The sequence below is a fragment of the Pseudomonas flavescens genome (assembly GCF_013408425.1).
Lineage (GTDB): Bacteria > Pseudomonadota > Gammaproteobacteria > Pseudomonadales > Pseudomonadaceae > Aquipseudomonas > Aquipseudomonas fulva_A.
Genome location: NZ_JACBYV010000001.1, coordinates 3,724,424 through 3,779,373, shown reverse-complemented (window position 1 = coordinate 3,779,373; position 54,950 = coordinate 3,724,424). Strand labels below are relative to the sequence as shown.

Annotated in this window: 57 protein-coding genes (2 of these 57 running past the window's edge); 38 read left to right on the top strand and 19 right to left on the bottom strand. The window is 62.5% G+C overall.

Annotation, left to right across the window (positions count from 1 at the left end; genetic code table 11):
• The 4 genes from rpmA to FHR27_RS16875 all read left to right on the top strand — a co-directional run.
• Positions 1 to 243, top strand: partial view of a 50S ribosomal protein L27 gene (gene rpmA / locus FHR27_RS16890; RefSeq protein WP_042556305.1) — the 3' portion only. Its footprint begins 15 nt before the window's first position; the window shows 243 of its 258 coding nt (coding positions 16–258); its start codon lies beyond the left edge, outside the window; its stop codon occupies positions 241 to 243.
• Between the two features lie 225 nt (positions 244 to 468).
• Positions 469 to 1,692, top strand: a complete 1,224-nt coding sequence (gene cgtA / locus FHR27_RS16885) for an Obg family GTPase CgtA (RefSeq protein ID WP_179539126.1) — start codon at positions 469 to 471, stop codon at positions 1,690 to 1,692.
• 100 nt (positions 1,693 to 1,792) lie between these two features.
• Positions 1,793 to 2,911 (top strand): glutamate 5-kinase, encoded by a 1,119-nt coding sequence (gene proB, locus FHR27_RS16880; protein ID WP_179540107.1) that lies wholly within the window; start codon positions 1,793 to 1,795, stop codon positions 2,909 to 2,911.
• A 50-nt stretch (positions 2,912 to 2,961) separates the two neighbouring features.
• Entirely contained in the window at positions 2,962 to 3,420 is a 459-nt protein-coding gene (locus FHR27_RS16875) for a CreA family protein (RefSeq protein ID WP_042556307.1), read from the top strand.
• 74 nt (positions 3,421 to 3,494) lie between these two features.
• Here the strand turns inward: FHR27_RS16875 and FHR27_RS16870 are convergent, their stop codons facing one another.
• Together FHR27_RS16870 and rpsT are read right to left on the bottom strand one after the other, a co-directional pair.
• Entirely contained in the window at positions 3,495 to 5,120 is a 1,626-nt protein-coding gene (locus tag FHR27_RS16870; protein ID WP_179539125.1) for a methyl-accepting chemotaxis protein, read from the bottom strand.
• 161 nt (positions 5,121 to 5,281) lie between these two features.
• Complete coding sequence (rpsT, locus tag FHR27_RS16865; protein WP_042556309.1) at positions 5,282 to 5,557, bottom strand: 30S ribosomal protein S20; 276 nt, start codon at positions 5,555 to 5,557, stop codon at positions 5,282 to 5,284.
• A 263-nt stretch (positions 5,558 to 5,820) separates the two neighbouring features.
• On the opposite strand from rpsT, the gene murJ reads away from it, so the two are divergent.
• The 6 genes from murJ (at position 5,821) to ispH (ending at position 13,262) form a co-directional block, all read left to right on the top strand.
• The gene (murJ, locus tag FHR27_RS16860; RefSeq protein WP_042556310.1) at positions 5,821 to 7,365 is read left to right on the top strand and encodes a murein biosynthesis integral membrane protein MurJ; all 1,545 of its coding nucleotides are present in this window, start codon (positions 5,821 to 5,823) and stop codon (positions 7,363 to 7,365) included.
• A 90-nt stretch (positions 7,366 to 7,455) separates the two neighbouring features.
• A complete protein-coding gene (gene ribF / locus FHR27_RS16855; RefSeq protein ID WP_179539124.1) occupies positions 7,456 to 8,394 on the top strand; it encodes a bifunctional riboflavin kinase/FAD synthetase in 939 nt (312 codons plus the stop codon).
• Between the two features lie 9 nt (positions 8,395 to 8,403).
• Positions 8,404 to 11,238: an isoleucine--tRNA ligase gene (gene ileS, locus FHR27_RS16850; RefSeq protein WP_179539123.1), complete on the top strand. Its 2,835-nt coding sequence runs from the start codon at positions 8,404 to 8,406 to the stop codon at positions 11,236 to 11,238.
• Between the two features lie 30 nt (positions 11,239 to 11,268).
• Positions 11,269 to 11,775 carry a signal peptidase II gene (gene lspA / locus FHR27_RS16845; protein ID WP_179539122.1) on the top strand — a complete coding sequence of 169 codons (507 nt, stop codon included), beginning with the start codon at positions 11,269 to 11,271 and terminating at the stop codon, positions 11,773 to 11,775.
• The gene (locus FHR27_RS16840) at positions 11,768 to 12,205 is read left to right on the top strand and encodes an FKBP-type peptidyl-prolyl cis-trans isomerase (RefSeq protein WP_042556314.1); all 438 of its coding nucleotides are present in this window, start codon (positions 11,768 to 11,770) and stop codon (positions 12,203 to 12,205) included. Before lspA ends, FHR27_RS16840 begins: the two co-directional genes overlap by 8 nt.
• 112 nt (positions 12,206 to 12,317) lie before the next feature.
• Entirely contained in the window at positions 12,318 to 13,262 is a 945-nt protein-coding gene (gene ispH, locus FHR27_RS16835; RefSeq protein WP_042556315.1) for a 4-hydroxy-3-methylbut-2-enyl diphosphate reductase, read from the top strand.
• Positions 13,263 to 13,389: 127 nt separating this feature from the next.
• Here ispH and ppa read toward each other — a convergent pair whose 3' ends face one another.
• Both ppa and FHR27_RS16825 read right to left on the bottom strand, forming a co-directional pair.
• Positions 13,390 to 13,917, bottom strand: coding sequence for an inorganic diphosphatase (ppa, locus tag FHR27_RS16830; RefSeq protein WP_042556316.1), 528 nt, complete (start codon positions 13,915 to 13,917; stop codon positions 13,390 to 13,392).
• Between the two features lie 37 nt (positions 13,918 to 13,954).
• Complete coding sequence (locus tag FHR27_RS16825) at positions 13,955 to 14,824, bottom strand: M90 family metallopeptidase (RefSeq protein WP_042556317.1); 870 nt, start codon at positions 14,822 to 14,824, stop codon at positions 13,955 to 13,957.
• Positions 14,825 to 15,077: 253 nt separating this feature from the next.
• Here FHR27_RS16825 and mpl point away from each other — a divergent pair, with 253 nt between their 5' ends.
• Genes mpl through FHR27_RS16810 form a run of 3 tightly spaced genes read left to right on the top strand, consistent with a single transcriptional unit; the run spans position 15,078 to position 17,351 of the window.
• Entirely contained in the window at positions 15,078 to 16,430 is a 1,353-nt protein-coding gene (gene mpl / locus FHR27_RS16820) for a UDP-N-acetylmuramate:L-alanyl-gamma-D-glutamyl-meso-diaminopimelate ligase (protein ID WP_042556318.1), read from the top strand.
• A 2-nt stretch (positions 16,431 to 16,432) separates the two neighbouring features.
• Positions 16,433 to 17,065 carry a flavin prenyltransferase UbiX gene (ubiX, locus tag FHR27_RS16815; RefSeq protein ID WP_179540106.1) on the top strand — a complete coding sequence of 211 codons (633 nt, stop codon included), beginning with the start codon at positions 16,433 to 16,435 and terminating at the stop codon, positions 17,063 to 17,065.
• Positions 17,058 to 17,351 (top strand): YceK/YidQ family lipoprotein, encoded by a 294-nt coding sequence (locus FHR27_RS16810; protein ID WP_042556320.1) that lies wholly within the window; start codon positions 17,058 to 17,060, stop codon positions 17,349 to 17,351. The genes ubiX and FHR27_RS16810 overlap by 8 nt, the downstream gene beginning before the upstream one ends.
• A gap of 90 nt (positions 17,352 to 17,441) precedes the next feature.
• Here FHR27_RS16810 and FHR27_RS16805 read toward each other — a convergent pair whose 3' ends face one another.
• The 5 genes from FHR27_RS16805 to FHR27_RS16785 form a co-directional block, all read right to left on the bottom strand.
• On the bottom strand, positions 17,442 to 18,374 hold the full coding sequence (locus FHR27_RS16805) for a 2-hydroxyacid dehydrogenase (protein ID WP_179539121.1): 933 nt from the start codon (positions 18,372 to 18,374) through the stop codon (positions 17,442 to 17,444).
• A gap of 13 nt (positions 18,375 to 18,387) precedes the next feature.
• The gene (locus FHR27_RS16800) at positions 18,388 to 18,882 is read right to left on the bottom strand and encodes a YbaK/EbsC family protein (RefSeq protein WP_179539120.1); all 495 of its coding nucleotides are present in this window, start codon (positions 18,880 to 18,882) and stop codon (positions 18,388 to 18,390) included.
• Between the two features lie 59 nt (positions 18,883 to 18,941).
• Positions 18,942 to 19,529: an IMPACT family protein gene (locus FHR27_RS16795; protein ID WP_179539119.1), complete on the bottom strand. Its 588-nt coding sequence runs from the start codon at positions 19,527 to 19,529 to the stop codon at positions 18,942 to 18,944.
• Positions 19,529 to 20,188, bottom strand: a complete 660-nt coding sequence (locus FHR27_RS16790) for a TetR/AcrR family transcriptional regulator (protein WP_042556324.1) — start codon at positions 20,186 to 20,188, stop codon at positions 19,529 to 19,531. The genes FHR27_RS16795 and FHR27_RS16790 overlap by 1 nt, the downstream gene beginning before the upstream one ends.
• A 122-nt stretch (positions 20,189 to 20,310) precedes the next feature.
• On the bottom strand, positions 20,311 to 21,234 hold the full coding sequence (locus FHR27_RS16785) for an aldo/keto reductase (RefSeq protein ID WP_042556325.1): 924 nt from the start codon (positions 21,232 to 21,234) through the stop codon (positions 20,311 to 20,313).
• Positions 21,235 to 21,455: 221 nt separating this feature from the next.
• On the opposite strand from FHR27_RS16785, the gene FHR27_RS16780 reads away from it, so the two are divergent.
• The gene (locus FHR27_RS16780) at positions 21,456 to 21,812 is read left to right on the top strand and encodes a hypothetical protein (RefSeq protein ID WP_042556326.1); all 357 of its coding nucleotides are present in this window, start codon (positions 21,456 to 21,458) and stop codon (positions 21,810 to 21,812) included.
• A gap of 183 nt (positions 21,813 to 21,995) precedes the next feature.
• Here FHR27_RS16780 and FHR27_RS16775 read toward each other — a convergent pair whose 3' ends face one another.
• Positions 21,996 to 22,916 carry a LysR family transcriptional regulator gene (locus FHR27_RS16775; RefSeq protein WP_179539118.1) on the bottom strand — a complete coding sequence of 307 codons (921 nt, stop codon included), beginning with the start codon at positions 22,914 to 22,916 and terminating at the stop codon, positions 21,996 to 21,998.
• 128 nt (positions 22,917 to 23,044) lie between these two features.
• Here FHR27_RS16775 and FHR27_RS16770 point away from each other — a divergent pair, with 128 nt between their 5' ends.
• From FHR27_RS16770 to FHR27_RS16760, 3 genes are all read left to right on the top strand, one after another.
• A complete protein-coding gene (locus FHR27_RS16770; protein WP_179539117.1) occupies positions 23,045 to 24,391 on the top strand; it encodes an aspartate aminotransferase family protein in 1,347 nt (448 codons plus the stop codon).
• Positions 24,391 to 24,684 carry a cupin domain-containing protein gene (locus tag FHR27_RS16765; protein ID WP_042556329.1) on the top strand — a complete coding sequence of 98 codons (294 nt, stop codon included), beginning with the start codon at positions 24,391 to 24,393 and terminating at the stop codon, positions 24,682 to 24,684. The genes FHR27_RS16770 and FHR27_RS16765 overlap by 1 nt, the downstream gene beginning before the upstream one ends.
• Before the next feature lie 95 nt (positions 24,685 to 24,779).
• Positions 24,780 to 26,279 (top strand): CoA-acylating methylmalonate-semialdehyde dehydrogenase, encoded by a 1,500-nt coding sequence (locus FHR27_RS16760; RefSeq protein ID WP_042556330.1) that lies wholly within the window; start codon positions 24,780 to 24,782, stop codon positions 26,277 to 26,279.
• A 947-nt stretch (positions 26,280 to 27,226) separates the two neighbouring features.
• Here FHR27_RS16760 and FHR27_RS16755 read toward each other — a convergent pair.
• From FHR27_RS16755 to FHR27_RS16745, 3 genes are all read right to left on the bottom strand, one after another.
• The gene (locus FHR27_RS16755) at positions 27,227 to 27,877 is read right to left on the bottom strand and encodes a hypothetical protein (protein WP_179539116.1); all 651 of its coding nucleotides are present in this window, start codon (positions 27,875 to 27,877) and stop codon (positions 27,227 to 27,229) included.
• An 82-nt stretch (positions 27,878 to 27,959) separates the two neighbouring features.
• Complete coding sequence (locus FHR27_RS16750; protein ID WP_042556332.1) at positions 27,960 to 28,784, bottom strand: NYN domain-containing protein; 825 nt, start codon at positions 28,782 to 28,784, stop codon at positions 27,960 to 27,962.
• A gap of 107 nt (positions 28,785 to 28,891) precedes the next feature.
• A complete protein-coding gene (locus tag FHR27_RS16745) occupies positions 28,892 to 29,374 on the bottom strand; it encodes a BRO-N domain-containing protein (protein ID WP_179539115.1) in 483 nt (160 codons plus the stop codon).
• A gap of 423 nt (positions 29,375 to 29,797) precedes the next feature.
• Between FHR27_RS16745 and FHR27_RS16740 the strand changes: the two genes are divergently transcribed.
• The 7 genes from FHR27_RS16740 (at position 29,798) to azu (ending at position 37,736) form a co-directional block, all read left to right on the top strand.
• The gene (locus FHR27_RS16740) at positions 29,798 to 30,688 is read left to right on the top strand and encodes an MBL fold metallo-hydrolase (protein ID WP_257026930.1); all 891 of its coding nucleotides are present in this window, start codon (positions 29,798 to 29,800) and stop codon (positions 30,686 to 30,688) included.
• Positions 30,689 to 31,129: 441 nt separating this feature from the next.
• Positions 31,130 to 32,251: a branched-chain amino acid ABC transporter substrate-binding protein gene (locus tag FHR27_RS16735; RefSeq protein WP_042556335.1), complete on the top strand. Its 1,122-nt coding sequence runs from the start codon at positions 31,130 to 31,132 to the stop codon at positions 32,249 to 32,251.
• A 250-nt stretch (positions 32,252 to 32,501) separates the two neighbouring features.
• Entirely contained in the window at positions 32,502 to 33,416 is a 915-nt protein-coding gene (locus FHR27_RS16730; protein WP_042556336.1) for an ABC transporter permease subunit, read from the top strand.
• 3 nt (positions 33,417 to 33,419) lie between these two features.
• Positions 33,420 to 34,697, top strand: coding sequence for a high-affinity branched-chain amino acid ABC transporter permease LivM (gene livM / locus FHR27_RS16725; protein WP_179539113.1), 1,278 nt, complete (start codon positions 33,420 to 33,422; stop codon positions 34,695 to 34,697).
• Complete coding sequence (locus FHR27_RS16720) at positions 34,694 to 35,566, top strand: ABC transporter ATP-binding protein (RefSeq protein WP_042556337.1); 873 nt, start codon at positions 34,694 to 34,696, stop codon at positions 35,564 to 35,566. Before livM ends, FHR27_RS16720 begins: the two co-directional genes overlap by 4 nt.
• Positions 35,563 to 36,291, top strand: coding sequence for an ABC transporter ATP-binding protein (locus FHR27_RS16715; protein ID WP_042556338.1), 729 nt, complete (start codon positions 35,563 to 35,565; stop codon positions 36,289 to 36,291). The genes FHR27_RS16720 and FHR27_RS16715 overlap by 4 nt, the downstream gene beginning before the upstream one ends.
• A gap of 995 nt (positions 36,292 to 37,286) precedes the next feature.
• Positions 37,287 to 37,736, top strand: coding sequence for an azurin (gene azu / locus FHR27_RS16710; RefSeq protein ID WP_179539112.1), 450 nt, complete (start codon positions 37,287 to 37,289; stop codon positions 37,734 to 37,736).
• 559 nt (positions 37,737 to 38,295) lie between these two features.
• On the opposite strand, the gene FHR27_RS16705 is transcribed toward azu, so the two are convergent.
• On the bottom strand, positions 38,296 to 38,937 hold the full coding sequence (locus tag FHR27_RS16705) for a TetR family transcriptional regulator (RefSeq protein ID WP_042556341.1): 642 nt from the start codon (positions 38,935 to 38,937) through the stop codon (positions 38,296 to 38,298).
• Between the two features lie 86 nt (positions 38,938 to 39,023).
• On the bottom strand, positions 39,024 to 39,467 hold the full coding sequence (locus FHR27_RS16700) for a YhcB family protein (protein ID WP_042556342.1): 444 nt from the start codon (positions 39,465 to 39,467) through the stop codon (positions 39,024 to 39,026).
• Positions 39,468 to 39,597: 130 nt separating this feature from the next.
• On the opposite strand from FHR27_RS16700, the gene FHR27_RS16695 reads away from it, so the two are divergent.
• From FHR27_RS16695 to zapE, 3 genes are all read left to right on the top strand, one after another.
• Positions 39,598 to 40,227, top strand: coding sequence for an alpha/beta hydrolase (locus tag FHR27_RS16695; RefSeq protein WP_179539111.1), 630 nt, complete (start codon positions 39,598 to 39,600; stop codon positions 40,225 to 40,227).
• A gap of 43 nt (positions 40,228 to 40,270) precedes the next feature.
• The gene (locus FHR27_RS16690) at positions 40,271 to 41,620 is read left to right on the top strand and encodes a tryptophan--tRNA ligase (RefSeq protein ID WP_042556344.1); all 1,350 of its coding nucleotides are present in this window, start codon (positions 40,271 to 40,273) and stop codon (positions 41,618 to 41,620) included.
• 119 nt (positions 41,621 to 41,739) lie between these two features.
• The gene (gene zapE / locus FHR27_RS16685) at positions 41,740 to 42,834 is read left to right on the top strand and encodes a cell division protein ZapE (RefSeq protein ID WP_042556345.1); all 1,095 of its coding nucleotides are present in this window, start codon (positions 41,740 to 41,742) and stop codon (positions 42,832 to 42,834) included.
• 64 nt (positions 42,835 to 42,898) lie between these two features.
• Here zapE and FHR27_RS16680 read toward each other — a convergent pair whose 3' ends face one another.
• Positions 42,899 to 43,915, bottom strand: coding sequence for a GlxA family transcriptional regulator (locus FHR27_RS16680; protein ID WP_042556346.1), 1,017 nt, complete (start codon positions 43,913 to 43,915; stop codon positions 42,899 to 42,901).
• A gap of 128 nt (positions 43,916 to 44,043) precedes the next feature.
• Here FHR27_RS16680 and nfi point away from each other — a divergent pair, with 128 nt between their 5' ends.
• A complete protein-coding gene (gene nfi, locus FHR27_RS16675; RefSeq protein WP_179539110.1) occupies positions 44,044 to 44,751 on the top strand; it encodes a deoxyribonuclease V in 708 nt (235 codons plus the stop codon).
• A gap of 267 nt (positions 44,752 to 45,018) precedes the next feature.
• Here the strand turns inward: nfi and FHR27_RS16670 are convergent, their stop codons facing one another.
• The gene (locus FHR27_RS16670) at positions 45,019 to 46,056 is read right to left on the bottom strand and encodes an NADP(H)-dependent aldo-keto reductase (protein WP_179539109.1); all 1,038 of its coding nucleotides are present in this window, start codon (positions 46,054 to 46,056) and stop codon (positions 45,019 to 45,021) included.
• Between the two features lie 247 nt (positions 46,057 to 46,303).
• On the opposite strand from FHR27_RS16670, the gene rplM reads away from it, so the two are divergent.
• The 10 genes from rplM (at position 46,304) to FHR27_RS16620 (ending at position 53,384) form a co-directional block, all read left to right on the top strand.
• Positions 46,304 to 46,732, top strand: coding sequence for a 50S ribosomal protein L13 (rplM, locus tag FHR27_RS16665; protein WP_042556349.1), 429 nt, complete (start codon positions 46,304 to 46,306; stop codon positions 46,730 to 46,732).
• 14 nt (positions 46,733 to 46,746) lie between these two features.
• The gene (gene rpsI, locus FHR27_RS16660; protein WP_042556350.1) at positions 46,747 to 47,139 is read left to right on the top strand and encodes a 30S ribosomal protein S9; all 393 of its coding nucleotides are present in this window, start codon (positions 46,747 to 46,749) and stop codon (positions 47,137 to 47,139) included.
• 455 nt (positions 47,140 to 47,594) lie between these two features.
• Entirely contained in the window at positions 47,595 to 48,188 is a 594-nt protein-coding gene (gene petA / locus FHR27_RS16655; protein WP_042556351.1) for a ubiquinol-cytochrome c reductase iron-sulfur subunit, read from the top strand.
• The gene (locus FHR27_RS16650; protein ID WP_042556352.1) at positions 48,188 to 49,414 is read left to right on the top strand and encodes a cytochrome b; all 1,227 of its coding nucleotides are present in this window, start codon (positions 48,188 to 48,190) and stop codon (positions 49,412 to 49,414) included. The genes petA and FHR27_RS16650 overlap by 1 nt, the downstream gene beginning before the upstream one ends.
• Positions 49,414 to 50,196, top strand: coding sequence for a cytochrome c1 (locus FHR27_RS16645; protein ID WP_179539108.1), 783 nt, complete (start codon positions 49,414 to 49,416; stop codon positions 50,194 to 50,196). The genes FHR27_RS16650 and FHR27_RS16645 overlap by 1 nt, the downstream gene beginning before the upstream one ends.
• A gap of 140 nt (positions 50,197 to 50,336) precedes the next feature.
• On the top strand, positions 50,337 to 50,954 hold the full coding sequence (locus tag FHR27_RS16640) for a glutathione S-transferase N-terminal domain-containing protein (protein ID WP_042556354.1): 618 nt from the start codon (positions 50,337 to 50,339) through the stop codon (positions 50,952 to 50,954).
• Positions 50,955 to 51,004: 50 nt separating this feature from the next.
• A complete protein-coding gene (locus FHR27_RS16635; protein ID WP_042556355.1) occupies positions 51,005 to 51,418 on the top strand; it encodes a ClpXP protease specificity-enhancing factor in 414 nt (137 codons plus the stop codon).
• A gap of 292 nt (positions 51,419 to 51,710) precedes the next feature.
• A complete protein-coding gene (locus tag FHR27_RS16630; RefSeq protein ID WP_042556356.1) occupies positions 51,711 to 52,076 on the top strand; it encodes a BON domain-containing protein in 366 nt (121 codons plus the stop codon).
• Positions 52,077 to 52,137: 61 nt separating this feature from the next.
• Positions 52,138 to 52,335: a CsbD family protein gene (locus FHR27_RS16625; protein ID WP_042556357.1), complete on the top strand. Its 198-nt coding sequence runs from the start codon at positions 52,138 to 52,140 to the stop codon at positions 52,333 to 52,335.
• A 170-nt stretch (positions 52,336 to 52,505) separates the two neighbouring features.
• Positions 52,506 to 53,384, top strand: coding sequence for a hypothetical protein (locus FHR27_RS16620; protein WP_179539107.1), 879 nt, complete (start codon positions 52,506 to 52,508; stop codon positions 53,382 to 53,384).
• On the opposite strand, the gene FHR27_RS16615 is transcribed toward FHR27_RS16620, so the two are convergent.
• Together FHR27_RS16615 and FHR27_RS16610 are read right to left on the bottom strand one after the other, a co-directional pair.
• Entirely contained in the window at positions 53,374 to 54,570 is a 1,197-nt protein-coding gene (locus FHR27_RS16615) for an FAD-dependent monooxygenase (protein WP_042556359.1), read from the bottom strand. The genes FHR27_RS16620 and FHR27_RS16615 overlap by 11 nt on opposite strands.
• A protein-coding gene (locus tag FHR27_RS16610) for an MFS transporter (RefSeq protein ID WP_179539106.1) crosses the window boundary here: on the bottom strand, positions 54,567 to 54,950 show its 3' portion. The gene runs 834 nt beyond the window's last position; only the last 384 of its 1,218 coding nucleotides appear in the window; its start codon lies off the right edge, out of view; the stop codon is at positions 54,567 to 54,569. Before FHR27_RS16610 ends, FHR27_RS16615 begins: the two co-directional genes overlap by 4 nt.

The following is a 54,950-nucleotide window of genomic DNA, read 5'->3' as shown; positions in this document are numbered from 1 at the left end:
GCTGGCGGTAGTACCCGCAACGGTCGCGACTCAGAAGCCAAACGCCTTGGCGTGAAGATGTATGGCGGCCAGAAAATCATTCCTGGCAACATCATCGTGCGTCAGCGCGGCACCCAATTCCACGCTGGTTACGGCGTTGGCATGGGTAAGGATCACACCCTCTTCGCGAAAATCGAAGGCGTGATCAAGTTTGAAGTAAAAGGCGCCTTCGGTCGTCGTTACGTGAGCGTCGTCGCAGCTTAACCGCGACGTTGCTGGAAAAGCCCCGTCCTGCGACGGGGCTTTTTTGTTTCTGTATCCTATGGCGTGGCTTGGCTCTGCTTGCTATCTGCAAAGTGGCTGCGAGGCACGTATTGCGTGGGTTCTTGCCAAACTGTCCTGGGTTGACGCGGGCGGTTTCAGGGCAATTTTGCAAGCACCCGGTGTTTCTTGTTTCAGTGACCCGCGTTTTAAGCGGGAGGCGTATCCATGAAATTCGTCGATGAAGTATCGATTTCTGTAAAGGCTGGTGATGGTGGTAACGGCATGATGAGCTTCCGTCGTGAGAAGTTCATCGAGAACGGTGGCCCCAACGGTGGTGATGGTGGTGATGGCGGCTCGATCTTTATCGAGGCGATGGCCAACCTCAATACCTTGGTGGACTACCGCTACACCCGTCGCTTCCAGGCGCCCAATGGTGAGAAGGGTGGCAGCACCGATTGCACCGGTGCCAAAGGTGAAGATCTCATTCTGCCAGTGCCGATTGGCACCACGGTGATCGACGCTGGTACCCAGGAAGTGATTGGTGACCTGACCAAGGCCGGACAGCGCCTGCTGGTCGCTCAGGGTGGCTGGCATGGTCTGGGCAATACCCGCTTCAAATCCAGTACCAACCGTGCGCCGCGGCAGACCACGCCAGGCAAGCCGGGTGATGCGCGTGACCTCAAGCTGGAGTTGAAGGTGCTGGCGGACGTCGGTCTGCTTGGCCTGCCCAATGCTGGCAAGAGCACCTTTATCCGTTCGGTTTCGGCGGCCAAGCCGAAGGTCGCCGATTACCCCTTCACCACGCTGGTGCCGAATCTGGGGGTGGTGAGTGTCGATCGTTACAAGAGCTTCGTGGTCGCCGACATTCCGGGTCTGATCGAAGGTGCTTCCGACGGTGCGGGCCTGGGGATTCGCTTCCTCAAGCATTTGTCGCGTACTCGCTTGCTGCTGCATCTTGTCGACATGGCTCCAATGGACCTGACCGATCCGGCCGAAGCGGCTGCCGTCATCGTCGCCGAGCTGACCAAGTTCAGTCCGTCGCTGGCGGAGCGTGAGCGCTGGCTGGTGCTGAACAAGGCCGACCAGATCCTCGATGAGGAGCAGGAGGCGCGGATCGCCGAGATCGTTGCGCGGATCGAGTGGACTGGACCTGTGTATGTGGTATCCGCCCTGGCGCGGCAGGGCACCGAGCAGCTGTGTTATGACATCATGGACTTCCTCGAGGCGCGCGCTGAGCGCATCCAGGAGAATCCAGAATATGCCGCCGAGCTGGCCGAGCTCGATACCCGTATCGAAGATGAGGCGCGCGCTCAGTTGCAGGCGCTGGATGACAAGCGCGCGCTGCGCCGCTCCGGTGTGCGGCCTGTCGCTGAAGCTGAAGAGGATGACAGCTTCTGGGACGAGGAAGATGAAGACGATGGCCCGGAAATCATTTACGTCCGGGACTGATTGGACGACAGACGCCGCTTTTTAGCGGCGTTTTCGTAAGTTTTGGCCGTTGCCGTCGGTGATGGCTTGCGAAATGAGCTTCTGGCTGGGGTTGGTGAACATGCGTGACAAGGTAAGCGGTGCGCAGCGCTGGGTGGTGAAGATTGGCAGTGCCTTGCTGACGGCCGATGGCAAGGGCCTGGATCGCGGCGCCATGGCGGTGTGGGTCGAGCAGATGGTGGCGCTGCGGGCGCAGGGCGTCGAGCTTGTGCTGGTATCGTCCGGCGCGGTGGCGGCGGGCATGAGCCGCCTTGGCTGGACTGCGCGACCGAGTGCCATTCACGAGCTGCAGGCGGCTGCCGCCATCGGTCAGATGGGCCTGGTACAGGCCTGGGAGTCGAGTTTCGGCGAGCACGGTCGGCGCACGGCGCAGATTCTGCTGACCCACGACGACCTGTCCGATCGCAAGCGTTACCTCAATGCGCGCAGTACCTTGCGCACGCTGATCGATCTCGACGTGGTCCCGGTGATCAACGAGAACGATACCGTGGTGACCGACGGCATTCGTTTCGGTGACAACGACACCCTGGCAGCGCTGGTGGCCAACCTGGTAGAGGCCGACCTGCTGGTGATCCTCACCGACCGCGACGGCATGTTCGACGCTGATCCGCGCAACAACCCCGATGCCCAGCTGATCCACGAGGCGCGTGCCGACGATCCGGCGCTGGATGCCGTCGCCGGTGGTGTCGGTGGTGCACTGGGGCGTGGTGGCATGCAGACCAAGTTGCGGGCTGCACGGCTGGCGGCGCGTTCCGGGGCGCATACCGTGATTGTCGGTGGTGCCATCGAGCAGGTGCTGGCGCGGCTCAAGGCCGGCGAGTTGCTCGGTACCCTGCTGGTGCCGGAGCGCGGCATGCTGGCGGCGCGCAAGCAGTGGCTGGCGGGGCATCTGCAGACGCGCGGTACGCTGGTGCTGGATGCCGGTGCGGTGAAGGCGCTGGTGTCCGACCGCAAGAGCCTGCTGCCGGTGGGCGTGAAGGCGGTGCAGGGCAGTTTCCGGCGCGGTGAGATGGTGGTTTGCGTGGCGCCGGACGGTCGTGAGATCGCCCGCGGTCTGGCCAACTACAGTGCGCTCGAGGCGCAGAAGATCATTGGCCGTCCTTCGGATGACATCGAGCGTCTGCTCGGCTATGTCGATGAGACCGAGCTGGTGCATCGCGACAACCTGATTCTGGTTTAGACGCCGCTACAGGTTGCGAGTGTTTTGTCGGTATCCATGAGAGGTGACGTATGAAGGCAGGATGGCTGGGGTTGTTGTGTCTGTTGCCGCTGTGGGTGTCTGCCGAAGAGATCGGGCAGGTGTCTACCGTCTTCAAGTGGGTGGGGCCTAACGACAAGATCGTGGTCGAGGCCTTCGACGACCCGAAGGTGGCGGGCGTGACCTGTTACCTGTCGCGCGCCAAGACCGGTGGCGTGAAGGGTGGTCTCGGCCTGGCGGAAGACCGCGCCGAGGCATCGATTGCCTGTCGGCAGGTCGGCCCGATCAGCTTCGCCGGTGAGCTCAAGGATGGCGAAGAGGTCTTTCGCGAGCGTACCTCGCTGGTGTTCAAGACCATGCAGGTGGTGCGCTTCTTCGACCAGAAACGCAACACGCTGGTGTATCTGGTCTACAGCGACAGAATCATCGAAGGCAGCCCACAGAATGCGGTGACCGCCATCCCGATTCTGCCCTGGCCGAAAGCGCAGTAATCCTCCTTGCGACCTGCGTCGCGCGCTTCCGGGGCGTGGGGGCGGGCGCTTGCGACCCTTTCCCTTGCTGACATTCAGATCCGGAAGCGCGCCACCAGTGTGTTGAGGTCGACGGCCAGGCGCGAGAGTTCCTGGCTGGCTGCACTAGTCTGGTTGGCGCCGGCGGATGTCTGCAGCGACAGGTCGCGAATGTTCACCAGGTTGCGATCGACTTCCCGGGCGACCTGAGCCTGCTCCTCCGAGGCGCTGGCGATCACCAGGTTGCGTTCGTTGATCATGGCGATGGCTTCGGTGATCTGCTCCAGCGCGCTGCCTGCGCCTTTCGCTACTTCCAGTGTCGAGCGTGCCCGGTCATTGCTGTTCTGCATGGCGGCGACGGTTTTCTCGGTGCCCACCTGAATGCCGCCGATCATGCCCTCGATTTCCTGGGTCGACTGCTGAGTGCGGTGCGCCAGTGCGCGAACCTCGTCGGCGACCACGGCGAATCCGCGCCCGGCATCGCCGGCTCGTGCCGCTTCGATGGCTGCGTTGAGGGCGAGCAGGTTGGTTTGCTCGGCGATGGAGCGAATCACGTCGAGCACCTTGCTGATTTCGCGAATCCGCTCGGCGAGCTGTTCCACTTCACTGGATGTGGCGGTTACGTCTCGGGTCAGCTGGCTGATCGACTCGACGGTTTCACGTACCTGCTCGCGGCCCCTCAGGGCTGTGCTGTTCGATGCCTGGGAGGCTTCCGAGGTGCTTACCGCGTTGCGCGCCACTTCTTCCACGGCGGCAGTCATCTCGTTGACCGCGGTGGCGGCCTGTTCGATTTCGGTATTCTGCTGATGCAGGCCGCGCGTGGAGTCTTCGGTGACCGCATGCAGTTCTTCGGAGGCGGACGCCAGCTGGTTCGAGGAGTCGGAAATGCTCTGGATGGCGGCGTGCAGGTTCTTCTGCATGACCTGCAGGGCGGTCATCAGGCGAGCCGGCTCATCCGTGCCCTTCACTTGGATGCTTTGCGTCAGGTCGCCAGCCGCGATGACTTCGGCGACGCGCAGCGATTCGCCCAGTGGCACGACGATGCTGCGGGTCAGCACCACGGCCAGCAGTACGGTCAGTGCCAGGCTGGCGACCAGGGTGGCGATGACCATTTGTTGTGCGTCATCGAAGGCGGCCTGACTGGCGTCCGTGGATTGTATGGCGCCGTCATTATTGAAGCTGGAAATGCTCTTGATCGCTGCCGCCAGCCCGTCGGCATAGGTGGACAGCGGGCCATTGGCCAGGCGCGTGGCTTCGTCGATGCGCCCGGCGCGCGCCGCGCCGACTACCTGCTGCTGCAGGTTGGAGTATTCGTCGTAGGCTTTATGAAGCTGATCGAGCAGTGCCTGCTCCTGGGGCGAGCTGACCAGTTTGGCGTAGGCGTCGAACTGTCCCGGAACCGCCTTCACCAGGCCGTCGATGGTGCCGAGGGTGCTCTGCCGTTCGGCTTCGTCGGTCAGTAGTACGCTGCGTAGCGTCAGGGCACGGATGCGGCCTATGTTGGTGGCCAGGCCTTCGGCGGTGATCAGTGACGGTAACCAGTTGTCGCGGATCTGGTCCGAGGCGCTGTCCATGCGATTCATCTGCGACAGCGCGAAAAGCCCGAGCCCTAGCAGCAGGGCTGCCAGCAATGCGAATGCCAGGCCGGCGCGCTTTCCTATATCCAATCCTCTCGACCACATAGCAGACATCCTTTCCGTTATCCGCGCACCATGCAGCGGACGATGTTGAGGGTATCGGCAGGGTTCTCGCGGGCTTGAAATGGTCCGGGGGTCGTTGATCGTACTTTTCTTCAGGCAATAAAAAACCGACCCTGAGGTCGGTTTTTCACGAAACGGGACGCTTAAGCAGCAGCTTGGCTGAGTGCTTTTACGTGACCGTTCAGGCGGCTCTTGTGACGAGCGGCCTTGTTCTTGTGGATGATGCCTTTGTCGGCCATACGGTCGATAACAGGCACAGCCAGAACGTAAGCAGCTTGTGCTTTTTCGTGGTCTTTGGCGTCGATAGCCTTGACTACGTTCTTGATGTAGGTACGAACCATGGAGCGCAGGCTGGCGTTATGGCTACGACGCTTCTCAGCCTGTTTTGCGCGTTTTTTGGCAGAAGGTGTATTGGCCACCGTCAAGCTCCTCGAAAACTAAGGGGTTACAGACAAATAAGGCCGCGAATCATGCAGGCGAGCGAAGCACTTGTCAAGGTCGATCCTTGGTCAGTCGTCGTAGAGCCGTTGCAAGAAAGGATGCTTTATCGGGCCGGCGATTCTACACTCCCGGCCCGCACTTGTGGCGCCGCACCTTCGTGCGGTGTCGCGGTCTGTTGCTGGCGTGCGACGGGCGTTGCGCGTAGTGGGCCCTGTAATCGTCGATAGAGCATCCCTGCCGAATGAATCTTCTCAAGTCGCTGGCCGCGGTCAGTTCCATCACCATGCTGTCGCGCATTCTCGGTTTCGTGCGGGACACCATCATGGCGCGGATCTTCGGGGCGGGCATCGCCTCGGATGCTTTCGTGGTGGCGTTCAAACTGCCCAACCTGTTGCGGCGCATTTTCGCCGAAGGAGCCTTTTCCCAGGCCTTCGTGCCGATCCTGGCGGAGTACAAGACCCAGAAGGGCGAGGAGGCCACGCGTACCTTCGTCGCGTACGTTGCCGGTCAACTGACTCTGGTCCTGGCCCTGGTCACGCTGCTCGGCGTGCTGGCCGCGCCATGGATCGTCTGGGCATCGGCGCCGGGCTTCAGCGACAACCCCGAGCGCTTCGAGCTGACCAGTGACCTGCTGCGGGTGACCTTTCCTTATATATTCCTGATTTCCCTGTCGTCCTTCGTCGGCGCGCTGCTCAACACCTGGAACCGCTTCGCGGTACCGGCTTTCGTGCCGACGCTGCTCAACGTCAGCATGATTGTCTTCGCCCTGTTCCTGACGCCGTATTTCGACCCGCCGATCATGGCCATGGGCTGGGCCGTGCTGGTGGGTGGCCTGCTGCAGCTGCTTTATCAGTTGCCGCACCTGCGCAAGATCGGCCTGCTGGTGCTGCCGCGTCTCAACCTTCGCGATAGCGGCGTGTGGCGTGTGTTGCGGCAGATGGGCCCGGCGATTCTCGGCGTGTCGGTGGCGCAGATCTCCCTGATCATCAACACCGTGTTCGCCTCCTTCCTGGTGGCCGGTTCGGTGTCGTGGATGTATTACGCCGATCGCCTGATGGAACTGCCGGCCGGTGTGCTGGGCGTGGCGCTGGGCACCATCCTGTTGCCGTCGCTGGCGAAGACCCATGCCGCCGAGGACCCCGCCGCCTACTCGAAACTGCTCGACTGGGGCCTGCGCCTTTGCGTTCTGCTGGCGCTACCCTGTGCGCTGGCCCTGGCGCTGCTGTCCGAGCCATTGGTGGTGGCACTGTTTCAGTACGGCAAGTTCACCGCTGCCGACGCCGACATGACCCAGCGCGCCTTGCTCGCCTACTCGGTGGGCCTGCTCGGCATGCTGCTGGTCAAGGTACTGGCCCCGGCGTTCTACGCCCGTCAGGACATCCGTACCCCGGTGCGCATCGCCATGTTCACGCTGCTGATGACGCAGGTGATGAACGTGCTGTTCGTCTTCGTCATTCCCCTGGCCCATGCTGGCCTGGCCCTGGCCATTGGCCTGGCGGCCTGCCTGAATGCCGGGCTGTTGTTCTGGAAGTTGCGCGCGCGCGGTTTCTATCAGCCGCAACCCGGTTGGGGCATGTTCGCCAGCAAGCTGCTGGCGGCGATGCTGGTGATGGTCGTGGTGCTGGTCGGCATGCTGTGGCTGATGCCCGCCTGGAGCGACGGCAACATGCTGCAGCGCCTGCTGCGCCTGGGGGCATTGGTCGCGGCCGGGGCGCTGAGCTATTTCGCGGTGCTGGGCATTCTCGGTTTCCGCCTGCGCGACTTCGCCCGACGTTCGGTCGGCTGAGCGGGCTAACGCTAATAGAGCGCCGGATCAGCCTACCCGGCGCCAGCCGCTGTGCGTATAATTGGCCACTTTGTGAGCAAGAAGCGCGTTATGCAGCTGGTTCGAGGCCTTCATAATCTGCGGCCCCAGCATCGGGGCTGTGTCGCCACCATCGGTAATTTCGACGGCGTTCATCGTGGCCACCAGGCGATTCTGGCGCGTTTGCGTGAGCGTTCGGCGGAGCTTGGCGTACCGAGCTGCGTGGTGCTGTTCGAGCCGCAACCGCGTGAGTACTTCGACCCCAGCGGTGCACCTGCCCGGTTGAGCCGGCTGCGTGACAAGCTCGCCTTGCTGGCTGCCGAAGGTGTCGACCGCGTGCTGTGCCTGGCCTTCAACCCACGTCTGCGTGAGTTGAGCGCGGCGGAGTTCGTGCAGCGCGTATTGCTCGATGGCCTGGGCGTTCTGCATCTGGAGGTGGGGGACGACTTCCGCTTCGGTTGCGACCGCGCCGGCGATTTCGCCTTTCTGGCCGAAGCCGCGCAACGCGAAGGCTTCACCGTCGAGGCGGCCAAGACCGTGGAAGTCGATGGCCAGCGGGTCAGCAGCACGCGTGTGCGCGAGGCCCTGGCCAGCGGTGATTTCAAGGTCGCCGAAGGCATGCTCGGGCGGCCGTTCCGGATCGTTGGGCGGGTCCTGCACGGGCAGAAGCTCGGTCGCCAGTTGAACGCGCCGACCGCCAACGTGCAGCTCAAGCGCAAGCGCGTACCGCTGACCGGGGTTTACCTGGTCAGCGCCGAGATAGATGGCCGGCCATGGCCAGGCGTCGCCAATATCGGCGTGCGCCCCAGCGTGGCCGGTGACGGGAGCGCCCACCTCGAGGTGCACCTGCTGGATTTTGCCGGCGACCTGTATGGCCGGCGTTTGACGGTGGCATTCCACCACAAGCTGCGCGATGAGCAGCGTTTCGCCTCACTCGAGGCACTGAAGACGGCAATTGCTGCCGATATTGCCGCCGCCCGCGCCCATTGGCACGGCCAACCGCTTAAGTGAAGAGCCGAGATGACCGACTATAAAGCCACGTTGAATCTTCCTGATACCCAGTTCCCGATGAAGGCCGGCCTGCCGCAGCGCGAGCCGCAGATCCTGCAACGCTGGGACGAGATTGGTCTGTATCGGAAGCTGCGTGAGATTGGCGCCGACCGGCCGAAGTTCGTCCTGCACGACGGCCCGCCCTATGCGAACGGCAGCATTCATATCGGTCACGCGCTGAACAAGATCCTCAAGGACATCATCACCCGCTCCAAGACCATCGCGGGCTTCGATGCACCTTACGTTCCGGGTTGGGATTGCCATGGCCTGCCGATCGAGCACAAGGTCGAAACCACCTTTGGCAAGAATCAGCCTGCGGATCTGACCCGCGAGCGTTGCCGTACCTACGCTGGCGAGCAGGTCGAAGAGCAGAAGGGCAACTTCATCCGTCTCGGCGTGCTGGGCGAGTGGAACAACCCGTACCTGACCATGAACTTCGCCAACGAGGCCGGTGAAATCCGTGCCCTGGCGGAAATCGTCAAGAAGGGCTTCGTGTTCAAGGGCCTGAAACCGGTCAACTTCTGCTTCGATTGCGGTTCGGCACTGGCCGAGGCCGAAGTCGAGTATCAAGACAAGAAGTCCGATGCCATCGACGTCGCCTTCCCGGTGGAAGACGCCGACAAGCTGGCTGCCGCATTCGGCCTGGCCAGCCTGAGCAAGCCGACCGCCATCGTCATCTGGACCACCACGCCCTGGACCATCCCGGCCAACCAGGCACTGAACGTGCACCCGGAATTCAACTACGCCCTGGTGGACGTCGGTGATCGCCTGCTGCTGCTGGCCGAAGAAATGGTCGAGAGCAGCCTGCAGCGTTACGGCCTGCAGGGCGAAGTCGTCGCCATCGCGGCGGGCGCCAAGCTGGAACTGATCAACTTCCGTCACCCGTTCTACGATCGTCTGTCGCCGCTGTACCTGGCCGACTACGTCGAACTGGGTGCCGGTACCGGTATCGTGCATTCCGCGCCAGCCTACGGTGAGGACGACTTCTACAGTTGCAAGCGCTACGGCATGAGCAACGACGACATCCTCAACCCGGTACAGAGCAACGGCGTCTACGTTGACTCGCTGCCGTTCTTCGGTGGCCAGTTCATCTGGAAGGCCAACCCGGCCATCGTCGCCAAGCTCGAAGAAGTCGGCGCGCTGCTCAAGCACGAAGCGATCAACCACAGCTACATGCACTGCTGGCGCCACAAGACGCCACTGATCTACCGTGCCACGGCACAGTGGTTCATCGGCATGGACAAGCAGCCGAACGAGGGTTCCACTCTGCGTGAGCGCTCCCTGGCTGCCATCGAAGAAACCCAGTTCGTACCGGCCTGGGGCCAGGCGCGTCTGCACAGCATGATCGCTGGCCGCCCCGACTGGTGCATCTCGCGTCAGCGCAACTGGGGCGTACCGATCCCGTTCTTCACACACAAGGAAAGCGGCGAGCTGCACCCGCGTACCGCCGAGCTGATGGAGCAGGTGGCGCAGCGCGTCGAGCAGGAAGGCATCGAAGCCTGGTTCAAGCTCGACACCGCCGAGCTGCTGGGTGACGAAGCCGGCCAGTACGACAAGAGCCGCGACACCCTGGACGTCTGGTTCGATTCGGGTACCACCCACTGGCACGTGCTGCGCGGCTCCCATGCCGAGCTGGCGCACCCGAATGGCCCGGCCGCCGACCTCTACCTGGAAGGCTCCGACCAGCACCGCGGCTGGTTCCATTCCTCGCTGCTGACCGGGTGTGCCATCGACGGCCACGCGCCCTACAAGGAACTGCTGACACACGGCTTCACCGTCGACGAGCAGGGCCGCAAGCAGTCCAAATCGCTGGGCAACGTGGTCGCCCCGCAAAAGGTGATCGACAGCCTGGGCGCCGACATCCTGCGCCTGTGGGTCGCCTCCACCGATTACTCGGGCGAGATGGCCGTCTCCGACCAGATCCTGCAGCGCAGCGCCGATGCCTATCGGCGTATCCGCAACACGGCGCGCTTCCTGCTCTCCAACCTCAGCGGCTTCGATCCGGCTCAGCACCTGCTGGCCCCCGAAGACATGCTGGCCCTGGATCGCTGGGCGGTGGATCGTGCTCTGCTGCTGCAGCGCGAGATCGAAGAGGCCTACACCAGCTATCGCTTCTGGAACGTGTACCAGAAGGTGCACAACTTCTGCGTGCAGGAGCTGGGCGGCTTCTACCTCGACATCATCAAGGACCGTCAGTACACCACCGCAGCCGACAGCGTGGCGCGTCGTTCCTGCCAGACCGCCATGTTCCATATCGCCGAAGCGCTGGTGCGCTGGATCGCGCCGATCCTGTCGTTCACTGCGGACGAAATCTGGCAGTACCTGCCGGGCGAGCGCAACGAGTCGGTGATGCTCAATACCTGGTACGCAGGCCTGAGCGAGCTGCCGGCCGGTTGCGAGCTGGATCGCGCCTTCTGGGATCGCGTCATGGCGGTCAAGACCGCGGTCAACAAGGAACTGGAGAACCAGCGCAGCGCCAAGCTGATCGGTGGCAACCTGCAGGCCGAAGTGACCCTCTACGGTGAAGCGCCGCTGGTGGCCGACCTGACCCGTCTGGGCGACGAGTTGCGCTTCGTGCTGATCACCTCCGGCGCCAGCCTGGCACCGCTGGCCGCTGCGCCAGCTGACGCGGTGCAGACCGAGGTTGCCGGGCTGAAGCTGAAGATCGTCAAATCCGGCCTGACCAAGTGCGCTCGCTGCTGGCACTTCTGTGCCGACGTCGGCACCCATGCCAACCACCCGGATATCTGTGGCCGTTGCGTGGACAACATCGAAGGCAAGGGCGAGGTGCGCCATCATGCGTAACGCCCCAGCCCGCACCACGGAGATGCCATCATGAGCACGCGTTTCGGCAAGCTCGGCTGGGTGTGGTTGAGTGTGGTGATCTTCGTGGTCGATCAGATCACCAAGTACTGGTTCGACAACAACCTGCAGATGTACGAGCGCATCGTGGTCATCCCCGACTACTTCAGCTGGACCCTGGCCTACAACACCGGCGCCGCCTTCAGCTTCCTGGCCGGTGCGGGCGGCTGGCAGCGCTGGCTGTTCACCCTGATCGCCCTGGTGGTCAGCGTGGTGCTGGTGGTGTGGCTCAAGCGTCTGAAGCCCGACGAGACCTGGCTGGCCGTCGGCCTGGCCCTGGTGCTCGGCGGCGCGCTGGGCAATCTGGTGGATCGCGTGGTGTTCGGCCACGTGGTCGACTTCATCCTGGTGCACTGGCAGAACCGCTGGTATTTCCCGGCCTTCAACCTGGCCGACAGCGCGATCACCGTCGGTGCCGTGCTGCTGGCGCTGGACATGTTCAAGAGCAAGAAGTCGGAAGAAGAGGTGGCACGTGACTGATGTACGTATCGGCCCGGACCGGCAGGTAACCCTGCATTTCGCGCTGAAGCTGGACAACGGCGATGTAGTCGACAGCACCTTCGACAAGCAGCCGCCCACCTTCAAGGTCGGCGATGGCAACCTGCTGCCGGGGTTCGAATCCGCGCTGTACGGTTTCAAGGCCGGCGACAAGCGCAGCGTGACCGTGCTGCCGGAGCAGGGCTTTGGCCAGCCGAACCCGCAGAACGTGCAGATCATGCCGCGTTCGCAGTTCCAGGGCATGGAGTTGTCCGAAGGGCTGCTGGTAATCTTCAACGACGCCGCCAATACCGAGCTGCCCGGTGTGGTCAAAGCCTTCGATGACGCCCAGGTGACCATCGACTTCAACCACCCTCTGGCTGGAAAGACGCTGACGTTCGACGTCGAGATCATCGACGTCCAGGCGATTTGAAGCGGCGACATCGATCCAGTCGGACATTCCTCGCGAACGCGCTGTCTATCGCGTAAGGTCTTTTGGGCTTACGCGATAGACTCTCCACTCAAGCCTCCGTGCCGAGCGTGCCATGCATATCAAACTCGCCAATCCCCGCGGTTTCTGCGCCGGTGTCGACCGCGCCATCGAGATCGTCAACCGTGCCCTCGAGGTGTTCGGTCCGCCGATCTACGTGCGTCACGAAGTGGTGCACAACAAGTTCGTGGTCGAGGATCTGCGTTCTCGCGGCGCGATTTTCGTCGAAGAGCTGGATCAGGTGCCCGATGACGTCATCGTCATCTTCAGCGCCCACGGCGTATCCCAGGCCGTGCGCAACGAAGCCACCAACCGTGGTCTGAAAGTGTTCGACGCCACCTGCCCGCTGGTCACCAAGGTGCATCTGGAAGTGGTGCGCTACAGCCGTGACGGCCGCGAGTGCATTCTCATCGGCCACGCCGGTCACCCGGAAGTCGAAGGCACCATGGGCCAGTACGACGCCAGCAATGGCGGCGCCATCTACCTGGTAGAAGATGAAGAGGATGTCGCCAAGCTGCAGGTGCGCGACCCCGATTCGCTGGCTTTCGTGACCCAGACCACGCTGTCGATGGACGACACCAGCAAGGTCATCGATGCCCTGCGCACACGCTTCCCCAGTATCGGCGGCCCGCGCAAGGACGACATCTGCTACGCCACCCAGAACCGTCAGGATGCGGTCAAGCAACTGGCCGACGAGTGCGACGTCCTGCTGGTGGTCGGTAGCCCCAACAGCTCCAACTCCAATCGCCTGCGCGAGCTGGCCGAGCGCATGGGCACGCCTGCCTACCTGATCGACGGCGCCGAAGACCTCAAGCGCGAGTGGTTCGAGGGTGCCAAAGGCATCGGCATCACCGCCGGCGCGTCCGCTCCGGAAGTGCTGGTGCGCGGCGTGATCGACAAACTCGGCGAATGGGGCGCCAGCAACGTCCAGGAACTCGACGGTCGCCCCGAGAACGTGACTTTCTCCATGCCCAAGGAACTGCGCCTGAAAGCGGTGTAGTGCTGAGGCCGTGCAATCGAAGCCAGGGCATCTGCCCTGGCTTTTTTATGGGTGTTGCCAGGCTACTGCTGAAATGTCAGGCATAAAAAAGCCGGCTTGTGGCCGGCTTTCGTAAGGCAGGTTGTGCTTACTTTTGATAAGCAGCAGCCGCCTTGGTGATCTCGGCGCGGGCCGCTTCAGCGTTGCCCCAGCCTTCGACCTTGACCCATTTGCCTTTCTCGAGATCCTTGTAGTTCTCGAAGAAGTGCTTGATCTGCTCGATCAGCAGTGGGGGCAGGTCGGTGTATTCCTGAACGTCCTTGTAGATGGTGGTCAGCTTGTCGTGCGGTACGGCGATCAGTTTGGCGTCGCCACCGGCTTCGTCGGTCATGTGCAGCACGCCGACCGGACGGGCGCGGATCACCGAGCCTGGTGCTACCGGGTACGGGGTCACGACCAGCACGTCGAGGGGGTCACCGTCGTCGGCCAGGGTGTGCGGGATGAAACCGTAGTTGGCCGGGTAGAACATCGGGGTCGCCATGAAACGGTCGACGAACAGGCAGTCGGTGTCGTGATCGATTTCGTATTTGATCGGCGCGTGGTTGGCCGGGATTTCGATAGCGACGTAGATGTCATTCGGCAGGTCTTTACCGGCCGGAACCTTGCTGTAGCTCATGGGTGACTCCCTGATGTGGGCCAAAAAAGTGGCCGGATTATAGGTGGATTCCCGCGTCGTTGCCATTACAGCCATTGGTCGTATCCGGCTGAGCGGGGTTGGGTTCCTGATAGTCCGGGTGTTCGACCTGCAGGCGGCGTAAACGTGCCAGCGGATCCTGTCGATAGAACAGCCGCAACTGGGCGTAGACCGCTGGAAAGGCCTCGTCGAGCAGGTCGGGAGCGTTGAAGAAATATTCGCTGGTCACCGCGAAGAATTCGGCGGGGTTTTCGGCTGCGTAGGGGTCGATGGCGGTCTGCGCCTCCTCATCGGCGTCCAGTTCGGCATTCAGGCTGTCGAAGGCCTGCTGCATGGCGCTGGCCCATTGCTGAATATCCATATTGCTGTGCAGCGGCGGTAGACCGTTGGCGTCGCCGCCGAGCATGTCCAGCTTGTGTGCCAGTTCGTGGATCACCAGGTTGTAGCCTTCCCAGCCGCCGCTGGCCTGTACGCCGGGCCAGGCGAGGATCACCGGGCCCTGTTGCCAGGCTTCACCGCTGTGCTCGCCATCCCACTCATGTTCGATACCGCCGGAGTCGCGATGCCGTTGCGGGCTGACGAAGTCGTCCGGGTAGAGGATCACCTCGTGAAAGCCTTGGTACCAATTCAGCTCGGCCAGCCCGAGCAGCGGCAGTTCGGCCAGCGTCGCCAGGGCCAGGCGATCGTCGTTGTCGAGTTCGAGGCCGGGCAGGGTGGTCAGGTGTTTGTTGTGCAGGAACAGCACGGCGCGTTCGCGCAGGCGCTGCAGCTCCTCTTCGCCGAGCCCGTCGAGAATCGCCAGGCGCTGGCGCACGATGGCCCAGCTGCTGTCGCTGACAGGGTTGCGGGAGAGGATGCGCTTACGGCGCCAGGCGCTGAACGACCACATGACAAAAGCTCGATGGCAGGGTGGCGTCACCTTAAGCAGGCCATCCGCTTACCGCAAGCGCGCAGGCGTTACGCGCTGTTGAAGGGCCACGGCATGCCTGTTCGCCTGGCAGATGCACCTGGCAGCGCCACGCGACCGGGCTTGCGCGCCTGGGACGCCTGGCAGGCAGGATGCGGGGCGCCGCTGTGCTAATCTGCGGCCATGTTTTCATTCGGCTCGCCCGGCTTTCGGCGCGCCTGTTTTCGAGGTTTTCATGCATATCCACATTCTCGGCATCTGCGGTACGTTCATGGGGTCGCTGGCCGTGCTGGCCAAGGCGCTGGGCCATCGCGTCACCGGCTCCGATGCCAACGTCTATCCGCCCATGAGTACCCAGCTCGAGGCCCAGGGCATCGAGCTGATGCAGGGCTACGATCCCGCTCACCTGCAGCCGGCACCCGATCTGGTGGTGGTAGGCAATGCCATGAGCCGCGGCAACCCGGCGGTGGAGTACGTGCTCAACAAGGGGCTGCCCTACGTGTCCGGGCCGCAGTGGCTGGCCGACCATGTGCTGCAGGGCCGTTGGGTGATGGCAGTGGCCGGCACCCACGGCAAGACCAGCAGTTCGAGCATGCTCGCCTGGGTGCTCGAGCATGCGGGCATGGCGCCAGGCTTCCTGATCGGTGGCGTGCCGCAGAATTTCGGCATCTCCGCGCGTCTGGGCGATACGCCGTTCTTCGTGGTCGAAGCCGATGAATACGACAGTGCGTTCTTCGACAAGCGCAGCAAGTTCGTCCACTACCGCCCGCGTACCGCGATCCTCAACAACCTCGAGTTCGACCACGCGGATATTTTCCCGGATCTGGCGGCCATCGAGCGGCAGTTCCACCACCTGGTACGGATCATTCCCGGCGAAGGCCTGGTCATCCACCCGGCCAGCGAAACCGCGCTGACTCGGGTGATCGGCATGGGCTGCTGGACGCCCGTGCAGACCACTGGCGACGGTGGGCAGTGGCAGGCGCGCCTGCTGGCTGCCGACGGCTCGCGGTTCGAGGTGAGTTTCGATGGCAAGGTCGAGGGCGTGGTGGAGTGGGGGCTCACCGGCCAGCACAACGTCGCCAACGCCTTGGCCGTGCTGGCTGCCGCGCGGCATGTGGGTGTGGTGCCGGCGCTGGGCATCGAGGCGCTGGGACGTTTCATCAATGCCAAGCGGCGCATGGAAAAGGTCGCCGAGGTGAAGGGCGTGACCGTCTACGACGACTTCGCCCACCACCCGACCGCCATCGCCACCACCCTCGACGGCCTGCGCAAACGGGTTGGCGACGAGCAGGTCATCGCGATCATCGAGCCGCGTTCCAATTCCATGAAGCTCGGCGCCCATCGCGATGGCCTGGCGGAATCCGCCGAGCAGGCCGATGCGGTGTTCTGGTACGCGCCGCCGAATCTGGGCTGGGATCTGGCGGCTACCGTGGCTGGCGCTGCCAATCCGACTCAGGTCTGCGATTCGCTGGAGACGATCATCGCTGGGGTCAAGGCGCTGGTGCGTCCCGGCACCCAGGTGGTGATCATGAGCAACGGTGGCTTCGGCGGCTTGCACGGCAAGCTGGCCGCGGCGCTGGAGGCATGAGCGTGGCCGGACCGGAGCGCATCACTCTCGCCATGACCGGCGCCTCCGGCGCGCAGTATGGGTTGCGGCTGCTCGACTGCCTGGTGCGTGAGGACCGGGAAGTGCACTTCCTGATCTCCAAGGCCGCGCAGTTGGTGATGGCCACCGAGACGGACGTCAGCCTGCCGGCCAAGCCCCAGGCCATGCAGGCGTTTCTCACCGAATACACCGGTGCCACCGACGGGCAGATTCGTGTCTACGGCAAGGAAGACTGGATGGCCCCGGTGGCCTCCGGCTCCGGCGCGCCCTCGGCCATGGTGGTGGTGCCGTGCAGCACCGGCACCCTGTCGGCGATCGCCACCGGTGCCTGCAACAACCTGATCGAGCGTGCCGCCGACGTGGCCCTCAAGGAGCGCCGCCAGCTGATTCTGGTGCCCCGCGAGGCGCCGTACTCGAGCATTCATCTCGAACACATGCTCAAGCTTTCCAACCTTGGCGTGACCATCCTGCCGGCCTCGCCTGGTTTCTATCACCAGCCGCAGACCCTGGACGATCTGATCGACTTCGTCGTCGCGCGGATTCTCAACTGCCTGAATATCCCTCAGGACATGCTGCCGCGCTGGGGCGAGCAGCACCTCAACAGTGGCGATGAGTAAGCACGCGCTCTGCGCGGTCCTGCTGGCCTGCCTGCACGTGGGCGGCTGTGCCACCGCGCGTACCCTGGACGCCGCCAAGCCCGGTGCGCCAGTGGTTTACGCCGGTACTCGGCTGGACTGGTATGCGCTGCAAGGCGGTTGCTGCCCGGTCGAGCGTTTCGGGGCCGAAGCGCCTGCCTATGCCGCGGTGGACCTGCCAGCCAGTGCCTTGCTCGATACCCTGCTGTTGCCGCTGTCGCTCGCCAAGGCCCTGGGTATTGGTTTGCAGGTCCGCGGTGGTGGGTAGAGCGCTTATTGACCTCGTGACCGGATTCGATGGATGCGCCGTGGTTTTTGGCCGTAGGGTGGGCTTTAGCCCACCAATTGCGTCGCGCTATCAGATCGGCGTCAGCAGCGGCTCACCACGGAAATGCCGGTCGATATTGCCAAGGAACTGCGTTAGCGACTGCTCCAGCGCCTGGGGCGAATTGCCGCCCACGTGCGGGGTGATGGTCAGGTTGTCGAGGTCGAGCAGTTCACTGGGCGGCAGCGGCTCGCTTTCGTAGACATCCAGCGCCGCGGCACGGATGCGTTTTTCGCGCAGTGCACGGCCCAGCGCGGCGGTGTCCACCACGCTGCCGCGCGCCACGTTGACCAAGTAACCCTGCGGCCCCAGGGCGTCGAGCACCTCGGCGTTTACCAGATGGAGAGTCGAGGCGCCGCCAGGAATGGCCACCACCAGGCAGTCGCTCCAGCGCGCCAGTTCCAGAGCGCTGGCGAAGTAGCGGTGCGGGCTGTCCGCTTTGGCCGAGCGGTTGTGATAGCCCACCGGCATGTCGAAGGCCGCGGCGCGGCGGGCGAGTTTTTCGCCGATGGCGCCGAGGCCGAGAATGCCCAGGCGCTTGCCGCACACGCCATCGGTCATCGGCAGTGCATCGCGCCAGATGCCGGCGCGGCAGGCGACGTCCAGCCGCCGCACGTCACGAATGGCAGCCAGCAGCAGTGCCATGGCGTGATCGGCGACGCAATCGGCGTTGCTGCCGGCGCCATTGCTCATGGCGATGCCACGGGCGCGGGCGGCCTCCAGGTCGACCTTTTCATAGCCCACGCCAAGGGTGCCGACGAAGCCCAGTTTCGGCAGGCGGGCGATTTCTTCGCCGGTCAGGCCGATGGTGCCGATGGTCAGTACCGCCTGCACGCTGTCGGCGTGCTCCGAGATGGCCGCTTCCCGCGCTGCAGGGTTCGGCGCATGGGTTACCTCGAAGCGCTCGGCGATACGCGCCAGGCTGGCCTCGCTGAGCGGGTTGAGAATCAGCAGGTGCGGTTTCATGGTTTCTCCAGTTTCAGGGGGCCGCGACTTCGCGGTTTTCAACGGGCAGCGACTGGCACACGTCCACCCACTCGGCTTCGACCAGCTCGGCCATGCGCGCCGGAGCGATGCGCACCGCGCTGTGGATAGATCCCGCAGCCGGCACCACTTCCTCGAACGCGCGCAGCGACACATCGCAATACACCGGCAGTGGCGTGGCGAGGCCGAACGGGCAGACGCCGCCGACCGGGTGGCTGGTCAGGGCGAGTACCGTATCGGCATCGAGCATCTTGGCCTTGCTGCCGAAGGTTTCCTTGATCTTGCGGTTATCGATGCGCGCATCGCCGCGGGCGACGATCAGCAGATTGCGCTCGCCCATGCGAAAGGCCAGGGTCTTGGCGATCTGCCCGGGCTCCACGCCGTGGGCATCGGCGGCCAGGGCCACGGTAGCGGTGCTGGTGTCGAGTTCGATGACGTGCAGGTCGGGCGCCTTCTCGGCGAAGAAGGCGCGAACGGATTGCAGGCTCATGGGGCGGCTCCCGGTGCAAAGCCACAACCATGTCGCGTCATGCGCGGCGAGGTCAAGCCTCAGCCAGGCAATTGCAGGCGGCTGCGCCCGCGGCTGATGTCGGCGAGCAGGAGCTGCAGGTCGTCGATGTGCGCCTGCGGCACGGCCAGTTGCAGCTCGGCGCCTTGGGCGTCGAAGGTTTCCTGCTCCAATACCGCATCGAACTCGGCCAGGCGCGACTTGAGCAACGCCAGCTCGGCGAACCCGCAATGACAGGAGCAGGAGAGCCGCGCGACCTGCTCCTGGCGTTCGGCGTTCTGCAGGCATTTGTTGGCGCTGCCGCCATAGGCGCGGGCCAGGCCGCCGGTGCCGAGTTGGATGCCGCCGTACCAGCGCGTCACCACCACCGCCACGCCATCGAACCCTTGAGCCTCGATGGCGGCTAGGATTGGCCGGCCTGCGGTGCCACCAGGCTCGCCGTCGTCGCTGAAGCGATACTGTTGGCCGAGCTTCCAGGCCCAGCAGTTGTGCGATGCGCTCGGGTCGCTGAGCTGCTCGATGAGCGCCTGAGCGTCGGCTGCATCCTTGATGGCGCGGGCCTGGGCGAGAAAGCGGCTCTTGCGGATTTCCTCGCGGTAGTCGCAAGGAGCGAGTAACAGAAAGGCCATCAGACGCTCGGTTTCAGTCCGCAGCCCTTGAGGATGATGCGCACCAGGTTGTCGGCAGCGGCCTGGTAATCCTGCTTGGTCAGGCGCGAGCGGCCACTGACACGGCAGATCTCGGAGGCGAAGTCGGCGTAATGCTGGGTGCTGCCCCAGAGCAGGAAAATCAGGTGCATGGGGTCCACCGCATCCATCTTGCCGGCGGTGATCCAGCTTTCGAAGACGGCCGCGCGCTCGCGAAACCAGCTCTGGTGGTCCTTGCCGAAATGCTGCGACAGGCACACACCGCCGCTGATCACCTCCATGGCGAAGATGCGCGAGGCCTTGGGGTAGCGGCGCGAGTACTCCATCTTGGCGCGGATGTAGCGCTCGAGGGCCTCGGCCGGGTCATCCTCGGCACGCAGGTTGCTGAAGGCGCTGTCCCACAGCGTGAGGATGTTGTTCAGCACCGCCAGGTACAGGCCCTGCTTGCTGCTGAAGTAATAATGCAGGTTGGCCTTGGGCAGGCCCACCGCCTGGGCGATGGTGTTCATGCTGGTGCCCTTGAAACCGTGCCGGGCGAACTCGTCTTCGGCGGCGGCGATGATCGCTTCTACGTTCTTCTGCCGAATCCGGCCATTCGGCTTGCCGGAGGTGGCGCTAGGGGCGAGGGCGTCGAGGGACATCGGAGGCTTCCGTTCTGTTCAGGGGGCACAGCGCAAGAACAGATACTCCAGAACCCGCCGACGTGACAAGCGCTGGTCGCTGAAAATATCTGGCCGGTCTCACTGCCGGCCACTGTATCCGCTCAACTGAAGGCCTGGACGATGCGCTCAAGCAGCTCGGCATTGGGCAGCCGACCCTGGCCTGCCTTGAGGTTGTCGACCACATAGCGCGGGTTCGAGGTGGCCGGAATCACCGCGGTAACCGCTTCGTTGGCGAGGATGAACTTGAGCAGCAACTGCGCCCAGGACGTTGCATCGACCTCGTTGGCCCACTCCGGCAGCGGCTTGCCTTTCACCCGGGCGAGCAGTTGCGCGCGCTGGAACGGACGGTTGATCAGCGTGGCGATGCCGTGCTCGGCGCAGTAAGGCAGCAGGCGTTTCTCGGCATTGCGCTCGCCCACCGAATAGTTGAACTGGACGAAATCGACCTTCTCCTTGGCCAGCACCTCCAGCAGGTCGTCGTGGGCCGACTCGATGTAATGGGTGATGCCGATGTAGCGCACCTTGCCTTGTTCGCGCAGCTCACGGGCCAATGCCAACTGCGTGGTGGTGTCCTGCAGGTTGTGCACCTGCAGCAGGTCCATCTTGTCGGTCTGCAAGGCTTTCAGGCTCGCCTCGAACTGCGCCAGGCCGCGCTCGCGTCCGCTGCTCGACAGCTTGGAGGCGAGAAATGCCTTGCCCTGAGTCTTGGTGCGCTTGAGCAGCTCGCCGGTCACCGCCTCGGCGGCGCCGTAACTGGGCGCGGTATCGATCAGCGTGGCGCCGCCATTGATGAAGGCTCGCACCACCTCGTCCAGTGGTTTCAGGCTGGCGTCGTCGAGGCTTACGTTGAAGGTTTGCGACGTGCCCAGGCCGATCACCGGCAGTGCCTCGCCACTCGACGGAATCTTGCGCTGCAGCAGCGGGGCCGGGTTGGCCGCGAACGCGAAGCCCGGCAACAACTGGCTGCCGGCCGCGAGGGTCATCAGAGCAGCGCTGCCCTGCAGGAAATGGCGACGATTGGGCATGGCATGCTCCAGAGGCTGGTTGAAGAGACAATGGCTTGAGACTAGACGCCCAGCCCAAGGGAGTATCGACAGCCTGTTACCGGGTATGTCGCTAGCGGCTGGCCGGCGAAGAGGGAACCAACCTTCGCGAGGGCCATCACAGCAGAGCCCATGAGCTTCTCCGATGCGCCTGGAATGTTCAGGGCGCCTGCCCGAACCGTTGCCGAAGGACCCTGCAACCCGTGTTGTCTCGCCACTCGCTATTACCCGTATTTACTCTACTGACGCTACTCGGCGGTTGTACCCAGTACCGCGAAGTGCCGCCGCAAACTGCCGAAGGCCAGGCCTGCGTTCAGCAGTGCAACGAAACGCAGCGGGCCTGTGAACGCCGTGAGGATGAGGCCTACCAAGGCTTCAAAGTCATCCACGACAGCCAGAACCAGAGCTACCAGAACTGCCTGCACACCACCGAAGATCCCAATCTCAAGACCCTGTGCCCGAAGCCCACGGCAATCGACGGGCCTGACTACCGAACTTGCTCGCAGGTCTACAAGAACTGCTTCGTCAAATGTGGCGGCAGTTACCAGAAAATCGAGTAAGCGCTGCATGGCAGGGTGAAGGCGAAAGCAGCCGTTCGTAGTCGGGGACCAATTGGTGGGCTAAAGCCCACCCTACGGCTAGGTGCGCGGCTGTAGGGTGGGCTTCAGCCCACCAAATCGAAGGTCCGCTATCGCCTTACAGCAGCCAATTCAAACACGCATCTAATCGATCGAAACGACCATTCAGGCGCTCGCCGCCAGCTCTTCGAGAAAGGTCTCCAGCACCAGGTGCGGGCGGCGGCCTTTGCGGGTGACCGAGGCCAGGTTGAGGTCGTAGAAGCGCGTATCGGCTTTCAGTGCACGCAGGCGGCCTTCCTTGATCCAGGCGGTGGCGTAGTGATCCGGCAGGTAGCCGATATAGCGCCCGGTGAGGATCAGAAAGGCCATGCCTTCGCGATCCGAGGCGCTGGCCGTGCAGTTCAGGGCCTGGTAGTGGTTCTGGATGTCCGGCGGCAGGCGAAAGGTCGGGGCGATGGCATGCTGGGCATTGAGGCGTTCGTCGGGCAGCTCCCGGTCATCCACATAGAACAGCGGGTGGCCGACCGCGCAGTAGAGCAGCGAGCGCTCGTCGTAAAGCGGCTGGTAATCGAGGCCGGACAGGCCACCGACCATGGGCACCACGCCCACGTGCAGGCGCCCGTCGAGCACGCCCTGTTCGACCTCGCTGGGCGGCGTCATGCGGATATGCACGTGCACGTCCGGGCCGCGATCCTTGAGGCGGGCGAGGGCGCTGGTGATGCGCATGTGCGGCACCGTCACCAGGTTGTCGGTCAGGCCGATATTCAGCTCGCCGCGCAGGTGCTGATGCAGGCCATTGACCTCGGTACGAAAGCTTTCCAGCGCCGCCAGCAACTGCTGGGTCGACTGGTACACCTCGCGACCCTCTTCGGTCAGTGCGAAGCCGGCGCGGCCGCGCTGGCACAGGCGCAGGCCGAGGCGTTGCTCCAGGTCGCTCATCTGCTGGCTGATCGCCGAGCGACCGATGCCCAGCGCGCTCTCCGCAGCGGAAAAACCGCCGCACTCGACCACGCTGCGAAACAGCTTGAGCAGGCGGATATCGAAATCGCTGACCTGGGCCAGGGGCTCCGGGCGTCGAACGCTCATTGTTTAGTCACCGCTGAACTGAGGATAAGAAGAGTCGGGTTTGAGTGACTTTATGCCTGTGGCACCTTTTCAGGCAACCGATACGCTTCTATCCATCTTCACGAAAACGCCATTACGAGGCTGACTCCATGAACATGCCGCAGACCGCCACGCCGCCCCTGGCCAGCCAGCTCAAGTTGGACGCCCACTGGATGCCGTTTTCCGCCAACCGCAGCTTTCAGCGCGACCCGCGGATCATCGTCAGCGCTGAAGGCTCCTGGCTGACCGACGACTCCGGTCGCAAGGTCTACGACAGCCTGTCCGGCCTGTGGACTTGCGGCGCCGGTCATTGCCGCAAGGAGATTCAGGAGGCCGTGGCCAAGCAGCTCGGCACCCTCGATTACTCGCCGGGTTTTCAGTACGCCCACCCGCTGTCCTTCAAGCTGGCCGAGGAAGTCGCCGACCTGATGCCGGGCGACCTCAACCACGTGTTCTTCACCGGCTCCGGCTCCGAGTGCGCCGATACCGCCGTGAAGATGGCCAAGGCCTACTGGCGCCTGAAGGGGCAGGCCAGCAAGACCCGCATGATCGGCCGTGCCCGTGGGTACCACGGCGTCAACATCGCCGGCACCGCGCTCGGCGGCATTGGCGGCAACCGCAAGATGTACGGCCAGTTGATGGATGTGGACCACCTGCCGCACACCCTGCAGCCAGGCATGGCCTTCACCAAGGGCGCGGCCGAGACCGGCGGCGTCGAGCTGGCCAACGAGATGCTCAAGCTGATCGAACTGCATGACGCCTCCAACATCGCCGCGGTGATCGTCGAGCCGATGTCCGGTTCGGCCGGTGTCATCGTGCCGCCTGCCGGTTATCTGCAGCGCCTGCGCGAGATCTGCACCCAGCACAACATCCTGCTGATCTTCGACGAGGTGATCACCGCCTTCGGGCGCATGGGCAAATGGACCGGCGCCGAGTACTTCGGCGTCACCCCGGACATCGTCAACGTCGCCAAGCAGATCACCAACGGCGCCGTGCCCATGGGCGCGGTGATCGCCACCCGCGAGATCTACCAGACCTTCATGGGCCAGCCGACGCCCGAGCACATGATCGAATTCACCCACGGCTACACCTACTCAGCCCACCCGGTAGCCTGCGCCGCTGGCCTGGCTTCGCTGGAGCTGCTCAAACGCGAGAACCTGGTGCAGCAGTCCGCCGAGCTGGCGCCCAAGTTCGAGAGCGCCATCCATGGCCTCAAGGGCGCCAAGCACATCGTCGACATCCGCAACTGTGGCCTCGCTGGCGCGATCCAGCTGGCGCCCCGTGATGGCGACCCGTCGATCCGTCCCTTCGAGGCCGGTGTGGCGCTGTGGAAAGCCGGCTTCTATGTCCGTTTCGGCGGCGACGGCCTGCAGTTCGGGCCGATGTTCAACGCCAAGATCGAAGACCTCGACCGCGTGTTCAGCGCCGTGGGCGATGTCCTGCAAAGGATCGACTGATGGCTGTCCGGCAGCAGGCGGTAGCCACCGTGCAGGTGGATAACGACGAGGTGATCGTCACCGAATGGCGGTTCGCGCCGGGTACCGAAACCGGTCGCCACCGGCATGGCTACGATTACGTGGTGGTACCCATGACCGACGGCACGCTGCTGCTGGAAACCCCGGAGGGCGACAAGCACGCCCCGCTGGTGGCCGGGCAGAGCTACTTCCGCAAGGCGGGGGTGGAACACAACGTGATCAACGCCAGCGACCATGAAGTGGTCTTCGTCGAAACCGAAATCAAAGCGCATTGAACCCATTTCTGTAGGAGCCGGCTTGCCGGCGATGCTTGCAGGATTGATCGCCGGCAAGCCAGCTCCTACGCAACGTCTCCAATCGAGGAAGCTCCATGACCACCATCCAGCACCTGATCCACGGCGAACTCACCGACGGCCAGGGCGGCCGCAGCGCCGAGGTCTTCAACCCCGCTACCGGCGAAGCGGTACGTCGCGTCGCCCTGGCCGATGTGGCCACCGTGCAGCAGGCCATCGACTCCGCCAAGGAGGCGTTCCCGGCCTGGCGCAACACGCCGCCGGCCAAGCGCGCTCAGGTCATGTTCCGCTTCAAGCAACTGCTCGAGCAGCACGAGAACGCCATCGCCAAACTGATCAGCGAAGAGCACGGCAAGACCGTCGAAGACGCTGCCGGCGAACTCAAGCGCGGTATCGAGAACGTCGAATACGCCTGCTCTGCGCCGGAAATCCTCAAGGGTGAATACACCCGCAACGTCGGCCCCAACATCGACGCCTGGAGCGACTTCCAGCCGGTGGGCGTGGTCGCTGGCATCACCCCGTTCAACTTCCCGGCCATGGTGCCGCTGTGGATGTATCCGCTGGCCATCGTCTGCGGCAACTGCTTCATCCTCAAACCCTCCGAGCGCGACCCCAGCTCCACCCTGTACATCGCCCAGTTGCTCCACGAAGCCGGCCTGCCCAAAGGCGTGCTCAACGTCGTGCACGGCGACAAGACCGCAGTGGATGCATTGATCCAGGCGCCCGAGGTCAAGGCCCTGAGCTTCGTCGGCTCCACGCCCATCGCCGAATACATCTACGCCGAAGGCAGCAAACGCGGCAAACGCGTACAGGCCCTGGGTGGCGCCAAGAACCACGCGGTGCTGATGCCCGATGCCGACCTGGACAACGCCGTCAGCGCATTGATGGGCGCTGCCTACGGCTCCTGCGGCGAGCGCTGCATGGCCATCTCCGTGGCTGTGTGCGTGGGCGACCAGATCGCCGATGCGCTGGTCGACAAGATCGTTCCGCAGATCAAGGCCCTGAAGATCGGCGCCGGCACCCAGTGCGGCCTCGACATGGGCCCGCTGGTCACCGCCGCGGCGAAGGACAAGGTCACCGGCTACATCGACGCCGGAGTGGCCGCTGGCGCCGAGCTGGTGGTGGATGGCCGTGGCCTGAGCGTGTCCGGCAATGAAAACGGCTTCTTCCTAGGCGGCACCCTGTTCGACCGGGTGACGGCGGACATGACCATCTACACCGACGAGATCTTCGGCCCGGTGCTGTGCATCGTCCGCGTCGATAGCCTGGAAGCGGCCATGCAACTGATCAACGATCACGAATACGGCAACGGCACCTGCATCTTCACCCGTGATGGCGAAGCGGCGCGGCTGTTCTGCGACGAGATCGAAGTCGGCATGGTCGGCGTCAACGTACCGCTGCCGGTACCGGTGGCCTACCACAGCTTCGGCGGCTGGAAGCGCTCGCTGTTCGGCGACCTCCACGCCTACGGCCCCGACGGCGTGCGCTTCTACACCCGCCGTAAATCCATCACCCAGCGCTGGCCGCAGCGCAAGAGCCACGAGGCCGCGCAATTTGCGTTTCCGAGTAATAGCTGAGGGGATGTGAGGTAACGAAAAGGCCGATCAGTTGATCGGTCTTTTTGTTGGTGCCCGAGAAGTCCGCGTGCTGCCCATGCCTGTGCGAGGGGAACTGTGGGACAGCAACTTGTGGGAGCGGGCCATGCCCGCGAATCTCCATCGGCAGCAACACATGGTTTGCGGTTGGATATCGCACCCCGACGCCTGCCATCCATTCAAGGCTGTCCGCCTGGCCCTCTACACAACGATTCCGTTCGGCCTCCTGAAGGGGCGAGTGGCGTATGCCTGATGTATTGCGTTGAGTTCCGTGGTGGACAAGCTTCGCGTTGTCCACCCTACCTACTGCCCGCTGTGGGGGCTATGGGAGTGGAAATTGTAGGAGCACCACCTGTGGGAGCGGGCCATGCCCGCGAATCTCCATCGGCAGCAACACATGGTTTGCGGTTGGATATCGCACCCCGAAGCCGGCCATCCATTCAAGGCTGTCCGCCTGGCCCTCTACACAACGATTCCGTTCGGCCTCCTGAAGGGGCGAGTGGCGTATGCCTGATGTATTGCGTTGAGTTCCTTGGTGGACAAGCTTCGCGTTGTCCACCCTACCTACTGCCCGCTGTGGGGGCTGCGGGAGTGGAAATTGTAGGAGCACCACCTGTGGGAGCGGGCCATTCCCGCGAATCTCCATCGGCAGCAACACATGGTTTGCGGTTGGATATCGCACCCCGAAGCCGGCCATCCATTCAAGGCTGTCCGCCTGGCCCTCTACACAACGATTCCGTTCGGCCTCCTGAAGGAGCGAGTGGCGTATGCCCGATGTATTGCGTTGAGTTCCGTGGTGGACAAGCTTCGCGTTGTCCACCCTACCTACCCGCCAACGCCGTTCGTGGGAGCGGGCCATGCCCGCGAACCGATCTCCCCACTACTAATCCATCTTGCGGGCGGTAATCCATATTGCGCGTTGCACTGTTTTATGCGCCTTCCGCCCCGATGTTTTCTGACCTCAGTGTCTCGCAATTTAATTCTAGAGCTTTTCGAAGATATATATTTTTTTGCTTGGGGTCAGATTCGAAGCGATAGGCAAGCTCGTAGGCTTCGGCCATAACCTGCTCATATGTTTGGGCTGCTATTCGTTTGTTTATGTCAGTTTTAAAGCACCTTGCTTGGTGGGAGTAAATTTGTATTGGGTAGTGCTCTATCCATTGATCCTTCTTTTTTAGTGATCTAAATAGAAGCTGTACTGCGTTATCTCGCTTTTCTCGTGTTAGCTCAACCTCTAAAAGTGAGTCGCAGAGAGAGAGCTGCGTTACCGCCGCTACATGGAAACCCTCCTCCGCTGCCTTTCTAATGAGTGAGCAGCTCTGTTCTTCAATTTGAATTTTCTTTGTCTCGTCGTTGCCACTCAACTCCCATGCCATCAATATTCGCGATAGTGCTAGTTTGTAAGCATGGACTGGCGCGTTAGTTTGTTTTTCTTTTAAGTTTTCCGCGGCAGATTTTTGTAGCTCTAACGCCTGAAATAGCTCTTCTGTGCGAGTGTTCTCGAATTGTTCGATTCTGTCGTCTGTGGCTAATGTTTGGTTGCAGTAAATCAATATAAATATTGCAATTATTGATTTCATTGTTTTGTTCGCGTCTCCAATGGTTAAGCTGTTTTCGATGTATGCTATACATCATGTACGTTCGGTTTTGGGCTCTTTCGATTCACTGTCGAAATGAGGGTTTGCGATTTCTTACATATAGCACTTTTCCTCCTGTTGCCGTTATGCCGCGCTCTTGGAGTTCGAACTGCCCATTGCGTGCCTTAATCAGTTCGGTGAGTTTCTTGAAACCATATAAGCGTGGATCGAAATCGGATTTCAGTTTGCGAAGGTTCTCGCCCAGTGAGGCCATAAATACCCAGCCTTCCTCATCTGAAATATCATCAATAACTTTGCTTATCAGTTTCACCGGAATTTTAGGTGGAGTTGTCTCTGTATTTCCTGTCTCTGATGATGCTGAGTCGCTTGCTGCCAATTTGGGTTCTGGTGGCTCTGCGATGGCCGGCGCCAGGTTTTCCGCTTCGGTCACGTCATTGCGGAGCAATTCGGTGTAGATGAACTTGTCGCAGGCTGAGACAAATGGTTTGGGCGTTTTGTGTTCACCGAAACCTATTACCTCCAGACCTTCTTCGCGAATACGCGCAGCCAGACGAGTAAAGTCGCTGTCGCTGGAGACCAAGCAAAACCCGTCGAACCGTCGGGTATACAGCAGATCCATAGCGTCGATGATTAGGGAGCTGTCGGTAGCGTTCTTGCCTTTGGTGTAGGCGAATTGCTGGATCGGCTGGATGGAGTGGTCGAGCAGCACCTTCTTCCAACTGCCCAAGTTGGGCAGTGTCCAGTCACCGTAGATGCGTTTGACGCTGGCGACGCCGTATTTGGCGATTTCTTCGAAGAGGCCTTCGACGATGGCGGCGGGGGCGTTGTCGGCGTCGATCAGGACGGCGAGGTGTTTTTGGTGGGCGGCAGGCGCGTTCTTGCTGGCCATGGTTCTTCCTTGAAAGGCGATGGCCGACATTACTGCGAAATATTGGCGGTGCGCCACTGTTCAGTGCTGGCTCTTCGTCTAACCAGCAGCCACCGCCGTGTGTTCGTTTAGCCGAACCAACGTCGCCGTACTGGCGCTTCTTGCCAATTCGCAAGGGTGGGCAACTGCTGGAGGCGAACCCAGAGTTCACCTTGCCAGTCGAGCATGCCGATGTGTGCGCCTTGCCAGTTCATTTGCACGCGCCTTGGCGCCGCGTGCTGCGCTTGTGCCAGATCGTGCAACTGGGGGATGACGTCCTGACTGAACCAGCGGCTGAGGTTGCGGTGCTCAGGGTGCATGAAACGGTACAGCGCCTTGTACAGCCCGGCCTGATCGATGACCTGCACGGGCTCTTCGCTGCCGCTGGCATGGCGTAGGTACGTGGAGCGAATCTGCTCCGGATCCATGCGCCGGCATAGGCGCTCGGCGTGGCGCTGGCCGAGCAGGCGGCCGACATCGCTGGCGACGAACCAGGGTTGGCGGTCGATTAGAATCGCGCGTAGTGGCTTGTTATGGCGTATGAACACAGTGGGGATGAATGCATCAAGCATCGTGAAGGCTCCGAGTTGGGTTCAGGAGCTGCCTCGATCGCTGTCAACCGAATGGAGGCAGACCGCGCAGGGTTGACAGACCGGACTCGGAAGCCGGCAGACCACGAGGATCTCCCCACGCGATCTGCCATAGAGCGGAGCAGTGCAAACTGCATGCAAAGGCCGGCCTGCAAGAACGAACGCCGTTCTCGCATGCACCGGTTGGCACATCGCGCCGAGTGTCGAGCTGTCAAACCCGGCCACGGGATTGACCGTGGCCGATGCAGGATAGGGGCGCAACGCGGGCGAGGCAAGCGGTACGCAGGGTACTGGCGTTTGGTTTATTGGATCGATTCGAGCAACAAACCATTGCAAATAAGGCCGTATTTCGAATCAATCTGTCACCCTATGATGGCCCGGAATCTTTCTCTCCGAGGCTATGCCATGAGTGCTCTGCGTCTGTTGCGTCCTTTGTTGTTCGGTAGTGTCGTGCTGTCCATGGCTGGCCATGCGTTGGCGGCCGAGCCGTTGAAGCTGGAGTTGTACAACCCGGGCGAGCGTTCGGTTTTTCCGGTGTCGTCGCAGATCGTTTCCGGGCCGACCGAGGCGGTGTTGATCGATGCGCAGTTCCAGAACAACGATGCGCAGGCGCTGGTCGAGAAGGTGCGTGCCACGGGCAAGAAGCTGACCACCGTCTATATCAGCCACAGTGACCCGGATTACTACTTTGGCCTGGATGTGATCCACCGCGCCTTCCCGGACGCGAAGATCGTTGCCACCGCCGAAACCGTGGCGGCCATCGAGGCGAACAAGGACAGCAAGCTGGCGCATTGGGGGCCGATCCTCAAGGACAACGCGCCGAAGGCTCTGCTGGTGCCGCAGGCGCTGAGCGAGCCGAAGCTGACGGTGGACGGTCAGGTGCTGGAGATCCGTGGGCCGGAGCCGAAGCGTACCTTCGTGTGGATCCCGTCGTTGAAGACCGTGGTGGGCGGCATTCCGGTCTCGGCCAATATCCATGTGTGGCTGGCCGATACCCAGACCGAGCAATCGCGCCGCGACTGGCTGGGCACCCTGGACGCCATCACCGCATTGAAGCCGCACAAGGTGGTGCCGGGCCATTACCTGCACAATGCCGATGGCAGCGTGCCTCACTCGCCGCAGACCGTCAGCGCGACCCGCGACTATTTGCTGGCCTTCGAGCAGGAGGTGAAGCGTGCGCCGGACTCCGTGCATCTGATCGCCGCGATGCGCAAGCGCTACCCGGATCTGGCAGAAGAGTCGTCCCTCGAATTGAGCGCCCAGGTCATCAAGGGTGAGGTGAAGTGGCCGCAATAAGCCTCACCTGAACCGAAATGAAATCGCCCTGCCCGGCAACGGTGCAGGGCGATTTCGTGTTGTTACCGGTTACAACGAACGACTTCTCCCCATCGCAACCCCCACCGGTATGGCGACCGCTCTGGAATCGACCTCCGACCTCCCAAACACGATCCCAGCTGACGCCCACCAACCGTGCACTTATAAAACCGGTGTTTCGGATTGTTGCACCAGCCTGGACGATGCCTTGCTCGGTTGAGGTGCGCAGTTGGTAGCGGTCTGCGGCGATCGTGGCGCCTTTTTAATCGAAAATGACGCATTCCTTGGAACGACTCTCCAAGCTTATGCCGTTGGGCATTCCCGGCACGCATTTCAGTTATACCTTCGGCCGTCGGACGTGGAAGTGGCATAGGGCTTGCTCTTGCAGGATGGCCAATCCTAAAACTCCTCAGGAGCACGTCCATGCCTCACAAGTCTTTTCAGAAAGCTTTCCTGGCGCTTGCGGTTACCGGCGCACTGGGTTTTTCCTCTATTGCGCATGCCGATATCGTCATAGGCGTGGGCGCTCCCATGACCGGCGGCAACGCGGCTTTCGGTGATCAGTTGTGGCGTGGCGCCGAGCAGGCGGCGGCGGATATCAACGCGGCGGGCGGTATCAATGGCGAGCAGATCAAGCTGGTCAAGGGCGACGATGCGTGTGAGCCGAAGCAGGCCGTGTCCGTTGCCAACCGCATGGTCGACTCCGACAAGGTGGTGGCGGTGATCGGGCATTTCTGCTCGTCCTCCACCATGCCGGCTTCCGAGGTGTATGACGAGGCGGGCATTCTCGCCATCACCCCGGCTTCGACCAACCCACAGGTCACCGAGCGTGGCCTGTCCGCGATGTTCCGCATGTGCGGCCGCGATGATCAGCAGGGGATCGTCGCCGGTGATTACATCGTCGACACGCTCAAGGCCAAGAAGGTCGCCGTGGTGCACGACAAGGACACCTACGGCCAGGGCCTGGCCGACGCCACCCGCGCGCAGCTCAACAAGCGTGGCGTGAAGGAAGTGATGTACGAAGGCCTGACCCGCGGCGAGAAGGACTTCAACGCTCTGGTCACCAAGATCCGTGCGAGCGGTGCCGAGGTCGTTTACTTCGGTGGCCTGCACGCCGAGGCAGGCCCGCTGGTACGGCAGATGCGCGAGCAGGGCGTGACCGCCAAGTTCGTCTCCGGCGACGGCATCGTGACCGATGAGATGGTTGGCACCGCTGGCGGCCCGCAGTACGTCGATGGCGTGCTGATGACCTTTGGCGCCGATCCGCGTCTGATCCCGGATGGCAAGGCAGTGATCGAGAAATTCCGTGGCAATGGCTACGAGCCGGAAGGGTACACGCTGTACTCCTACGCCTCCATGCAGGTGGTCGCCGCGGCCTTCGCCGGTATCAAGGGCACCGATGGCGCCGAAGCCGCTGCCTGGTTGAAGGCCAACCCGGTGCAGACAGTGATGGGCAAGAAGGAATTCGACGAGAAGGGCGATCTGAAGGTCTCCGACTACGTGATGTATCAGTGGGGCACTGACGGCAAATACAAGCAGCTTTGAGAGAGAGTCCGTTCACGGCCGGCATAGCAGAACCAGGCAAAGCGAAAGCGGCCTTTCGTAGGGTGGACGTCGCTTCACCCGTCCACCGTCTTGCGATCGCAATGGTGGATGAAAAGAGCGTCATCCACCCTACGTCTATCTCGAAGACCGTGAACACAACTCCAAACCCGGTGGGTCATGGCCTGCCGGGGCTGCTGCGGTCGCCTGGCGGCTGCGCGCTTTTTTCCGTCACTGACTCAGAGATTCTTCAATGGACGGCATCTTCCTGCAGCAACTGGTCAACGGCCTGACCCTCGGTTCGGTCTACGGTCTGATCGCCATCGGCTACACCATGGTTTACGGCATCATCGGCATGATCAACTTCGCCCACGGCGAGGTGTACATGGTCTCCGCCTACCTGGCGGCCATTGCCATCGCGCTACTCGGTTTCTTCGGTGTGCATTCCTTCCCGCTGGTGATCCTCGGCACGCTGGTTTTCACCATCGTGGTCACCGGGGTGTACGGCTTCGCCATCGAACGGATCGCCTACAAGCCCCTGCGCAACTCCACACGGCTGGCGCCGCTGATCAGCGCCATCGGCATGTCGCTGATCCTGCAGAACTACGTGCAGCTCAGCCAGGGCGCGCGGCAGCAGGGTATTCCGACCATGCTCGAAGGCGCGCTGCGCCTGCACGTGGGTGACGGTTACGTGATGATCACCTACACCAAGCTGTTCATCATCGCGGCGGCCATCATCGGCATGCTGGCGCTGACCTTCATCATCCAGAACACCCGCCTGGGGCGCATGTGCCGCGCCACTCAGCAGGACCGCAAGATGGCACAGATCCTCGGTATCAACACCGACCGGGTGATTTCCTACGTGTTCGTCATCGGCGCTTCCATGGGCGCGCTGGCCGGGGTGCTGATCACCCTCAACTACGGCACCTTCGATTTCTACGCCGGCTTCATCATCGGCATCAAGGCCTTCACCGCAGCGGTGCTCGGCGGCATCGGTTCGTTGCCCGGTGCGATGCTCGGCGGGCTGATTCTCGGCGTGGCCGAGGCGCAGTTCTCCGGCATGGTGAATTCCGATTACAAGGACGTGTTCAGTTTCTCGCTGCTGGTGCTGATCCTGATCTTCCGTCCCCAGGGCCTGCTGGGCCGTCCTCAGGTAACCAAGGTGTAAGCCGTGAGTACGACTTCTTCTATCGATGTGAAAAAGAGCCTGGTCGACAGCCTGATGGCTGGCCTGATCGCGCTCATCGTGTTTGGCCCCGTGGTCGGCGTGGTGCTGCAGGGGTATGACTTCAACATGCGGATCGACCGCGTGGCGTGGATGGTCGGTGCGGTGATGGTCGGCCGCCTGCTGCTCAGCCTGTTCCTGCAGACAGGCAAGGGTCGCACGGTGCTGGAGGGCTTCGAGCGCTCCGGCGGTGGCGTCGGCGTGCAGCCACCGGGCTACGTGTCGCGGATGCGCTGGATCATCCCGGCGCTGATCGTGCTGGCGATCATCTTCCCGTTCTTCGCCAACAAGTACCTGTTGACGGTGATCATCCTCGGCCTGATCTACGTGTTGCTCGGCCTGGGCCTGAACATCGTGGTCGGCCTCGCCGGGCTGCTCGATCTGGGCTTCGTCGGCTTCTACGCCATCGGTGCCTACGGCCTGACCATGGGCTATGAATACCTCGGCCTGGGCTTCTGGAGCATGTTGCCGCTGGCGGCGCTGATGGCTGCCTTCGCCGGGACGATACTGGGCTTTCCGGTGCTGCGCATGCACGGCGACTATCTGGCCATCGTCACGCTGGGCTTTGGCGAAATCATCCGCCTGGTGCTGACCAACTGGCTGGAACTCACCGGTGGCCCCAACGGCATGAGCGCGCCGGCACCGACCTTCTTCGGTCTGGAATTCGCCCGTCGTGCCAAGGACGGTGGCGTGCCGTACCACGAGTTCTTTGGCGTGGCCTACAACCCCAACATGAAGTTCCTGTTCATCTATGCGGTGCTGGTGCTGGTCGTGCTGCTGGTGCTGTACGTCAAGCACCGCCTCACGCGCATGCCGGTCGGTCGCGCCTGGGAAGCGCTGCGCGAGGATGAGATCGCCTGCCGCTCCATGGGCCTGAACCACGTGCTGGTCAAGCTCTCGGCCTTCACCCTGGGGGCATCCACCGCCGGTATCGCCGGTGTGTTCTTCGCCACCTATCAGGGCTTCGTCAACCCGACCTCGTTCACCTTCTTCGAGTCGGCGCTGATTCTCGCCATCGTGGTGCTCGGTGGCATGGGTTCGACGGTGGGCGTGGTGATCGCCGCCTTCGTGCTGACCATCACCCCGGAACTGCTGCGCAGCTTCGCCGACTACCGGGTGCTGCTGTTCGGCATTCTCATGGTGGTGATGATGATCTGGCGGCCACGCGGGCTGATCCGCATCAACCGCATCGGCATCGCCCCGCGTAAAGGAGTCGCGCCATGAGCGACAACATCCTCTCGGTCGACAGCCTGATGATGCATTTCGGTGGTATCAAGGCGCTCAACGACGTCAACTTCTCCATCAAACGCAACTCGATCTCGGCGTTGATCGGCCCCAATGGCGCCGGCAAGACCACGGTGTTCAACTGCCTGACCGGCTTCTATTCGGCCACTGGCGGCAAGATCCTGCTCAATGCGCAGAGCAAGCAGACCGACGTGATCCGCATCCTCGGCGAGCCCTTCGCCGCGGACGATTTCATCAAGCCTCGGCAGTTCGGTTCCCGGCTCTGGTACAAGATGTTCGGCGGCACCCACCTGGTCAACCGCGCCGGCCTGGCACGGACCTTCCAGAACATTCGCCTGTTCAAGGAAATGACCGTGCTGGAGAACCTGCTGGTGGCCCAGCACATGCTCGCCCAGCGCAGCCTGATCGCTGGCATCCTCAACACCCCCGGCTACCGGCGCAGCGAAAGCAAGCTGCTGGACACGGCGTTCTACTGGCTGGAGGTGGTGAACCTGGTCGAGCACGCCAATCACCTGGCCGGCGAGCTCTCCTACGGCCAGCAGCGTCGCCTGGAAATCGCACGGGCCATGTGCACCGGCCCCGAGCTGATCTGCCTGGATGAACCGGCCGCCGGCCTCAACCCGTCGGAAACTCACGCGCTGAGCAAGATCATCCGCCTGCTGCGTGATGAACATGGTCTGACCGTGCTGCTGATCGAGCACGACATGGGCATGGTGATGAGCATTTCCGACCACATCATCGTGCTCGACCATGGGCTGGTCATCGCCCAAGGCGGCCCGGACGCCATCAAGAACGACCCGAAAGTGATCGCCGCCTACCTCGGCGCGGACGAGGAGGAGGTGGCATGACCGATATCAACGTGGCTCCGATTCTGGCGTTCAAGGACGTCGACGTGCATTACGGGCAGATCCAGGCGCTGAAGAAGGTCAACCTGCACATCGATCCAGGCGAGACGGTGAGCCTGATCGGTGCCAACGGTGCGGGCAAGTCGACGCTGCTGATGTCGATCTTCGGCCAGCCGCGGGCCAGTGGCGGGCAGATTCTCTATCAGGGAGAAGACATCACCCGCAAGAGCACTCACTTCGTGGCCTCCAACGGAATCGCCCAGTCCCCGGAAGGGCGCCGGGTGTTTCCCGACATGAGCGTGGAGGAGAACCTGCTGATGGGCACCATCCCCATCGGCACCAAGCATGCAGCCGAGGACATGCAGCGGATGTTCGAGCTGTTCCCGCGGCTCAAGGAGCGGCGTAATCAGCGGGCGATGACCATGTCCGGTGGCGAGCAGCAGATGCTGGCCATCGCCCGGGCGCTGATGAGCCGACCCAAGCTGCTGCTGCTCGACGAGCCGTCGCTGGGCCTGGCGCCCATCGTGGTCAAGCAGATCTTCGCCACCCTGCGCGAGCTGGCGCAGACCGGCATGACCATCTTCCTGGTCGAACAGAACGCCAACCACGCCTTGCGCCTCAGCGACCGCGCCTACGTGATGGTCACCGGCGAAATCCGCATGACCGGCACGGGGCAGGAACTGCTCGGCAACCAGGAAGTGCGCAACGCCTACCTGGGCGGGCACTAACGCCTGCACCTTTATCGCCCGCAAGCGGGCTCCTACGTATCGAGACTGACCTCGGTCCCGTAGGAGCCGGCTCGCCGGCGATACGATTTCTCCCGCGACACGATGCTGGCCGCCACCACTATCGCCCGCAAACGGCCCCACGCACCGAGACTGACCACGGTCCCGTAGGAGCCGGCTCGCCGGCGATGCGATTGCTCCCGCGACACGATGCTGGCCGCCACCACTATCGCCCGCAAACGGCCCCACGCACCGAGACTGACCACGATCCCGTAGGAGCCGGCTCGCCGGCGATGCGATTGCTCCCGCGACACGATGCTGGCCGGCACCACCATCGCCCGCAAGCGGCCCCCACGCACCGAGACTAACCACGGTCCCGTAGGAGCCGGCTCGCCGGCGATTCGATTTCTCCCGCGCCGCAGTGCTGGCCGCCACCACTATCCCCCGCAAGCGGCCCCCCACGCATCGAGACTGACCACGGTCCCGTAGGAGCCGGCTCGCCGGCGATGCGATTTCTCCCGCGACACGATGCTGGCCGCCACCACTATCCCCCGCAAGTGGCCCCCCACGCATCGAGACTGACCACGGTCCCGTAGGAGCCGGCTCGCCGGCGATTCGATTTCTCCCGCGCCGCAGTGCTGGCCGCCACCACTATCCCCCGCAAGCGGCCCCCACGCACCGAGACTAACCTCGGTCCCGTAGGAGCCGGCTTGCCGGCGATACGATTTCTCCCGCAACGCGATCTCACTCGTCGCTCAGGTACCCGTGGCGCCCTGTGCATAAACGGCGAACCACTGTTGCAGGCTATCCATCAGGGTCATGGCGTGTCTCCTCTCGAACAGGGTCCCAGAGTAAGCCTGCACTGGTGTTCTGGCCGCATGTTTGTCTGGATCGTGTCGATAGGTTTTACGGATGACGCTGCGGTCTGTTGCCTCAGGTCATGGGCAAGCGCGGCGCGATAGGGCACGCTGCACTTATTCACTGCCTAGGAGACTCCCATGATTCGCAAGTTTGTCGTCGCCTCCGTGCTGGTTCTCGCCAGTGCTCCGTTGTTGGCTGCCGAGTGTTCGGTGGAAGTGCACTCCACCGACCAGATGACCTTCGATACCAAGGCGATCGAGGTAAGCAAGAGCTGCAAGACCTTCACCATCGAGCTCAAGCACGTCGGCAATCTGCCCAAGCACATAATGGGGCACAACCTGGTAGTGGCGAAAACCGCTGACGTTCAGGCCGTCAGCACCGATGCAATCGCTGCCGGTGTCGAGAAGGGTTACCTGAAGGAAGGCGACGAGCGGGTGATCGCGCATACCAAACTGATCGGCGGTGGCGAGTCCGATTCGGTGACCTTCGACGTCAGCAAGCTGGACGCCGCGCAAAGCTACCAGTTCTTCTGCTCGTTCCCAGGCCACGCGGCGCTGATGAAGGGGGCGCTGACCCTGGTCGACTAGGCATCCGGGTCACGGCAAGGGCCGCTGCTTCGTCAGCGGCCTTTTTGCATCTGTGTAAAAGATATCCCTGTCGCAGACTTACACACAAAGCCTGTTGATAAGCCTGTTTCGAAGGTGTGAACAACTGCGCGTAGAGCAGCCCGTACCTGGGTTGTGGCGTTTAGCGCTTTTTTTGATCAGGCGATTTATTCAATCAAAACAGTGGGTTGTGGAGGGTTATGAGGCCTGCGCCAGATTGTCCACGACTACTGTGGGCAGGGCTGTGGATAAGATGAGCATGCCTGTCTGCAGGCCCCGGAATACGTGTCCTGTAGGTGGGTGGTCATTATATGATCAGTTGCGAGGTGGCTTGAGAAAACTGAACGAAGGCCCGCCGAAGTCAAGAAATACTTCAAAGATTTCAGTGGGTTGAATAAAGCCATCGAGCGATGAATAGATGGTTATCCACGCCAGCTGTGGAGCAAGCTGTGGATAAAGTGGGAGTAGCCTGATGCAGCCCACTGGCTGTCAGGCCTGCCGCAGGCTGATGTTTTTTCAGCCAATCGCGGCAGGTACCGGTTCAGTCTTCTGCGGAGTCGTTGAGGCCCAGCCCGCGCCAGCGTTTGGCGCCGATCAGGATGAAGCGCAATTGCTCGATCATCTTGGTCTGCGGGCGCTTGTGCAGGGGCAGAGAAGAGGACTGCGCATCGATCAGTTCCGGCAGGGTGGCGAACACGGTTTTCACCACCAGATCCGCCAGCATGCTGCGGGCAGGCTCGTCGAGGTGCTGCAGCTTGGGCATCAGGCTCAGATCGCTGGCCAGGTCGGCGGCGATGTCTTCACGGAAGGTGGCCAGTGCCAGGCGCACGGGCAGCGAGCCGCCGAACTGCTCGCGGGCAAGAAACAGGAACTGGCCACGGTTCTGCTCCACGGCGCTGAGAAAGATCTGCACCGAGGCGTCGATGATGCCGCCCAGCTCGAATTCGTTGCGCCGTACCTGACGCAGGGTGATGCGAAAGGTTTCGCCGACTTCGGCCACCAGGGCGAGGCCCAGGGCGTCCATGTCCTTGAAGTGCCGGTAGAAGCCGGTCGGTACGATACCGGCGACACGTGTCACTTCGCGCAGGCTGAGGCTGCTGAAGGCGCGGCCGCTGTCCAGCAGTTGACGGGCTGCATCCATCAGCGCCTGGCGGGTAGGGTGGTGTGAACCGTTTGCTGCCATCGAATCGCTTCCCTGTTCAGCTCGATTCGGAATCGTAAAGCAAAACCCCGCCATGCGGCGGGGTTTGGATTGCTCGCGTCACGCCATCAGTGACGATTTTTCAGGCCGTAGCCCTCGTCGAGCATGCCGGGAACGTCGGCACTCTTGGGGGCGTAGTCCTTGGGGATTTCCATGTCGCGCGGCGGCGTCAGGCGTTCGCGCTTGTCGCTGCTGCTCGGCTCTGCGTGCAGGGTGGCGAGCAGGCGCTGGCGCGTCACTTCGTCGAGGGCCAGGCGATCGGCGCCGTGGGACAGGTGCTCCTGAACGTCGTGATAGCTCTGGGTCAGTTTCTTGACCAGATTTGCGGTGGTGTTGAAGTGGGTGACCACTTCGCTCTGGTAGGCCTCGAAACGTTCCTGCATGTCGTCCAGCTGGCGCTGGGTGCGGCTAGGCGCTGCATTGGGCGCAAGGCGTGCGATCAGGAAACCGATGGCGATGCCAGCGACCAGGGTAAGTGCCGGTAGCAACCAGGCGGTGAGCGTCTGTTCCACGAGTCCTTCCTCTCTAAACGGCTTTGCTTTACGTTAACGGCTGGAACCTGCGCTGTACACCGCTAAGTGCTGGTGCGAGCAGGTTAAATGCTAGACGAGTCGACCCTGTTCGAGGTCACGGAGTTCACTGTTGCTCATCCGCGAAACCCCCGTAATGATCGATGGCCCGAGCGGCCAGCTTGAGGCCCTTTCTCTGCAGGTGGAAGAGGCGCGTGGCGTCGCGCTGATCTGCCACCCCAATCCGGTGCAGGGCGGCACCATGCTCAACAAGGTGGTGTCGACCCTGCAGCGCACGGCTCGTGATGCCGGCTATCACACCCTGCGTTTCAACTACCGCGGTGTGGGTGCCAGTGCAGGTAGCCATGACATGGGCAGTGGTGAGGTCGATGACGCCGAAGCCGCCGCCCACTGGCTGCGCGAGCGCTATCCCGAGTTGCCACTGACCCTGCTGGGATTTTCCTTCGGCGGTTTCGTCGCCGCCAGCCTTGGCGGCCGTCTGGAGCAGCAGGGCATCGAGCCTGCGAAGCTGTTCATGATCGCCCCGGCTGTAATGCGCCTGAGCGGCGACAACTCGCCTGCCGAGCGCTGCCCGATGGTGGTGATCCAGCCGGATGCCGACGAAGTGCTCGAGCCGCAGCTCGTGTACGACTGGTCGGCCAACCTCGGGCGTGCCCACGAGCTGCTGAAAGTGGCAGAATGCGGGCACTTCTTCCACGGCAAACTGACCGATCTGAAAGACCTGCTGCTGCCTCGCCTCTGAGGACGCATCCGTCAGCCGCCTACCTCCTGTTTAAGCGATCGTCATGACCACTCGTATTCTTACCGGCATCACCACCACTGGCACGCCGCACCTGGGCAACTACGCAGGGGCAATTCGCCCGGCCATCGTCGCCAGTCGCAGCCCCGACGCGGACTCCTTCTACTTCCTCGCCGACTACCACGCGCTGATCAAGTGCGATGACCCGTCGCGCATCCAGCGTTCGCGCCTGGAAATCGCGGCCACCTGGCTGGCGTTGGGCCTGGATACCGACAGGGCGACCTTCTACCGCCAGTCCGATATTCCGGAAATCACCGAGCTGTGCTGGCTGCTGACCTGCGTGGCCGGCAAGGGCCTGCTCAACCGTGCGCACGCCTACAAGGCCTCGGTCGACAAGAACGTCGAGCAGGGTGAAGACCCGGATGCCGGCGTGACCATGGGCCTGTTCAGCTACCCGGTGCTGATGGCAGCGGACATTCTGCTGTTCAATGCCCTGAAGGTGCCGGTCGGTCGCGACCAGATCCAGCACGTGGAAATGGCCCGTGATATCGGTCAGCGCTTCAATCACCTGTTCGGCCAGGGCAAGGATCTGTTCAAGCTGCCCGAGGCGGTGATCGAAGAAGATGTGGCTACCCTGCCGGGCCTGGACGGCCGCAAGATGTCGAAGAGCTACGACAACACCATTCCACTGTTCTCCAGCTCCAAGCAGTTGAAGGATGCCGTGGCGCGCATCGTTACCGACTCCAAGCTGCCCGGCGAGGCGAAGGACCCGGACAATTCGCACCTGTTCACCCTCTACCAGGCCTTCGCCGCACCGACCCAGCAGGCCGATTTCCGCGCCGCGCTGCTCGGCGGCCTGGCCTGGGGGGAAGCCAAGCAGGCGCTTTATGAGTTGCTGGAGGCCGAGTTGGGCGAGGCGCGCGAGCGCTATCACACGCTGATCGCCCGCCCTGCCGATCTCGAAGACATTCTGCTGGCTGGCGCCGCCAAGGCCCGGCGTATCGCCACGCCGTTCCTCGGTGAGCTGCGCGAGGCGGTCGGCCTGCGCTCGTTCCGCAGCCAGGCGGCCAGCACGGACGCCGTGAAGAAGAAGGCCGCCAAGCGCGCCCGCTTCGTCAGCTTCCGCGAAGAAGATGGCAGCTTCCGTTTCCGCCTGCTGGATGCCGATGGCGAGCAACTGCTGCTGTCGCCATCCTTCGCCGATGGCAAGGCGGCGGGGCAGGTGAGCAAGCGCCTGCAGGCCGGCGAGCCGCTGGATATCCGCGTGCAGGGCAATGCCTTCGGGGTGTGGCTGGATGAGCAGTTGGCCGGTGAAAGTCCTGCATTCGCCGATGCGGCTGCAACCGAAGCCGCTGTCGTCCGTTTGCGCGAAGCACTGGCGCCGGAAGAAGCCTGACACCTATCGGCAGCTGGGCGGTCTGAGACCATGGCCCCGCTGCCGATAGGGCCAATTTGCCAATCCCCGGGGGCGTCGTTAAAGTGTCGCCCCCGCTTCATTTGCCCGGTTCACGCACTATGACTCCGCTCGAACGCTACCAGGCCGACCTCAAACGTCCGGACTTCTTTCACGATGCCGCTCAGGAAAAGGCCGTGCGCCACCTGCAGCGTCTGTACGACGAGCTGGTCGCCGATGATCGCAGCAAGCCCGGCGTGCTCGGCAAGCTGTTCGGCAAGAAGACCGTTACCCCGGTCAAGGGCCTGTATTTCTGGGGCGGCGTCGGCCGCGGCAAGACCTACCTGGTCGACACTTTCTTCGACGCGCTGCCGTTCAAGGAAAAGGAGCGTACTCACTTCCACCGCTTCATGAAGCGCGTGCACGAAGAGATGCGCACCCTCAAGGACGTCAAGAACCCGCTGACCGTGATCGGCAAGCGCTTCTCCGAGCAGTTCCGAGTGATCTGCTTCGATGAGTTCTTCGTTTCCGACATCACCGACGCGATGATCCTGGCGACCCTTCTCGAGGAGATGTTCAAGAACGGCGTGACCCTGGTATCGACCTCCAACATCGTGCCGGATGGTCTCTACAAGGACGGCCTGCAGCGTGCTCGCTTCCTGCCGGCCATCGAGCTGCTCAAGGTGCACACCGAAATCGTCAACGTCGACAGCGGTATCGATTACCGTCTGCGCGCGTTGGAACAGGCCGAGCTGTTCCACTTCCCGCTGGGCGAGGCTGCCGAGCAGAGCCTGGAGAAGAGCTTCAAGAGCCTGCTGCACGAGAAGGCCAGCGTTCAGGAAAACGAAGCGCTGATGATCGAGAATCGCGCCATCAACGCTCGCCGTGTCGGTGGTGACGTGGGCTGGTTCGACTTCCGCGAGCTGTGCGACGGCCCGCGTAGCCAGAACGATTACATCGAGCTGGGCAAGATCTTCCATTCGGTGATCCTCTCCAACGTCGAGCAGATGAGCGTATCCAAGGAAGACATGGCGCGCCGCTTCATCAACCTGGTGGACGAGTTCTACGACCGTAACGTCAAACTGATCATCTCCGCCGAAGTGGAGCTCAAGGATCTGTACACCGGTGGTCGCCTGAGCTTCGAATTCCAGCGCACCCTCAGCCGTCTGCTGGAAATGCAGTCCCACGAGTTCCTGTCGCGCCCGCACAAGCCCTGATCGGCTGTGCCGAGGCCGTAGTCCCGCTTCCTGATAGGAAGCTTGGCCTGCGGCCTTTTTCGTTTCAATTGCCGCTGAGCACCTGCTGGGCCTGTTGCTGGAATTGCTGGCGATACTGGTTCGGCGACAGGCCGGTGTGCTGGCGGAACAGGCGGGCGAAGAAGCTGGCATCGTCGTAGCCGATCTCGTAGCTGACGGTCTTGATGCTCTTCGGTGACGACGACAGCAGCCCCTTGGCCGTTTCGATGCGCAGCCGCTGCAGGTAGTACAGTGGCTTGTCGCCGGTGGCGGCGTGGAAGCGGCGCATGAAGTTGCGGATGCTCATGCCATGCTCACGGGCCACGTCCTCGAAGCGGAAGCGCTCCGCGAAGTGATCCTCGAGCCACTGCTGGATCTGCAGGATCTTCGGGTCCTGATGCTGCTTCTGGCCGCCGAAGCCGATGCGCCCCGGGGTGTAGCTGCGGCGTACTTCGTAGAGGATGTCACGGGCCACGCTCTGCGCCACGCTGGTGCCGCAGAAGCGCTCGATCAGGTAGATGTACAGATCGCACGCCGAGGTCGGACCGGCGACGCAGTAGAGGTTGTCGGCGTCGGTGAGGTGCTTGTCCTGGTTGAGTGCCACCGCCGGAAAACGCGTGGTGAACTCATTGAAGAAGCGCCAGCAGGTGGTCGCCTCCTTGCCGTCGAGCAGCCCGCTGGCTGCCATCCAGAACACGCCATTGGCTTCCCCGCACAGGCTGGCGCCTGCGGCATGGCGCTCGCGCAGCCAGTCGAATACGTGCGGATAGCGGCTGCACAGGGCGTCGTAATCGTCCCAGAATGCCGGCAGGATGATCAGCTCCGACTGGTCGTCGAGCGCGCCGTCCACCGGTAGCTGCACGTCGCTGAAACTGCGCACCGGCAAACCGTCCGGGCTGACCAGGCGAACCTCGAAGGTCGGTACCAGCCCGAGCCCCTGCTGCTTGCCATGGCGCAGGCCGGCCATATGAAAGAAATCTCTGGCTTGCATGAGGGTCGAAGCGAATACGCCGGGCGTGGCGAGAATGCTCACGCGAGTGAGCGAGGATGGCTGGCTGGGCATGGCTGTTTTTCTTGTTCTAGTAATTGGGTCAGCTGATGGTAAAGCCGTCAGGCTGTGGCTGAATCGTCTTCTTTTATTCCGGCTGCGTCCAGTCTGGTCTTGTCATCTTCGTCTTGGGAGCCACCGCCATGATTGCCTTTTCCGAACTTGCCGCCTCGCCATTCGCCGACTGGGATGGCACTCCGGCTGCTGCGAGAGTCCTGCAGAAGCAACTGGCCGAGCAGGTTCACCTGAAGGATGACTATCCGCCGCTGCGGCTGCTGGCGGGTGTCGATGTGGGCTTCGAGGAAGGCGGTGAAATCACTCGCGCTGCGGCGATACTGCTGGATGCCGAGACCCTGCAGCCACTTGCCGAGTGCGTGGCGCGGATTCCCACCAGCATGCCGTACGTGCCGGGCCTGCTGTCGTTTCGCGAGCTACCGGCACTGATCACGGCGCTGGCGGGGTTGCCGCAGGAGCCGGATCTGATCGTGGTCGATGGCCACGGCATCGCCCACCCCCGGGGGCTGGGTATCGCGGCGCATCTTGGGGTGGTCAGCGGCCGGCCGACCATCGGCGTGGCGAAGAAGATCCTTACCGGTCAGCATGGGGAATTGGGGGAAGAGCGGGGCGACAAGGTCGAATTGCTTGACCGTCAGGGGCGACAGATCGCCTGGATGCTGCGCAGCAAGCGCAAAGTGCGACCGCTGATCGTTTCGCCTGGCCACCGGGTCGGTATGGACAGCGCGGTGGCGCTGGTGCTCGACTGGGGCAGGGGCTATCGCTTGCCGGAACCGACGCGGCTGGCCGACCGCCTGGCATCGCGGCGCGATACCAAGGGGCCGAAACTTCTTTAGCCAAGGTTGCCTGCGCCGCGGATTCGGTGGGCTGAAGCCCGCCCCAGGGTAGGGCGCTCTAGCTGTAGGGTGGGCTTCAGCCCACCACCACAAAGCCCACGGCCCGAAGCGCTGAAGCGCATGCTTTGCACGTCCAGCCACCGTCGGCGTTGAATGGCTTTGGTGGGCTGAAGCCCCGCCCTCGGTTCATGCCCCTGGGCCGGGCGGCGATCCGCTTGCGCCCACCACGAGCAACCGCCCGCCGCTGGTCCGGAAGAACGGTCGCCGTCAGGGCGCCGGGTTCGGCTGGGCCTTGTGGATCGCTTCGATACCGTCCAGCACCGCATCGCTGAGCTTCAGCTCGCTGCTGGCCAGGTTGGATTCCAGTTGCTGCCGCGAGGTGGCGCCGATGATGTTGCTGGTCACGAACGGGCGACTGGTGACGAACGCCAGGGCCATCTGCGCCGGATCCAGGCCGTGTTCGCGAGCCAGGGCCACGTAGCGCGAGCAGGCCGCCACGGTCTCCGGTGCGTTGTAGCGCGCGAAGCGGCTGAACAGGCTCAGGCGGGCGTTCTCCGGGCGGGCGCCGTTTTCGTATTTGCCGGACAGCATGCCGAAGGCCAGGGGCGAGTAGGCCAGCAGCCCGCATTGTTCGCGAATCGCCACTTCCGCCAGGCCCACCTCGAAGCTGCGGTTGAGCAGGTTGTAGGGGTTCTGGATGGATACCACACGGGACATGCCCCGGCTCTCCGCCAGTTGCAGGAACTTCATGGTGCCCCACGGCGTTTCGTTGGACAGGCCGATATGGCGGATCTTGCCGGCCTTGACCTGCTCATGCAGGGCATCGAGGATTTCCTCGATGGGCGTGAAGTCGCTGTCCTGGTGCGTGTAGCCGAGCTGGCCGAAGAAATTGGTCGGGCGCTCCGGCCAGTGCAACTGGTAGAGGTCGATCCAGTCGGTCTGCAGGCGCTCGAGGCTGGCGTCCAGCGCCGCCACGACATGCTGGCGGTTATGCTTGAGCTGGCCGTCACGAATGTGGGTGATGCCGTTGCCGGGGCCGGCTATCTTGCTGGCCAGGATCCAGTCGGCGCGGTCGCCGCGCTGCTTGAAGTACTCGCCGATGATCTGCTCGGTCTTGCTGTAGGTCTCGGCGCGTGGCGGGACCGGGTACATCTCCGCGGTATCGATGAAATTGATGCCGTAGGCCTTGGCGCGATCGATCTGCGCGAATGCCTCGGAGGCTTCGTTCTGCTCCCCCCAGGTCATGGTGCCAAGGCACAGGGCGCTGACATTGAGATCGGTTCGGCCGAGCTGGCGGTATTCCATTGGGGCGTCCTCTGACAAAAGACTCATACAAGCAGGTTGAAATTTTTTTCGCAATCAGGATAATCCGCCTCCTCTTTCTGCGGTGGAAGTGATGCGCCGCCTGCCGAAGAATCTTGCCGTACGCGGACGCGCTGACCCGAGCCCCCGAATAGCGCCCGCATCCGGCTGCCTTTGACTTGTCAAAGTACGCACTATTCAGTAAGATCCGCCGTCTATTTTTGCTGGGCGGCCCCTGAGGCTATAAAGAATGAAAACTTTTACCGCTAAACCAGAAACAGTAAAGCGCGACTGGTTTGTGATCGACGCTGCTGGCCAGACCCTGGGTCGTCTGGCTACTGAAATCGCTAGCCGCCTGCGTGGCAAGCACAAGCCCGAGTACACCCCTCACGTTGACACCGGCGACTACATCGTCGTCATCAACGCCGAGCAGGTTCGTGTGACCGGTGCCAAGACCACCGACAAAATGTACTACTCGCACTCCGGTTTCCCGGGTGGCATCAAGTCGATCAGCTTCGACAAGCTGATCGCCAAGGCGCCTGAGCGCGTGATCGAGACCGCGGTCAAAGGCATGCTGCCGAAAAACCCGCTGGGTCGCGACATGTACCGTAAGCTGAAAGTCTATGCGGGCGCTGCTCACCCTCATACTGCTCAGCAGCCTCAAGAACTGAAGATTTAACGGAATAGTTCATTATGTCGGCGACTCAAAATTACGGCACTGGCCGTCGCAAGACTGCAACCGCACGCGTTTTCCTGCGTCCGGGCACTGGCAAGATCTCCATCAACAACCGCACCCTGGACACCTTCTTCGGTCGTGAAACTGCCCGCATGGTAGTTCGCCAGCCGCTGGAGCTGACCGAGATGGTCGAGAAATTCGACATCTACGTTACCGTTATCGGTGGCGGTGTGAGCGGTCAAGCTGGTGCGATCCGTCACGGTATCACCCGCGCTCTGATGGACTACGACGAGACTCTGCGTCCGGCTCTGCGTAAAGCAGGCTTCGTGACTCGCGATGCTCGTGAAGTAGAACGTAAGAAAGTTGGTCTGCGTAAAGCGCGTAAGCGTCCTCAGTACTCCAAGCGTTAATTCGCTGCTGTACTCGAAAACGCCCAGTCTCCTCACGGAGCTGGGCGTTTTTCATTTCTGCTCTCAGCCTCGCTTCACCCCCTACTCATCGCTTCGTTGATGCGCGTCATGAGTCGTCCTGGCGGCCTGTGCGAATCTCGCGCCGGATTGCAGCCAGGCTGATCTGGACGCACGCATACCGGGACCTCTGTCCACCCAATCCGCTGATCGCCGCCACGGGCAATGACCTGCTTCGGCCGTCGGGCTGTGGGAATGGATTAAAGTCCATGGCCAACGTCGAATCGATTGTGGCCCTGTACCGCAGCGTCACAGCTCACGCCCTGCAAGTGTTGCGGCCCTTCGGGAAGACCCTTCTCGATGGGCTTTCATGACCATCTGGCCGCATCTGCGCGCGACCAACACTTACTTATTAGAGGCCTGAACAACAGGCCGGAAAGCCGATGGGAGACGACTGAATGAGCAATGACGGCGTGAATGCGGGCCGGCGTCGCTTTCTGGTGGCAGCCACGTCAGTGGTTGGCGCTGCCGGAGCGGTGGGGGCTGCAGTTCCGTTTGTAGGGTCGTGGTACCCGAGCGCCAAGGCCAAGGCCGCGGGTGCTCCGGTCAGGGTCAATGTCGGCAAGATCGAGCCGGGACAGCAGATGGTCGCCGAGTGGCGGGGGCAGCCGGTGTTCATCATGCGGCGCACCGAGGAGATTCTGAGCAACCTTGGCAAGATCGAGGGGCAGTTGGCTGATGCGGACTCGAAAAGCTCGGTGCAGCCCTCCTACGTCGATCCGAAGACGCGCTCGATCAAGCCGGAAATCCTCTTGCTGGTCGGGCTGTGCACGCACCTGGGCTGCGCACCGTCGTTCCGGCCGGAAGTGGCGCCTGCCGATCTCGGCGAGAACTGGGTCGGCGGCTATTTCTGCCCGTGCCACGGTTCGCGTTACGACCTCGCCGGACGCGTCTACAAGTCGCAGCCGGCGCCGCTGAACCTGCCGGTGCCGCCGCATACCTACGAGTCGGCTGACGTGATCATCATCGGCGTGGATCAGGAGCAAGCATGATGAGCAAATTCATGGAGTGGGTGGACGCACGCTTTCCCGCCACCAAGATGTGGAACGACCACCTCGCCAAGTACTACGCACCGAAGAACTTCAACTTCCTGTACTTCTTCGGCTCCCTGGCCCTGCTGGTGCTGGTCAATCAGCTACTCACCGGCGTGTGGCTGACCATGAGCTACACACCCACCGCCGAAGGTGCCTTCGCCTCGGTCGAGGGCCTGATGCGTGACGTGCGCACCGGTGATACGCCTCACGGCGCGATCCTGCGCTACATGCATTCCACCGGCGCGTCGGCGTTCTTCATCGTCGTCTATCTGCACATGTTCCGCGGCCTGCTCTACGGCTCGTACCAGAAGCCCCGGGAGCTGGTGTGGATCTTCGGCATGCTGATCTACCTGATGCTGATGGCCGAAGCCTTCATGGGCTACCTGCTGCCCTGGGGGCAGATGTCCTACTGGGGCGCCCAGGTGATCATCTCGCTGTTCGGTGCCATTCCGTTCATCGGCGATGCGCTGACCGAGTGGATCCGTGGCGACTACCTGATCTCCGGCATCACCCTGAACCGTTTCTTCGCCCTGCATGTGGTGGCCCTGCCGATCGTCATTCTCGGCCTGGTGGTGCTGCACATCCTGGCGCTGCACGAGGTCGGCTCGAACAACCCGGATGGCATCGACATCAAGAAGCACAAGGACGAGAACGGCATTCCACTCGACGGCATTCCCTTCCATCCGTACTACACGGTGAAGGATATCGTCGGCGTGGTGGTGTTCCTCTTCGTGTTCTGTTTCGTGGTGTTCTTCTTCCCGGAAATGGGCGGCTACTTCCTCGAGAAACCCAACTTCGAACAGGCCAACCCGTTCAAGACCCCCGAACACATCGCGCCGGTCTGGTACTTCACGCCCTTCTACGCGATCTTGCGGGCAATCCCCGACAAGCTCATGGGGGTGATCGCCATGGGCGCCGCCATTGCCGTGTTGTTCGTGCTGCCCTGGCTGGATCGCAGCCCGGTCCGCTCGATGCGCTACAAGGGCTGGCTGAGCAAGCTCTGGCTGCTGGTGTTCTGCGTGTCCTTCGTCATCCTCGGCGTGCTGGGTGTTCTGCCGCCGACTCCGGGCCGTACGTTGCTGTCGCAGGTGTGCACCTTCCTGTACTTCGCGTACTTCATCCTGATGCCCTTCTACACCAGGATGGAAAAGACCAAACCGGTTCCTGAAAGGGTGACAGGCTGATGAGAAAGCTATTTGCTGCATGTTTAGTCGTATTGCTGCCTGCTCTGGCCCTGGCAGCCGGTGGTCATGGCGTGACGCTCGACAAGGCCGACATCGACCTGACCGACAAGGCGGCGCTGCAGGATGGCGCGCGTACGTTCGCCAACTATTGCATGGGCTGCCACAGTGCCAAGTTCCAGCGCTACGAGCGGGTCGCCGAGGACATTGGCGTGTCCGCGGAGCAGATGATGGACAATCTGGTGTTCACCGATGCCAAGATCGGCGATCACATGAACATCGGCATGAAGCCCGAAGACGCCAAGCGCTGGTTCGGCGCCGCGCCGCCCGACCTGACCCTGGTCGCCCGGGTGCGTGGCAACGACTGGCTGTACACCTACCTGCGTACCTTCTACGACGATCCGGCGCGGCCCTTGGGCGCCAACAACCTGGTATTCCCCAACGTCGGCATGCCCAACGTGCTGGGCGGCCTGCAAGGTCGTCAGTACATGGGCTGCAAGCAGGTGCAGGTGGTTGACGACGGCAAGAAGCAGTACGACCCGCTGACCGGCACGCCGCTCACCCACGAAGCCTGCGATCAACTGGTGCTCGAGCCGAACAGCGGCATGCTCAGCCCGCAGGCGTTCGATGACAAGGTACGTAACCTGGTGACCTTCCTCGCCTACTCGGCGGACCCGAACAAGCTGCACCTGCAACGCATCGGCACCTACGTATTGCTGTACCTGGCTTTCTTCTTCGTGTTCGCCTATCTGCTCAAGCGCGAGTACTGGAAGGATGTGCACTGACCGCAGCTGAACGACGTACAGCCTTGTCTTCGCTTACGTTTTCCAACGGCTGCTAAACGCATCCGGTATCATGGCCGACCTGCGCGTTTCCACTGGGGGCGCGCAGGTTTTTTTGTGCTCGAGAAATCTGGAGGATCGCCTTGGCTGCGACCAATAGGTTGGCCTGTTATTCCGACCCGGCCGACCACTATTCCCACCGCGTACGCATCGTGCTCGCCGAAAAGAGCGTCGTCGCGGAGATCATCAGCGTCGAGCAGGGCCGCTCTCCGACCAAGTTGCTGGAGGCCAATCCTTACGCGAGCCTGCCGACGCTGGTCGATCGTGATCTGGCGCTGTATGAGCCGACGGTGATCATGGAGTATCTGGAGGAGCGTTATCCCCACCCTCCGCTGATGCCGGTTTACCCGGTAGCCCGTGGCAACACGCGCCTGCTGATGCACCGTATTCAGCGCGACTGGTGTTCGCTGGTCGACCTGATTCTCGACCCACGCAGCAAGGAGGCCGCCCGTGTCCAGGCGCGCAAGGAATTGCGCGAGAGCCTGACCGGGGTTTCCGCGCTGTTCGCCGAAAAGCCATTTTTTCTCAGCGACGAGCTGAGCTTGGTAGACTGCTGCCTGTTGCCGATCCTCTGGCGCCTGCCGGTGCTGGGGATCGAACTGCCAAGGCCGGCCAAACCGCTGCTCGATTACATGGACCGGCAGTTCGCTCGCGAGAGTTTTCGCCAGAGTCTGTCCGCCGTGGAACGAGACATGCGCTGACCCATTTTCCTTGCGCGCCGTAGGTGGCGTGTTCAAGCCCAGGAGGTTTGATGAACTCCAGTCGTCCTTATCTGATTCGCGCGCTTTACGAGTGGATCGTCGACAACGATTGCACGCCCCATCTGCTGGTCAATGCCGAATATCCAGGCGTGAAGGTTCCGCCAGGCTTCGTCAGCGACGGGCAGATCGTGCTCAATGTATCGCCCACCGCCGTGCGTGAGCTGGCCATGAAAAACGACGCGGTCAGCTTCGAAGGCCGCTTCGGTGGTGTCGCGCACAGCCTGTTCGTACCGGCACCTGCTGTGCTGGCGATCTATGCGCGAGAGAATGGCCAGGGCATGGTCTTCGATCTGGAGCCGCCAGTTACGCAGGCCGAGGTCGAGGATGTGCAGGACGAGCAGGGGCCACCTGACGACGAGCCGCCGCGGCCGAGCGGTCGACCAAGCCTCAAGGTCGTCAAATAGACACGATCTCGTGCTCGAATCGGAAAGCCGGTCAATCGACCGGTTTTTTTGTGGCTGTCGCTCGGGGTGACCCGGCAGGTGTAATGGCGATTTGAAATTTCGTGCAATCTGCCTGAGTGGTTTCGCTGGAACATGCAGTTTGCACGGAAAATGCAATTCTGTTTGTCTATTAAGTTATTGTTTTTAAAGGATTATTTTTTTTAAAAAAAGTGGCACAGCGCTTGCGATAGGTATTGGGCAGCCACAGCCGGTAGTTGGATGTGGCCAACTCGAATAATCAGGAGTGTTACCCATGAAACAGCCAATCAATAAGTTCGCTTTTGCCGCTATCACTGCGACCGCCCTGAGCTTGTCCGTGGCGGGTACCGCTTTCGCCGACACCTACAGCAGCACCCAGCCGACCATGCTGGCTGCTAACACCATGGACAAGGCCGAAGAAGCGGTTTCCGATACCTGGATCACCAGCAAAGTGAAGTCGACCTTCCTGGCTGACGACGGTCTCAGCGCTCTGGACATCAAAGTCGAAACCAACAAGGGTGTAGTTGCCCTGTCCGGTGTCGTGGCTACCGAAGCCGAGCGTGACCTCGCTGTCGCCAAAGCCAAGGAAATCAAAGGCGTTCAAGCTGTTTCGGCTGACGGCCTGAAAACTGCCGACTGATCATGTTTCCGGGCAGGCTCGATGAGCCTGCTTTCTTCCCTGTACAGAGGAGAGTTGAATCATGAATTCCGACATTATCAAAGGTAAGTGGAAGCAGCTCAGCGGTGACATCAAGACCCGCTGGGGCAAGCTGACCAACGACGACGTGGATGTCGCCGAAGGCCATAGCGAATACCTGGCTGGCAAGTTGCAGGAACGCTACGGCTGGACCAAGGAAAAGGCAGAAGACGAGTTGCGCGATTTCCGCAGCAAGTACTGACTTGCCGCTGGCGCTCGATACGCCACCGTTTTCATGAGAAGCCCCGGCCGCAACGCCGGGGCTTTTCGTTTTTCGGCGTCATGACCGACAGCCCCGGGGCGAGCCACCAGGTTCAAGTTTGCCTGCCATCAGCCGATACCCTGACACATTCGCCAGGCACAGGACGTAGCATGTCGACTATCACGCCCGCCACCACAGGGCCTGTCAGAACGACCCCGGCTCGTGCCTCGGGTGAGGCGGCTGCAGCTCCCTCGACCGTTGCCAGCGAGCCCGACAAGCAGCAGCCGTCGGTCACCCTGACCCTCAGCGACTACGCGCAAAAGCGCATGAAAACCATGCGTGAAGCATCGGCCAAGCTGCGCTCCATGCAGGCCAACCAGCAGGAGTCTCGCAAGGAAGCAGCCCGCCAGCGCCTCGAAGACATCAAGAAACGTATCGAGATGCTCAAGCAACTGGTCATCGCCCTCGGCCCTGCCGCGGCGAAAGGCGCGTTGCGGCAGATCAAGCAACTGGCTCAGGAACTGGGGCAGGCGGCCGCGGTGCTCAAGGAGCCCTCCGGCAGTTCCACCACCGTGAATGCGAATGCCGGCGCCGCTCCGGCGTCTGGCGTGAATGTCGAAGGCGCTCAGGCAACCGAAACGGCCACGGCAGTGGAAGCGATCAGCGAGGTGCCGTCGGAGGTCGAAGCCGACCCCGAGGCCGCAGTGGTGACTGCTGCAGCGGCGCAAGAAGCGTCTACCGAGGAGGGCGATGCAGAGGCCGACGGCGACGAGCAGCCACAAACCACCACGGAGCGCGCCCAACGTGGCCGAGACGACCAGCAGCGCCGTGCCGATGCCGAAGAACTGAAAAAGGTCGCTCGCCAGCTCAAGCAATTGCTGGCCATGGTCAAGGCGCAGCTCAGTGCCGAGCCGGATGAGGAAAGCAGGAAGCTGCTCGGCGATATCGACAAGCAGCTCGCCGATGTGGAAAAGGCTGCCGGCGATATGGGCGGCGGCGGTGTCGCCATCTCGGTTGCCATTGGTTCCACGCTGTCGGTCAGTGTCTGAGCTGATTCGGCGCGGCATCGACCCGCTGTGCCAGTGGCGTGCGTTTGAGCCGCTCGAAGGTGCGGCGCAGTAGCCAGGCAGTGAGAGAGGCAGGCATCAGGCGCATGGTCCAGTTGCGCAGGTGCCAGGCGCGCCGCGTCAGTGGCGCGTACCAACCCGCCATGCGCGGAGCCAGCGCCTGCAATTCATCGATATCCGGACGCAAGGTGGCGTCGTAACGGGCCAATGCCGCGCAGTCGAAGCTCTTGCTCAGTTCATCTGCCAGCAGCCAGGCCCCGGTGAGGGCCATGCTGGCGCCGCGGCCCGAGGCCAGGGTCAGGCAATGGGCGGCATCCCCGACCAGCACCAGACGCCCTTGATGCCATTGCGGCAAATGCACTTGCATCAGGTGATCGAGATAGAAGCCCTGATCGTCCGGCAGGGGGGCGAGCAGGTCGAGTACTGCAGGACTGGCCTGAGAGAAGGTCTCGCGCAGCACGGCCTTGCGTCGTTGCGCCGGGATGCGGCTGCTATCCTGGCTGTGCCATAGCCACAAGGTAGCCAGCAGCCCGGGGCGCATGCTGTAACACTCGACCACATAGCCTGGCTCGGAAAACGATAGGTGGCGTTCCCCCCCGGCCGCCATGTCACCGTCCACGATGAACGATGCGGCGTTGTAGCCCAGAGAGCGCAGGCAGCTTTCGTCGTCGGCGAAGGCGCGTCGGCGCAGGTCGGAAAAGCAGCCCTCTGCACCCACCACGAAGGCGAAGCGTTGCTCGCTGCCATCATCGAAGCTCACATCGACGCCTTCGGCGTCTTCTTCATAAGCCTGCAGGCAAAGGCCGAAACGTATCTCCACCTGGCCGTCGAGGGCATCGTGCAGCACCTGCACCAGATCGTCGCGACAAACGGGCAGGAGGTTGAGGTTGCGCAGGTGTCGGCTATGGTCGACCAGCAGCACGTCGCGGTTCTGGCTGTCACGGAACAGCGTGCGACCCAGATTGACGCTGTGCCCACGCAACTTGTCGACGATGTCCATGCGCTCGGCGATGCTGTAGCCGGTGCCACCCAGGCTGAGAACGAAGCCGTCATGACGCAACTGTGCAGCCTTCTCCACGATGACCGGGGTGAAGCCGCGCTGTTTGAGCCACCAGGCTGTGGCCAGACCGGCGATGCCGGCGCCAAGAACGAGAATGGGAGCGCTCATGAACCAAGGGTTTCCTGTGTCGAGTGGGTAGTGGGGCGCGGCTGCTCGTCGAGCAGGCGATGGATGCCGATCAGTCCCGCCAGCAGCAATGCGGCGGTAATCAGGAAGCGCCCGTCGAAGCCGACCCAGTGGGCCAGCCAGGCGCCGCCCAGGCCGGCGAGCAGCCCGATCCAGGCATCGGTGCACTGCAGCAGGGTGACGTCGGTACCCGGTTGCCCGGGGTCGGCCCACTGCATCATGCGACTGTAGAGCGCGACGAAGATCAGCCCGGTGGCCAGATTGGCCAGGCTGAAGGCGACCACCAACTGGGCTGCACCGATCTGTTCCCAGCGCTCCCCGGCCAGCAGCCAGAGGCTCACGCCGAGCAGGACCAACAGGCC

What these genes read in the sequence shown, in the direction of transcription:
- cgtA (WP_179539126.1), top strand. Translation starts at nt 469, where the DNA reads ATGAAATTCGTCGATGAAGTATCGATTTCTGTAAAGGCTGGTGATGGT.
- proB (WP_179540107.1), top strand. Translation starts at nt 1,793, where the DNA reads ATGCGTGACAAGGTAAGCGGTGCGCAGCGCTGGGTGGTGAAGATTGGC.
- FHR27_RS16875 (WP_042556307.1), top strand. Translation starts at nt 2,962, where the DNA reads ATGAAGGCAGGATGGCTGGGGTTGTTGTGTCTGTTGCCGCTGTGGGTG.
- FHR27_RS16870 (WP_179539125.1), bottom strand. Translation starts at nt 5,120, where the DNA reads ATGTGGTCGAGAGGATTGGATATAGGAAAGCGCGCCGGCCTGGCATTC.
- murJ (WP_042556310.1), top strand. Translation starts at nt 5,821, where the DNA reads ATGAATCTTCTCAAGTCGCTGGCCGCGGTCAGTTCCATCACCATGCTG.
- ribF (WP_179539124.1), top strand. Translation starts at nt 7,456, where the DNA reads ATGCAGCTGGTTCGAGGCCTTCATAATCTGCGGCCCCAGCATCGGGGC.
- ileS (WP_179539123.1), top strand. Translation starts at nt 8,404, where the DNA reads ATGACCGACTATAAAGCCACGTTGAATCTTCCTGATACCCAGTTCCCG.
- lspA (WP_179539122.1), top strand. Translation starts at nt 11,269, where the DNA reads ATGAGCACGCGTTTCGGCAAGCTCGGCTGGGTGTGGTTGAGTGTGGTG.
- ispH (WP_042556315.1), top strand. Translation starts at nt 12,318, where the DNA reads ATGCATATCAAACTCGCCAATCCCCGCGGTTTCTGCGCCGGTGTCGAC.
- ppa (WP_042556316.1), bottom strand. Translation starts at nt 13,917, where the DNA reads ATGAGCTACAGCAAGGTTCCGGCCGGTAAAGACCTGCCGAATGACATC.
- FHR27_RS16825 (WP_042556317.1), bottom strand. Translation starts at nt 14,824, where the DNA reads ATGTGGTCGTTCAGCGCCTGGCGCCGTAAGCGCATCCTCTCCCGCAAC.
- mpl (WP_042556318.1), top strand. Translation starts at nt 15,078, where the DNA reads ATGCATATCCACATTCTCGGCATCTGCGGTACGTTCATGGGGTCGCTG.
- FHR27_RS16810 (WP_042556320.1), top strand. Translation starts at nt 17,058, where the DNA reads ATGAGTAAGCACGCGCTCTGCGCGGTCCTGCTGGCCTGCCTGCACGTG.
- FHR27_RS16805 (WP_179539121.1), bottom strand. Translation starts at nt 18,374, where the DNA reads ATGAAACCGCACCTGCTGATTCTCAACCCGCTCAGCGAGGCCAGCCTG.
- FHR27_RS16800 (WP_179539120.1), bottom strand. Translation starts at nt 18,882, where the DNA reads ATGAGCCTGCAATCCGTTCGCGCCTTCTTCGCCGAGAAGGCGCCCGAC.
- FHR27_RS16795 (WP_179539119.1), bottom strand. Translation starts at nt 19,529, where the DNA reads ATGGCCTTTCTGTTACTCGCTCCTTGCGACTACCGCGAGGAAATCCGC.
- FHR27_RS16790 (WP_042556324.1), bottom strand. Translation starts at nt 20,188, where the DNA reads ATGTCCCTCGACGCCCTCGCCCCTAGCGCCACCTCCGGCAAGCCGAAT.
- FHR27_RS16785 (WP_042556325.1), bottom strand. Translation starts at nt 21,234, where the DNA reads ATGCCCAATCGTCGCCATTTCCTGCAGGGCAGCGCTGCTCTGATGACC.
- FHR27_RS16775 (WP_179539118.1), bottom strand. Translation starts at nt 22,916, where the DNA reads ATGAGCGTTCGACGCCCGGAGCCCCTGGCCCAGGTCAGCGATTTCGAT.
- FHR27_RS16770 (WP_179539117.1), top strand. Translation starts at nt 23,045, where the DNA reads ATGAACATGCCGCAGACCGCCACGCCGCCCCTGGCCAGCCAGCTCAAG.
- FHR27_RS16765 (WP_042556329.1), top strand. Translation starts at nt 24,391, where the DNA reads ATGGCTGTCCGGCAGCAGGCGGTAGCCACCGTGCAGGTGGATAACGAC.
- FHR27_RS16760 (WP_042556330.1), top strand. Translation starts at nt 24,780, where the DNA reads ATGACCACCATCCAGCACCTGATCCACGGCGAACTCACCGACGGCCAG.
- FHR27_RS16755 (WP_179539116.1), bottom strand. Translation starts at nt 27,877, where the DNA reads ATGAAATCAATAATTGCAATATTTATATTGATTTACTGCAACCAAACA.
- FHR27_RS16750 (WP_042556332.1), bottom strand. Translation starts at nt 28,784, where the DNA reads ATGGCCAGCAAGAACGCGCCTGCCGCCCACCAAAAACACCTCGCCGTC.
- FHR27_RS16745 (WP_179539115.1), bottom strand. Translation starts at nt 29,374, where the DNA reads ATGCTTGATGCATTCATCCCCACTGTGTTCATACGCCATAACAAGCCA.
- FHR27_RS16740 (WP_257026930.1), top strand. Translation starts at nt 29,798, where the DNA reads ATGAGTGCTCTGCGTCTGTTGCGTCCTTTGTTGTTCGGTAGTGTCGTG.
- FHR27_RS16735 (WP_042556335.1), top strand. Translation starts at nt 31,130, where the DNA reads ATGCCTCACAAGTCTTTTCAGAAAGCTTTCCTGGCGCTTGCGGTTACC.
- FHR27_RS16730 (WP_042556336.1), top strand. Translation starts at nt 32,502, where the DNA reads ATGGACGGCATCTTCCTGCAGCAACTGGTCAACGGCCTGACCCTCGGT.
- FHR27_RS16720 (WP_042556337.1), top strand. Translation starts at nt 34,694, where the DNA reads ATGAGCGACAACATCCTCTCGGTCGACAGCCTGATGATGCATTTCGGT.
- FHR27_RS16715 (WP_042556338.1), top strand. Translation starts at nt 35,563, where the DNA reads ATGACCGATATCAACGTGGCTCCGATTCTGGCGTTCAAGGACGTCGAC.
- azu (WP_179539112.1), top strand. Translation starts at nt 37,287, where the DNA reads ATGATTCGCAAGTTTGTCGTCGCCTCCGTGCTGGTTCTCGCCAGTGCT.
- FHR27_RS16705 (WP_042556341.1), bottom strand. Translation starts at nt 38,937, where the DNA reads ATGGCAGCAAACGGTTCACACCACCCTACCCGCCAGGCGCTGATGGAT.
- FHR27_RS16690 (WP_042556344.1), top strand. Translation starts at nt 40,271, where the DNA reads ATGACCACTCGTATTCTTACCGGCATCACCACCACTGGCACGCCGCAC.
- zapE (WP_042556345.1), top strand. Translation starts at nt 41,740, where the DNA reads ATGACTCCGCTCGAACGCTACCAGGCCGACCTCAAACGTCCGGACTTC.
- FHR27_RS16680 (WP_042556346.1), bottom strand. Translation starts at nt 43,915, where the DNA reads ATGCCCAGCCAGCCATCCTCGCTCACTCGCGTGAGCATTCTCGCCACG.
- nfi (WP_179539110.1), top strand. Translation starts at nt 44,044, where the DNA reads ATGATTGCCTTTTCCGAACTTGCCGCCTCGCCATTCGCCGACTGGGAT.
- FHR27_RS16670 (WP_179539109.1), bottom strand. Translation starts at nt 46,056, where the DNA reads ATGGAATACCGCCAGCTCGGCCGAACCGATCTCAATGTCAGCGCCCTG.
- rplM (WP_042556349.1), top strand. Translation starts at nt 46,304, where the DNA reads ATGAAAACTTTTACCGCTAAACCAGAAACAGTAAAGCGCGACTGGTTT.
- rpsI (WP_042556350.1), top strand. Translation starts at nt 46,747, where the DNA reads ATGTCGGCGACTCAAAATTACGGCACTGGCCGTCGCAAGACTGCAACC.
- petA (WP_042556351.1), top strand. Translation starts at nt 47,595, where the DNA reads ATGAGCAATGACGGCGTGAATGCGGGCCGGCGTCGCTTTCTGGTGGCA.
- FHR27_RS16650 (WP_042556352.1), top strand. Translation starts at nt 48,188, where the DNA reads ATGAGCAAATTCATGGAGTGGGTGGACGCACGCTTTCCCGCCACCAAG.
- FHR27_RS16645 (WP_179539108.1), top strand. Translation starts at nt 49,414, where the DNA reads ATGAGAAAGCTATTTGCTGCATGTTTAGTCGTATTGCTGCCTGCTCTG.
- FHR27_RS16635 (WP_042556355.1), top strand. Translation starts at nt 51,005, where the DNA reads ATGAACTCCAGTCGTCCTTATCTGATTCGCGCGCTTTACGAGTGGATC.
- FHR27_RS16630 (WP_042556356.1), top strand. Translation starts at nt 51,711, where the DNA reads ATGAAACAGCCAATCAATAAGTTCGCTTTTGCCGCTATCACTGCGACC.
- FHR27_RS16625 (WP_042556357.1), top strand. Translation starts at nt 52,138, where the DNA reads ATGAATTCCGACATTATCAAAGGTAAGTGGAAGCAGCTCAGCGGTGAC.
- FHR27_RS16620 (WP_179539107.1), top strand. Translation starts at nt 52,506, where the DNA reads ATGTCGACTATCACGCCCGCCACCACAGGGCCTGTCAGAACGACCCCG.
- FHR27_RS16615 (WP_042556359.1), bottom strand. Translation starts at nt 54,570, where the DNA reads ATGAGCGCTCCCATTCTCGTTCTTGGCGCCGGCATCGCCGGTCTGGCC.